Annotated in this window: 70 protein-coding genes (2 of these 70 cut by a window edge); 40 read left to right on the top strand and 30 right to left on the bottom strand. The window is 57.7% G+C overall.

Going from position 1 to position 53,057, the window contains the following annotated elements:
- On the top strand, window positions 1-24 hold the final stretch of the coding sequence (locus tag GOX21_RS12035; RefSeq protein ID WP_170377475.1) for a FadR/GntR family transcriptional regulator. Its footprint begins 747 nt before the window's first position; the window shows 24 of its 771 coding nt (coding positions 748-771); the start codon falls outside the window, past its left edge; it ends in the stop codon at window positions 22-24.
- A 261-nt stretch (window positions 25-285) separates the two neighbouring features.
- Window positions 286-891 (top strand): hypothetical protein, encoded by a 606-nt coding sequence (locus tag GOX21_RS12030; protein ID WP_170377473.1) that lies wholly within the window; start codon window positions 286-288, stop codon window positions 889-891.
- Window positions 892-960: 69 nt separating this feature from the next.
- Here GOX21_RS12030 and GOX21_RS12025 read toward each other — a convergent pair whose 3' ends face one another.
- From GOX21_RS12025 to GOX21_RS12005, 5 genes are all read right to left on the bottom strand, one after another.
- Window positions 961-1,521 (bottom strand): F0F1 ATP synthase subunit B, encoded by a 561-nt coding sequence (locus GOX21_RS12025; protein WP_170350339.1) that lies wholly within the window; start codon window positions 1,519-1,521, stop codon window positions 961-963.
- A gap of 5 nt (window positions 1,522-1,526) precedes the next feature.
- Window positions 1,527-2,078, bottom strand: coding sequence for a F0F1 ATP synthase subunit B' (locus GOX21_RS12020; RefSeq protein ID WP_170350338.1), 552 nt, complete (start codon window positions 2,076-2,078; stop codon window positions 1,527-1,529).
- An 86-nt stretch (window positions 2,079-2,164) separates the two neighbouring features.
- Window positions 2,165-2,389, bottom strand: a complete 225-nt coding sequence (locus tag GOX21_RS12015) for a F0F1 ATP synthase subunit C (RefSeq protein ID WP_005981269.1) — start codon at window positions 2,387-2,389, stop codon at window positions 2,165-2,167.
- Between the two features lie 48 nt (window positions 2,390-2,437).
- A complete protein-coding gene (locus tag GOX21_RS12010; protein ID WP_170377471.1) occupies window positions 2,438-3,196 on the bottom strand; it encodes a F0F1 ATP synthase subunit A in 759 nt (252 codons plus the stop codon).
- 2 nt (window positions 3,197-3,198) lie between these two features.
- On the bottom strand, window positions 3,199-3,531 hold the full coding sequence (locus GOX21_RS12005) for an AtpZ/AtpI family protein (protein ID WP_170350336.1): 333 nt from the start codon (window positions 3,529-3,531) through the stop codon (window positions 3,199-3,201).
- Between the two features lie 231 nt (window positions 3,532-3,762).
- Here GOX21_RS12005 and GOX21_RS12000 point away from each other — a divergent pair, with 231 nt between their 5' ends.
- Window positions 3,763-4,098 (top strand): ArsR/SmtB family transcription factor, encoded by a 336-nt coding sequence (locus GOX21_RS12000; protein ID WP_170377469.1) that lies wholly within the window; start codon window positions 3,763-3,765, stop codon window positions 4,096-4,098.
- 2 nt (window positions 4,099-4,100) lie between these two features.
- On the opposite strand, the gene GOX21_RS11995 is transcribed toward GOX21_RS12000, so the two are convergent.
- From GOX21_RS11995 to GOX21_RS11980, 4 genes are all read right to left on the bottom strand, one after another.
- Complete coding sequence (locus tag GOX21_RS11995; protein WP_170377467.1) at window positions 4,101-4,514, bottom strand: universal stress protein; 414 nt, start codon at window positions 4,512-4,514, stop codon at window positions 4,101-4,103.
- 89 nt (window positions 4,515-4,603) lie between these two features.
- Entirely contained in the window at window positions 4,604-4,885 is a 282-nt protein-coding gene (locus tag GOX21_RS11990) for a hypothetical protein (RefSeq protein WP_170377465.1), read from the bottom strand.
- A 61-nt stretch (window positions 4,886-4,946) separates the two neighbouring features.
- The gene (locus GOX21_RS11985; protein ID WP_170377463.1) at window positions 4,947-5,861 is read right to left on the bottom strand and encodes a DMT family transporter; all 915 of its coding nucleotides are present in this window, start codon (window positions 5,859-5,861) and stop codon (window positions 4,947-4,949) included.
- Window positions 5,858-6,736 (bottom strand): LysR family transcriptional regulator, encoded by an 879-nt coding sequence (locus tag GOX21_RS11980; protein ID WP_170359977.1) that lies wholly within the window; start codon window positions 6,734-6,736, stop codon window positions 5,858-5,860. Before GOX21_RS11980 ends, GOX21_RS11985 begins: the two co-directional genes overlap by 4 nt.
- Before the next feature lie 117 nt (window positions 6,737-6,853).
- Between GOX21_RS11980 and GOX21_RS11975 the strand changes: the two genes are divergently transcribed.
- Together GOX21_RS11975 and GOX21_RS11970 are read left to right on the top strand one after the other, a co-directional pair.
- A complete protein-coding gene (locus GOX21_RS11975) occupies window positions 6,854-7,435 on the top strand; it encodes an FMN-dependent NADH-azoreductase (RefSeq protein WP_170377461.1) in 582 nt (193 codons plus the stop codon).
- A 73-nt stretch (window positions 7,436-7,508) separates the two neighbouring features.
- The gene (locus GOX21_RS11970) at window positions 7,509-8,249 is read left to right on the top strand and encodes an aspartate/glutamate racemase family protein (protein ID WP_170377459.1); all 741 of its coding nucleotides are present in this window, start codon (window positions 7,509-7,511) and stop codon (window positions 8,247-8,249) included.
- On the opposite strand, the gene GOX21_RS11965 is transcribed toward GOX21_RS11970, so the two are convergent.
- Window positions 8,250-8,780 (bottom strand): prolyl-tRNA synthetase associated domain-containing protein, encoded by a 531-nt coding sequence (locus GOX21_RS11965; protein ID WP_170350329.1) that lies wholly within the window; start codon window positions 8,778-8,780, stop codon window positions 8,250-8,252. It lies immediately after the preceding gene.
- A gap of 88 nt (window positions 8,781-8,868) precedes the next feature.
- Here GOX21_RS11965 and GOX21_RS11960 point away from each other — a divergent pair, with 88 nt between their 5' ends.
- From GOX21_RS11960 to trmD, 11 genes are all read left to right on the top strand, one after another.
- Window positions 8,869-9,387, top strand: a complete 519-nt coding sequence (locus GOX21_RS11960) for a hypothetical protein (protein WP_170377457.1) — start codon at window positions 8,869-8,871, stop codon at window positions 9,385-9,387.
- Between the two features lie 160 nt (window positions 9,388-9,547).
- Window positions 9,548-11,053: a signal recognition particle protein gene (gene ffh, locus GOX21_RS11955; protein ID WP_170377455.1), complete on the top strand. Its 1,506-nt coding sequence runs from the start codon at window positions 9,548-9,550 to the stop codon at window positions 11,051-11,053.
- Entirely contained in the window at window positions 11,050-11,607 is a 558-nt protein-coding gene (locus tag GOX21_RS11950) for a GNAT family N-acetyltransferase (protein WP_170377453.1), read from the top strand. The genes ffh and GOX21_RS11950 overlap by 4 nt, the downstream gene beginning before the upstream one ends.
- Complete coding sequence (locus GOX21_RS11945) at window positions 11,604-12,155, top strand: GNAT family N-acetyltransferase (protein WP_170350325.1); 552 nt, start codon at window positions 11,604-11,606, stop codon at window positions 12,153-12,155. The genes GOX21_RS11950 and GOX21_RS11945 overlap by 4 nt, the downstream gene beginning before the upstream one ends.
- Before the next feature lie 34 nt (window positions 12,156-12,189).
- Window positions 12,190-12,486 (top strand): chorismate mutase, encoded by a 297-nt coding sequence (locus GOX21_RS11940; protein ID WP_170350324.1) that lies wholly within the window; start codon window positions 12,190-12,192, stop codon window positions 12,484-12,486.
- A gap of 43 nt (window positions 12,487-12,529) precedes the next feature.
- A complete protein-coding gene (gene rpsP, locus GOX21_RS11935) occupies window positions 12,530-12,919 on the top strand; it encodes a 30S ribosomal protein S16 (protein WP_170350323.1) in 390 nt (129 codons plus the stop codon).
- 12 nt (window positions 12,920-12,931) lie between these two features.
- A complete protein-coding gene (gene bluB / locus GOX21_RS11930) occupies window positions 12,932-13,567 on the top strand; it encodes a 5,6-dimethylbenzimidazole synthase (protein WP_170377451.1) in 636 nt (211 codons plus the stop codon).
- 2 nt (window positions 13,568-13,569) lie between these two features.
- Window positions 13,570-13,719 carry a hypothetical protein gene (locus GOX21_RS11925; RefSeq protein ID WP_170377449.1) on the top strand — a complete coding sequence of 50 codons (150 nt, stop codon included), beginning with the start codon at window positions 13,570-13,572 and terminating at the stop codon, window positions 13,717-13,719.
- Window positions 13,712-14,215, top strand: coding sequence for a ribosome maturation factor RimM (gene rimM / locus GOX21_RS11920; protein WP_170350321.1), 504 nt, complete (start codon window positions 13,712-13,714; stop codon window positions 14,213-14,215). Before GOX21_RS11925 ends, rimM begins: the two co-directional genes overlap by 8 nt.
- Window positions 14,215-15,030, top strand: a complete 816-nt coding sequence (locus GOX21_RS11915) for a hypothetical protein (RefSeq protein ID WP_170377447.1) — start codon at window positions 14,215-14,217, stop codon at window positions 15,028-15,030. Before rimM ends, GOX21_RS11915 begins: the two co-directional genes overlap by 1 nt.
- Window positions 15,027-15,824 (top strand): tRNA (guanosine(37)-N1)-methyltransferase TrmD, encoded by a 798-nt coding sequence (trmD, locus tag GOX21_RS11910; RefSeq protein ID WP_170350319.1) that lies wholly within the window; start codon window positions 15,027-15,029, stop codon window positions 15,822-15,824. The genes GOX21_RS11915 and trmD overlap by 4 nt, the downstream gene beginning before the upstream one ends.
- Here the strand turns inward: trmD and GOX21_RS11905 are convergent.
- On the bottom strand, window positions 15,821-16,621 hold the full coding sequence (locus GOX21_RS11905; RefSeq protein WP_170377445.1) for a glycoside hydrolase family 25 protein: 801 nt from the start codon (window positions 16,619-16,621) through the stop codon (window positions 15,821-15,823). The genes trmD and GOX21_RS11905 overlap by 4 nt on opposite strands.
- Window positions 16,622-16,650: 29 nt before the next feature.
- A complete protein-coding gene (locus tag GOX21_RS11900) occupies window positions 16,651-16,854 on the bottom strand; it encodes a hypothetical protein (RefSeq protein ID WP_170377443.1) in 204 nt (67 codons plus the stop codon).
- Between the two features lie 167 nt (window positions 16,855-17,021).
- On the opposite strand from GOX21_RS11900, the gene rplS reads away from it, so the two are divergent.
- The 3 genes from rplS (at window position 17,022) to GOX21_RS11885 (ending at window position 18,080) form a co-directional block, all read left to right on the top strand.
- On the top strand, window positions 17,022-17,405 hold the full coding sequence (gene rplS / locus GOX21_RS11895; RefSeq protein WP_170350317.1) for a 50S ribosomal protein L19: 384 nt from the start codon (window positions 17,022-17,024) through the stop codon (window positions 17,403-17,405).
- Between the two features lie 11 nt (window positions 17,406-17,416).
- A complete protein-coding gene (gene rpmE, locus GOX21_RS11890) occupies window positions 17,417-17,638 on the top strand; it encodes a 50S ribosomal protein L31 (protein WP_170350316.1) in 222 nt (73 codons plus the stop codon).
- A 214-nt stretch (window positions 17,639-17,852) separates the two neighbouring features.
- Window positions 17,853-18,080 (top strand): hypothetical protein, encoded by a 228-nt coding sequence (locus GOX21_RS11885; protein ID WP_170350315.1) that lies wholly within the window; start codon window positions 17,853-17,855, stop codon window positions 18,078-18,080.
- Window positions 18,081-18,125: 45 nt separating this feature from the next.
- Here the strand turns inward: GOX21_RS11885 and GOX21_RS11880 are convergent, their stop codons facing one another.
- Window positions 18,126-19,721 (bottom strand): MFS transporter, encoded by a 1,596-nt coding sequence (locus tag GOX21_RS11880; RefSeq protein WP_170377441.1) that lies wholly within the window; start codon window positions 19,719-19,721, stop codon window positions 18,126-18,128.
- A 79-nt stretch (window positions 19,722-19,800) separates the two neighbouring features.
- Window positions 19,801-20,688, bottom strand: coding sequence for an AEC family transporter (locus tag GOX21_RS11875; RefSeq protein ID WP_170377439.1), 888 nt, complete (start codon window positions 20,686-20,688; stop codon window positions 19,801-19,803).
- Between the two features lie 206 nt (window positions 20,689-20,894).
- Here GOX21_RS11875 and GOX21_RS11870 point away from each other — a divergent pair, with 206 nt between their 5' ends.
- Together GOX21_RS11870 and GOX21_RS11865 are read left to right on the top strand one after the other, a co-directional pair.
- A complete protein-coding gene (locus GOX21_RS11870) occupies window positions 20,895-21,704 on the top strand; it encodes a division plane positioning ATPase MipZ (RefSeq protein ID WP_170350312.1) in 810 nt (269 codons plus the stop codon).
- A gap of 96 nt (window positions 21,705-21,800) precedes the next feature.
- On the top strand, window positions 21,801-22,619 hold the full coding sequence (locus GOX21_RS11865) for a DUF2189 domain-containing protein (protein ID WP_170377437.1): 819 nt from the start codon (window positions 21,801-21,803) through the stop codon (window positions 22,617-22,619).
- A 26-nt stretch (window positions 22,620-22,645) separates the two neighbouring features.
- Here the strand turns inward: GOX21_RS11865 and GOX21_RS11860 are convergent, their stop codons facing one another.
- Together GOX21_RS11860 and GOX21_RS11855 are read right to left on the bottom strand one after the other, a co-directional pair.
- Window positions 22,646-23,884, bottom strand: coding sequence for an adenylate/guanylate cyclase domain-containing protein (locus GOX21_RS11860; RefSeq protein WP_170350310.1), 1,239 nt, complete (start codon window positions 23,882-23,884; stop codon window positions 22,646-22,648).
- A 65-nt stretch (window positions 23,885-23,949) separates the two neighbouring features.
- Window positions 23,950-24,402, bottom strand: coding sequence for a MarR family winged helix-turn-helix transcriptional regulator (locus GOX21_RS11855; RefSeq protein WP_170359952.1), 453 nt, complete (start codon window positions 24,400-24,402; stop codon window positions 23,950-23,952).
- A gap of 57 nt (window positions 24,403-24,459) precedes the next feature.
- Here GOX21_RS11855 and hmgA point away from each other — a divergent pair, with 57 nt between their 5' ends.
- The 9 genes from hmgA (at window position 24,460) to GOX21_RS11810 (ending at window position 32,203) form a co-directional block, all read left to right on the top strand.
- On the top strand, window positions 24,460-25,815 hold the full coding sequence (hmgA, locus tag GOX21_RS11850) for a homogentisate 1,2-dioxygenase (protein WP_170377435.1): 1,356 nt from the start codon (window positions 24,460-24,462) through the stop codon (window positions 25,813-25,815).
- 7 nt (window positions 25,816-25,822) lie between these two features.
- The gene (locus GOX21_RS11845) at window positions 25,823-26,446 is read left to right on the top strand and encodes a LysE family translocator (RefSeq protein WP_170377433.1); all 624 of its coding nucleotides are present in this window, start codon (window positions 25,823-25,825) and stop codon (window positions 26,444-26,446) included.
- Window positions 26,447-26,468: 22 nt separating this feature from the next.
- Window positions 26,469-27,725 carry a fumarylacetoacetase gene (fahA, locus tag GOX21_RS11840; RefSeq protein ID WP_170377431.1) on the top strand — a complete coding sequence of 419 codons (1,257 nt, stop codon included), beginning with the start codon at window positions 26,469-26,471 and terminating at the stop codon, window positions 27,723-27,725.
- Window positions 27,726-27,753: 28 nt separating this feature from the next.
- Window positions 27,754-28,230 carry a DUF2059 domain-containing protein gene (locus GOX21_RS11835; RefSeq protein ID WP_170377429.1) on the top strand — a complete coding sequence of 159 codons (477 nt, stop codon included), beginning with the start codon at window positions 27,754-27,756 and terminating at the stop codon, window positions 28,228-28,230.
- Window positions 28,230-29,180 carry an MBL fold metallo-hydrolase gene (locus GOX21_RS11830; protein WP_170377427.1) on the top strand — a complete coding sequence of 317 codons (951 nt, stop codon included), beginning with the start codon at window positions 28,230-28,232 and terminating at the stop codon, window positions 29,178-29,180. Before GOX21_RS11835 ends, GOX21_RS11830 begins: the two co-directional genes overlap by 1 nt.
- 136 nt (window positions 29,181-29,316) lie before the next feature.
- Entirely contained in the window at window positions 29,317-30,927 is a 1,611-nt protein-coding gene (locus tag GOX21_RS11825) for an FAD-dependent oxidoreductase (protein ID WP_170377425.1), read from the top strand.
- 4 nt (window positions 30,928-30,931) lie between these two features.
- Window positions 30,932-31,129, top strand: coding sequence for a DUF2783 domain-containing protein (locus GOX21_RS11820; protein ID WP_170350302.1), 198 nt, complete (start codon window positions 30,932-30,934; stop codon window positions 31,127-31,129).
- A gap of 4 nt (window positions 31,130-31,133) precedes the next feature.
- Window positions 31,134-31,772, top strand: a complete 639-nt coding sequence (maiA, locus tag GOX21_RS11815) for a maleylacetoacetate isomerase (RefSeq protein ID WP_170377423.1) — start codon at window positions 31,134-31,136, stop codon at window positions 31,770-31,772.
- Window positions 31,773-31,861: 89 nt separating this feature from the next.
- Window positions 31,862-32,203, top strand: coding sequence for a DOPA 4,5-dioxygenase family protein (locus GOX21_RS11810; RefSeq protein ID WP_170377421.1), 342 nt, complete (start codon window positions 31,862-31,864; stop codon window positions 32,201-32,203).
- On the opposite strand, the gene GOX21_RS11805 is transcribed toward GOX21_RS11810, so the two are convergent.
- Entirely contained in the window at window positions 32,200-33,828 is a 1,629-nt protein-coding gene (locus GOX21_RS11805) for an acyl-CoA synthetase (RefSeq protein WP_170377419.1), read from the bottom strand. The genes GOX21_RS11810 and GOX21_RS11805 overlap by 4 nt on opposite strands.
- Window positions 33,829-34,049: 221 nt before the next feature.
- On the opposite strand from GOX21_RS11805, the gene GOX21_RS11800 reads away from it, so the two are divergent.
- The 3 genes from GOX21_RS11800 (at window position 34,050) to GOX21_RS11790 (ending at window position 36,799) form a co-directional block, all read left to right on the top strand.
- The gene (locus GOX21_RS11800) at window positions 34,050-35,441 is read left to right on the top strand and encodes an aminotransferase family protein (RefSeq protein WP_170350299.1); all 1,392 of its coding nucleotides are present in this window, start codon (window positions 34,050-34,052) and stop codon (window positions 35,439-35,441) included.
- Window positions 35,442-35,563: 122 nt separating this feature from the next.
- Window positions 35,564-36,019, top strand: a complete 456-nt coding sequence (locus GOX21_RS11795; RefSeq protein WP_170377416.1) for a hypothetical protein — start codon at window positions 35,564-35,566, stop codon at window positions 36,017-36,019.
- 117 nt (window positions 36,020-36,136) lie between these two features.
- Entirely contained in the window at window positions 36,137-36,799 is a 663-nt protein-coding gene (locus tag GOX21_RS11790; RefSeq protein WP_170377414.1) for a hypothetical protein, read from the top strand.
- Window positions 36,800-36,923: 124 nt separating this feature from the next.
- On the opposite strand, the gene rplT is transcribed toward GOX21_RS11790, so the two are convergent.
- The 4 genes from rplT to GOX21_RS11770 all read right to left on the bottom strand — a co-directional run bounded on the left by rplT (window position 36,924) and on the right by GOX21_RS11770 (window position 39,689).
- A complete protein-coding gene (gene rplT, locus GOX21_RS11785; protein WP_152457001.1) occupies window positions 36,924-37,289 on the bottom strand; it encodes a 50S ribosomal protein L20 in 366 nt (121 codons plus the stop codon).
- Between the two features lie 14 nt (window positions 37,290-37,303).
- Complete coding sequence (rpmI, locus tag GOX21_RS11780) at window positions 37,304-37,504, bottom strand: 50S ribosomal protein L35 (RefSeq protein ID WP_010443552.1); 201 nt, start codon at window positions 37,502-37,504, stop codon at window positions 37,304-37,306.
- Between the two features lie 182 nt (window positions 37,505-37,686).
- Entirely contained in the window at window positions 37,687-39,237 is a 1,551-nt protein-coding gene (locus tag GOX21_RS11775; protein WP_170377412.1) for an alanine/glycine:cation symporter family protein, read from the bottom strand.
- Window positions 39,238-39,251: 14 nt separating this feature from the next.
- Window positions 39,252-39,689 (bottom strand): universal stress protein, encoded by a 438-nt coding sequence (locus tag GOX21_RS11770; RefSeq protein WP_170359925.1) that lies wholly within the window; start codon window positions 39,687-39,689, stop codon window positions 39,252-39,254.
- Window positions 39,690-39,887: 198 nt separating this feature from the next.
- On the opposite strand from GOX21_RS11770, the gene GOX21_RS11765 reads away from it, so the two are divergent.
- A complete protein-coding gene (locus tag GOX21_RS11765) occupies window positions 39,888-40,331 on the top strand; it encodes an Lrp/AsnC family transcriptional regulator (RefSeq protein WP_174818870.1) in 444 nt (147 codons plus the stop codon).
- A gap of 48 nt (window positions 40,332-40,379) precedes the next feature.
- Here the strand turns inward: GOX21_RS11765 and pyk are convergent, their stop codons facing one another.
- A complete protein-coding gene (gene pyk / locus GOX21_RS11760; RefSeq protein WP_170377410.1) occupies window positions 40,380-41,825 on the bottom strand; it encodes a pyruvate kinase in 1,446 nt (481 codons plus the stop codon).
- Between the two features lie 133 nt (window positions 41,826-41,958).
- Between pyk and GOX21_RS11755 the strand changes: the two genes are divergently transcribed.
- The 3 genes from GOX21_RS11755 (at window position 41,959) to GOX21_RS11745 (ending at window position 43,442) form a co-directional block, all read left to right on the top strand.
- Window positions 41,959-42,696, top strand: a complete 738-nt coding sequence (locus tag GOX21_RS11755) for an N-formylglutamate amidohydrolase (RefSeq protein ID WP_170377408.1) — start codon at window positions 41,959-41,961, stop codon at window positions 42,694-42,696.
- Window positions 42,697-42,782: 86 nt separating this feature from the next.
- On the top strand, window positions 42,783-43,022 hold the full coding sequence (locus tag GOX21_RS11750) for a DUF6868 family protein (RefSeq protein WP_170359919.1): 240 nt from the start codon (window positions 42,783-42,785) through the stop codon (window positions 43,020-43,022).
- 105 nt (window positions 43,023-43,127) lie between these two features.
- Window positions 43,128-43,442 carry a DUF1244 domain-containing protein gene (locus tag GOX21_RS11745; RefSeq protein WP_170377405.1) on the top strand — a complete coding sequence of 105 codons (315 nt, stop codon included), beginning with the start codon at window positions 43,128-43,130 and terminating at the stop codon, window positions 43,440-43,442.
- A gap of 44 nt (window positions 43,443-43,486) precedes the next feature.
- Here the strand turns inward: GOX21_RS11745 and GOX21_RS11740 are convergent, their stop codons facing one another.
- The 3 genes from GOX21_RS11740 to dgcN form a co-directional block, all read right to left on the bottom strand.
- Window positions 43,487-44,347, bottom strand: a complete 861-nt coding sequence (locus GOX21_RS11740) for a D-amino-acid transaminase (protein ID WP_170377403.1) — start codon at window positions 44,345-44,347, stop codon at window positions 43,487-43,489.
- A gap of 76 nt (window positions 44,348-44,423) precedes the next feature.
- The gene (gene dgcA / locus GOX21_RS11735) at window positions 44,424-45,389 is read right to left on the bottom strand and encodes an N-acetyl-D-Glu racemase DgcA (protein ID WP_170377401.1); all 966 of its coding nucleotides are present in this window, start codon (window positions 45,387-45,389) and stop codon (window positions 44,424-44,426) included.
- A 63-nt stretch (window positions 45,390-45,452) separates the two neighbouring features.
- The gene (gene dgcN, locus GOX21_RS11730; protein WP_170350288.1) at window positions 45,453-46,454 is read right to left on the bottom strand and encodes an N-acetyltransferase DgcN; all 1,002 of its coding nucleotides are present in this window, start codon (window positions 46,452-46,454) and stop codon (window positions 45,453-45,455) included.
- A gap of 295 nt (window positions 46,455-46,749) precedes the next feature.
- Between dgcN and GOX21_RS11725 the strand changes: the two genes are divergently transcribed.
- On the top strand, window positions 46,750-47,709 hold the full coding sequence (locus GOX21_RS11725; protein ID WP_170377399.1) for an L-malyl-CoA/beta-methylmalyl-CoA lyase: 960 nt from the start codon (window positions 46,750-46,752) through the stop codon (window positions 47,707-47,709).
- Between the two features lie 36 nt (window positions 47,710-47,745).
- Here GOX21_RS11725 and GOX21_RS11720 read toward each other — a convergent pair whose 3' ends face one another.
- A complete protein-coding gene (locus GOX21_RS11720) occupies window positions 47,746-48,324 on the bottom strand; it encodes a PA14 domain-containing protein (RefSeq protein ID WP_170359905.1) in 579 nt (192 codons plus the stop codon).
- A gap of 116 nt (window positions 48,325-48,440) precedes the next feature.
- Complete coding sequence (locus GOX21_RS11715; RefSeq protein WP_170350285.1) at window positions 48,441-48,893, bottom strand: Lrp/AsnC family transcriptional regulator; 453 nt, start codon at window positions 48,891-48,893, stop codon at window positions 48,441-48,443.
- Between the two features lie 73 nt (window positions 48,894-48,966).
- Between GOX21_RS11715 and GOX21_RS11710 the strand changes: the two genes are divergently transcribed.
- On the top strand, window positions 48,967-49,563 hold the full coding sequence (locus GOX21_RS11710; protein WP_170377397.1) for a LysE family translocator: 597 nt from the start codon (window positions 48,967-48,969) through the stop codon (window positions 49,561-49,563).
- 1 nt (window position 49,564) lies between these two features.
- Here the strand turns inward: GOX21_RS11710 and GOX21_RS11705 are convergent, their stop codons facing one another.
- A complete protein-coding gene (locus tag GOX21_RS11705; RefSeq protein ID WP_170377395.1) occupies window positions 49,565-50,398 on the bottom strand; it encodes an AraC family transcriptional regulator in 834 nt (277 codons plus the stop codon).
- A 121-nt stretch (window positions 50,399-50,519) separates the two neighbouring features.
- On the opposite strand from GOX21_RS11705, the gene GOX21_RS11700 reads away from it, so the two are divergent.
- Window positions 50,520-51,482, top strand: coding sequence for an acetyl-CoA carboxylase carboxyltransferase subunit alpha (locus GOX21_RS11700; protein WP_170350282.1), 963 nt, complete (start codon window positions 50,520-50,522; stop codon window positions 51,480-51,482).
- Window positions 51,483-51,486: 4 nt separating this feature from the next.
- Here GOX21_RS11700 and GOX21_RS11695 read toward each other — a convergent pair whose 3' ends face one another.
- Window positions 51,487-52,614 (bottom strand): lytic murein transglycosylase, encoded by a 1,128-nt coding sequence (locus GOX21_RS11695; RefSeq protein ID WP_170377393.1) that lies wholly within the window; start codon window positions 52,612-52,614, stop codon window positions 51,487-51,489.
- A gap of 111 nt (window positions 52,615-52,725) precedes the next feature.
- A protein-coding gene (locus GOX21_RS11690) for a GntR family transcriptional regulator (RefSeq protein WP_170377391.1) crosses the window boundary here: on the bottom strand, window positions 52,726-53,057 show its 3' portion. The gene runs 316 nt beyond the window's last position; only the last 332 of its 648 coding nucleotides appear in the window; its start codon lies beyond the right edge, outside the window; its stop codon occupies window positions 52,726-52,728.

Below are 53,057 nucleotides of genomic sequence, written 5' to 3'. Positions count from 1 at the left end.
CAGCATGAGACCGGTCAAACCTGAAGAGGCGCGCGAGGTATCAGTGCAGCGCACAACTGTCGCGACTCAAATCCGAACACAAAAAGTTCATAATTTATTACGCAATTTCTGCTGGTTATCTGCTGGATATTGACCCGCAGCTAAACCAATTAAACAGGCAAGTCGCGAACCTTAACCGTCGCTGAAACCCTGGTGCCTGACATGATCCTTTTCAAACCCGGGCAACGCCCAAAAACGAACCCCTGTTTGATCGTTGCCAGCAACGGTCGATCCGGTAGCACGCTCATGTTTGATGCTTTGTGGAAGGCGCAAAAGCGGCGGCGTGTGTGGCCCAAGCCCAAGGCGACCTTTGAAATGGAGCTGGCACAGGCCGAATTACATCAGGGAAACCTTGTCAAAACACATGATTTTCCCGGCGTGCTGAGAGGTCGTGACAACGTCAAGGTCTTGTTCTGCTATGGCCCGACAAAAGACTCGGCGCTTTCGGTCTATTCCGTGCTTGGTCGCTATGGTCGCGACTGGATCCGTCAGCATTTCGCACATCTTCACGCCAAAGGAACTTTTGAGGATCTGTTCAAATATGACGTTCTCAACCAAGCAGAGCAGATGAGGCAATGGGCCACGTTCGAAAACGTGCCTGTCTTGTGCCTGAGCTATGATGCCATCTGGCGCAGACAGAGCGAAGTTGCCGATTTTCTGGAGTTGAACTTTTCCCTGCCCGAAAGAATAGAACGCGCAAAGAAATCCATACCCGATGAGATTCTAGATCAAGCGTCGGCGGTTTACGATCCCATCGACGCTGTACTGAGCGAACTACCGGAACTGTTTGTCGCCTCAGCCAAATATGCGGACATTCTGAACCGGCTGCCAAATCAACGCTCAGCGGCTTGATCTTCGCATCGTAAGAAAGAAAAAACCCGGCTTTGAGGCCGGGTTTTTCAATTTCATCATGCGAAGATCTTAGTGCAGCTTTTCGCCCACATCGGCAATTGCAGCGTCGATCAGCTTGTTCGCCTGCGTCGCCGTCATCTGCTTGGCCAGAACCGCATTTGCCGCCGAAACAGCAACGGTAATCGCCTGATCACGCACTTCTTTAACTGCCGAAGCCTCGGCAGATGCGATCTGATCCTGTGCAGCGGCCAGACGGCGCGCAATGGATTTTTCCAGATCGGCCTTGGCCTGTTCGGCCGCCAGCGCGGCGTCGTCTTTTGCAGCCGCCACAATCGCGTCTGCCTGCGTTTGAACTTCGCGTTGCTTGCGCTCGTACGAGGCCAACAGGGTGCGGGCTTCTTCGTGTAGGGCACGGGCTTCATCCAACTCGGACTTGATGCCTTCGGCGCGGTTGTCCAGCGCGCCACCGATCATACCCGGCACCTTGAAATAGAACAGGACCGCGATGAAGACGATAAAGCCCAACAGGACCACAAAGTCGGTGTTTCCAAGCGAGAAGAACGGGCCGCTTGCGGCCAGCGCGGGGCTGGCAGCGCCAAAGGTCAGGATAAGGGCAAGAGTGTTCCGCATGTCGCTTATCCTTTCATCTGCGCGTCAACAGCACCGTCAATGGCTTTGGCATCCGCCTCACCGCCCAGAGCAGTAACCAGTTCAGCCGCCGTGTCCTTGGCAACCACTTGAATGCTTTCCAGCGCACCTGCACGGATATCGGCGATCGCCTTTTCCGATTCAGCCGCCTTTGCAGCGATTTCCGCGTCCGCCTTGGCGATCGCGTCATCCAGACCAGCCTGAATTTCGGCGCGTGCTTCGGCAGCGATACGCTGCGCCTCAGAACGGGCATCGGCCAGCGCCTTGTTATAGGCTTCTTCGGCCTCGACCGCTTTGGCCTTCAGATCTTCGGCCGCAGCCAGGTCATTTGTAATGGTCCCCTGACGTTCAGCCAGGATTGCCGCGATGCGCGGCAAGGCCACGCGGGACAGGACCAGAAAGATGACGACCAGCGTGATGACCAGCCAGAAAATCTGGTTGGGGAACCAATCAAAGCAGAGCTGCGGCATCCCGATGGCCGAGCCATGGGAGTCTACGCATTTGCCAACTACTTCTTCGGCAATAGGTTCAGTCGCCATGTTGTCCTCCGTCGGAACGTTGTCTTTACAACAGGCGGGCCGCTATGGCTTGGGCCCACCTGCGCGTAAGGATCAGGTTCCGCAGATTATACGGCGAACATCAGCAGCAGCGAGACCAGGAATGCGAAGATCCCCAGGGCTTCTGCGAATGCGATACCGATGAACAGGGTTGCGGTTTGCGACGCAGCCGCCGAAGGGTTGCGCAGGGCGCCGGCCAGGAAGTTGCCTGCAACGTTGCCCACCCCGATTGCGGCTGCGCCGGAACCGATTGCTGCCAGGCCTGCGCCGATGTGTGCGAGATCGCCTTCCATGATGTTTCTCCTTACGAATTGGAAGTTTCGATGTTGGGGTATCAGACCTTAGTGCGACGGATGCAGCGCATCTTTCAGATAGACACAGGTCAGAATGGTGAAAACGTAGGCCTGGATAAAGGACACAAGGACCTCGAGGCCATACATTGCGGTGATCGCCAGAACAGACACGGGCGAGATCACGGCGATCGCGGCAAAGCCTGCGAACACCTTGATAACCGCGTGGCCCGCCATGACGTTGCCGGCAAGACGAATGGAGTGGCTGACAGGGCGTACGAAGTACGAAATCAGCTCGATGATCGCCAGAACCGGACGCAGGGCCAGCGGTGCGCTGGAGACCCAGAACAGACCCAGAAACGCGGCACCGTTCTTGACGAAACCCAGAACAGTCACGGTCAGGAACACGGCCAACGCCAGCGGGATGGTCACGGCGAAATGCGATGTGGTGGTAAAGGACGTCGGGATCATGCCCAGGAAGTTTGCGCAGACGATGAACATGAACAGGGTCATGACATAGGGGAAGTACTTAACGCCTTCCTTGCCGCAGATGTCTTCCAACATCTTGTAGATGAAACCATAGGCCAGTTCAGCCACCGACTGCATCCGGGTCGGAACAATCGCGCGTTTCGAAGTGCTGAGAACCAGCAGAGCAAAGATCGCGGCAATCGCCAGGAACATCCACAGGGTCACGTTGGTGGGCGTGTACCATGCAATTGTACCGTCACCGAAAAGCGGTTTGACGATGAACTGATCCATCGGGTGGAAAACCAGGCTGCTGCCTTCTGCTGCGGTGGTCTCAGTTGCCACGTTCAGTCCCTCTCGTCCTTCTCGGCAGCTGTCGCTGCCGTTTGTTTCTCTTGAACCTCTTTGGCGCTGCGGAGCATTACTTTCACTCCGGCGACAAGGCCCAGCAATGTGAACAGCACCAGAAAGATCGGGATCGTCCCGAGCAGGCTGTCCAGCCCGTATCCGATGCCAAATCCGATCCCCAGACCGGATACCATTTCGATGACCATCCTCCAGGCAAGCTCGCCCCCGGACACGTCAGCATCTGCACGAGGCTTTGGCTGCTTAGCCTTTTTCGCCGCCTCGATCTTCGCCTCCAGCTGCGCCATACGCTGCTTTTGGTCATCATCGGTCACGGGCGTTTCCCTCGCACAGTCTTGGGTAGGGTGCTAAGGGGCAAGGCGCACAGAGTCAACGGCGTTGAGCAATCGAATTGCCGCAGTTTAAATAATTGATTTTAATAATTTTTCACCCAACCTCAGCAGAGGCAAAACCTGCGCAAGCGCAGCGGCTTCAACCAAAACCCCTGAATCCGCATATTCAACCAAATGGTTGACCAAACTCGAAGGCTGTGGTTGAGCGAAGGCATGTCCAATGATCTCGACACCGTATTCGCAGCTATCGCCGACCCCACGCGCCGCGCCATTCTGGCGATGCTGCTTGAGGATGATATGGCCGTGACCGATGTGGCAGAACCGTTCGAGATGTCATTGGCCGCAATCTCGAAACATCTGGTGATCCTGACCAAGGCTGGATTGATCAGCCAGGAAAAACGCGGACGGGTGAAATGGTGCAAACTGGAACCTGACGCCCTGCGCACAGCGTCGGTCTGGATGCAAGGCTTTGGACAGTTCGAGCCCGTCAATCTGGACGCGTTCGAACGGTTTCTGGAAATTGAACTGCCTGCGGCTGACGATCCCTAGATTTAGCGCACGACGAAAACCGAAACCTTGGCGTGATTGGCCAGGTATCCTGCATGGCTTGAAAAGATATAATCCGTGATCCGCGGGGCGTGAGTTCCTACAACAATCAGGTCAGCACCAATTTCCTCGGCGGCGCGCATCAGGTCACCATCAACCTCCGCTGCAACATCGACCGAGTGAATATTGCGGTATGCGACTTCTGTCCCGCCGCTCTTGGCCAGTTCCTCGGCGAAACCCTGCAATTCTTCGTTGACTGCTGCGTCCGTCTGAACCGGGTCACCGGGTTGAGTTCCGGTCACACTGACTACGGTTATCTTTGCATCCTGCCACTTGGCAACTTCAGCAGCGACATCGGCGGCTTTGCGAACCTCGGGGGGAAGATGCAAGTCAACTGGGAACATAATGTGAGTATACATGACGAATTCCTCCTTGGTCCCAAGCATAAGGTTATTCGCATGTATCGACATTGATCTACCTCAACGGGCGTGCTGAACCCTGACGGCCACTAACCTTCTTGGCTGTATTGTACACCCGTGATGACACCGAACGGATCAGACATGCACAACCATGGTGCCTGCGCCCCTGCGACCGACAAGGTTGTCACCGACCCTGTCGGCTCGGACCGGGTGGAAATGGCGTTCACGTCCTTGGGGCCAACCCCCGTTTCGGCGGAAACAAGCGCTTCACAACTGCCCTGCAAATCCGTTTCTGAAACCGCATTGCCCATGGACTTTTGCGTACAGGCCGACAGCCCCACCGCCGCGATCAGATAAAGTGCTGGTCTCATTGGTTATTGCCCCTGTTTTGCCTGCGACCAACGCTCGCACAATCTGACGGGAATACAAGCGTCATTCGGGCACGGGCTTGGATGATGCGCGCGGCTGACCCTCGACCTTTAACAAGAGTACAAGCGCCACGACGGTCAGAATTGCACCCACAAACACCAGTAAGCCTGGGGGCTTCTGACCCAATGCAACCTCCCACAGGATCACCCAGCTGGGCGTCAGATAGGTGTAAGCCATCACTTTGGCCGAAGGCAGCCGCAGGGTTGCGAATTGCACCAGAACAAAGCTGGCCGCTGTGGCAAAGATCGAGACATAGAGCAATCCGACCCAAACAATCAACGGCAGGTTGGCCCAGTTGGTCGCGCGAATCTCGGCCCAACCATACAACGTCAGCAACACGCAGCCCGCGACCAGAGTACCAAAGGTGAACACCACCGCCGGCTCACCTCGGTTCAGCTTGCGCACCATGGGCGTGTAGATCGCATGCGCCAAACAGCCCCAGAAATAGATGATCTCACCGCCACCGATCTCGAACGCCATAAAGGCCCGCCAGTCGGCCCGGAATATGACCCAAAGCGCGCCCACTGCGCCAACTGACAGGGCAAAAGCCATTCTTGGCGTGGAGACCTGCCGCAGCAACACCCACCCTGCAACCGCTGACATCACCGGCGTCAGCGTGAACACTGCCGCTGCACTGACCGGGGGCGCGGTCTTCAATCCATGGAACATCAGCACGAAATAGCTGGCGAACAATCCGCCCAAGACCAGATAACGCCAGGGTGCCTGCGCCGCACTTCGAGGCAAGCCGGTCGTCAGAAGCGCCGCAACGCCGATCACAACTGATGCGATCAGAAAACGGGCTGCCGTGATCGCTTCGGGCGCGATCTGGTTGGCGATCAGTGACCCCAGCGAAAAACTGCCCGCCACCAGAGCCGAAAAAACCAGCATGGCCAGATGGCCCTGGGCCTGAGGGCTCACGCCGACCAACCTTTGGATTGCTCTTTCAGATAGGTCAGGAAACTCTGAACCTTGGTGGTGCGGTGCAGGTCCACATGGGTCACAAGCCACAGATTCCCGAACCATTCGGGCAGCGGCTCTATGACCTCGATCAGACTGGGGTCGCGGCCCGCCTCCCAACGAGCCATGAAGCCGATCCCAGCCCCGGACATAACCGCCTCGCGGTTGCAGAAATTATTGGTACAGCGAAATATGATGTTTTCGGCCGGTACGGTCTTGCGCAACCAGCGCGAAAACGGAGCGCGGCTGTTTTCATCGTCGGCACCAACGAAGAAATGGTTTCTAAGGTCCTCGACACTCTTGGGCTGACCGTGACGCTCCACATATGCTGTACTGGCATAAAGCCCGACTTCCTGATCGATAAACGGCTGCACCACATTGTCCGGTTGATCAGGGGCCGAACCCGCCCGGATCGCCACATGCGCTTCGCCATATTCCAGACGAAACAGGCGATCCCCAGTCAGATAACGCACGATCAAGCCCGGGTGCAGGCGTTGGAATTCACTAAGTACCGGAACCACCAAAGGCGCCAGTGAGGACAGAGACGTTACAACCAACTCCCCCGAGACATCGTCCCCCCGCCCCTTCATTCGCCCGACCAGTTGGTTGAACTGATCCTCGGTCGCTTGTGCCACACGCAACAGATCATCCCCGGCTTCGGTCGGCGTGTAACCACGCGCATGACGCTGGAACAGTTTGACACCCAGCCGTGCCTCGATCGCGTCGATATGGCGGATCACGGTGGCATGATGCACGCCCAAAACCTCGGCCGCGCCGCTGACGGTCCCCATACGGGCAACCTGATAAGCGGTTCTTACTTCGTCCCAATTGTCCACGGCATTACCTCAGATGTGCAAATTCCAACAGTCAGTGTTGATATATCCGAGTTTTGTTCATTCTCGCAATATCCATATTGGCCGCAGACGAAAATCCTATCAGAAGGACCAAGTGAAATGACCAAGACCATCCTGCATATCGACGCCTCGGCCCGCCGTGAAGGTTCAGCTACCCGCGATCTGTCCAACCGTATCGTCAACCATCTGGGTGCTGCACGCATTATCCGCCGCGATCTGGCCTCCCCCCTGCCCCTGCTGACCGAGGACTGGATCAGCGCCAACTTCACCCCCGGCGATCAGCGCAACGACGCGCAGCGCGAACATCTGGCGCTATCGGATTCACTGGTAGGCGAGCTGCAACAGGCCGACATCATCGTCATCGGTTTACCGATCTATAACTTTTCGGTACCTGCCGCATTCAAAGCCTGGATTGATCTGGTTGCCCGCGTCGGCCTGACATTCTCGTATACTGAGAACGGCCCAGTGGGACTGCTGACAGACAAACGCGTGGTTCTGGCCATCGCCTCGGGCGGCACTGCCGTTGGGTCCGAGATCGATTTTGCTACCAACTATGTGCGTCACGTTCTGGGCTTTATTGGCATCACCAATGTCGACGTGGTCGCCGCCGACAAAATGGCGCTGGACGCCGAGGCCACGCTGAACAACGCCCACAAGGCAGTAACTGAGCTGGCGGCCTGATCGCCTCTGGTCTTTATACGCCGAAACGTCCAGTCTGCCTCCCGAACGGGAATTGGCAGGCTGGGCGTTAGTTATGAAAAAGATCGGAATTCTGGGCGGAGTGGGCTGGGCCTCGACCGTGGATTATTACCGGGCGATTGCACAGGGCGCGGGCCGGTATTTTGCTGACCTCGGTCACGGCTCGCCACTACCCATCCCGCCCATGACCATTGAATCCGTCACACAGGCCAAAACCCGCGCCCTGCGCGGTGTGGCAGGGGATGAGGCCAGCTGGGCCGAATTCGACGCCGTCTTCCGCGAGGCCCTTTTGACGTTGGAACGCGCAGGCTGCGATTTCGGCATCATCGCCTCGAACACGCCACACGCAAGGCTGCACGCGATCCGGCAAGGTGTGGCGATGCCAATTCTGAGCATTTTTGACGCAACCGCCGAAGCCACTGCCTCTGCCGGAGCATCAAGCGCTCTGGTTCTGGGGACGGCGGTGACCATGCAGGCGACTGACTATGCCGATCGGCTGGCCAAAGAGGGCATCACGGCCAACGACCGCCTGCCGGAACCCGAGATTGCCGAGATGCAGGCCATGATCGACAGCGAATTCTACGGCGGCGCGTCGGACACGGCCCGCACACGACTACTGACCTTTTGCAACAAACATGCCACCCCCGGCACCGCCGTCCTCCTGGCCTGCACCGAGTTACCCCTGGCCTTTCCTGATCATCTGGACGATCCCGTTTTCAAGTCCGACGGACACCTATTCATTAACCCGTCCGCAGCGCATGTCGAGGCGGCTTTGAAAGAAGCGCTGGAGGGTTGATCAGGGCAACCAGGTCACTTCACAGCCGATCCGGTCAAAGAACGCCATCAGATCGGCGCGCGTCATTACTACGGTACGGTCGTTCACCAGCGGGTGCATGTTGATCACGTCTGAATTCTGCGCCGCGCTATCCATAAAGAACCGCACTTCGTTCTGAACCCCATTGATCATCGCCAGTGGGCTGACCGCTCCGGGCCGGATACCGAGGTTCTGCATCAGACGATCCGCCGAACCGAAGGACAGATTCCCGACACCCAACTCCGCACCCAGGGCTTTAAGGTCAATCTCGCGGCTCTGTTCCAGCGTCACCAGATAGTTCCGCTTTTTCTTGTCACGCAGGTACAGGTTCTTGAGCCGCAGCGTATTTTCTCCGGGCACCAGAAACTGATCCTCAACCCCTTTCGCATCCTCGACCGTGCGCAGCGGGATATGGCTGTGCAACCGATAGGCCAGCCCCCAATCGCCCAACTGCGTCAGCAGCGCGTCAGAGCTGAGCGGCAATGTATCTTGAAAGGCAGATGATGCGTCCATGGGAACCTCCTATGTAACGCGCTCTTCGCGCAACATGGAACAAGATTCAAGGCACGACAGACCCGCGACACAGTGCTAGCGTGCCGCCATGAAAGTCACGCGCAATACATCAAACCAACTGATCCTGTCCGATACCCCATGGTTCATAGGCATCACACTCGTCTTATTTATTCTAATCTTTGTCGGCCTCGGTCTCTTCTTGATGACCGAGGGGGGCGAGGCCATCCTGTTCGGCCTGATATTCGCCCTCGGCGGTGGAGGGTTAGGATTTGGGGCCTTCTGCGCCTTTGTACGGCGCGTTCAGGTCATTCTGGACCGGGACAAAGACAGCATCGTTATCCGCAGGCATTCGGTTTTTGGTTATGATGCCGTCGAACACATGCTGTCGAACCTGTCCCATGCCGAGATTGAAACAACGATTTCGCGCAGCAACAAGGGCTCATCTACGCTGTATCGCCCCGTACTCATACTGGACAAAGGCATGAGCGCGGGTCGGCACCCCATTGTTGATGCCTATTCCAGTGGGCGCGGCGCGCATCGGCTGGTGGATGCCGTCAATGAATGGCTTCCGGCACGCAAGGTTGACTCTGCCAGCCAATCGGCCTAAATCGCCGCCAACATCCGGAAGCATCTGATCTTCCGGTCCCTTGAGTCGTTCAGGGATCGCCCCCCACCAGCGAGTTTCGCCCGTGGGGGCGTTTGTGCATTTAACCGGCGCATCCTATCTAGGGCACGCCACCAGATAACCGGCTAAGGAGGCCGAAGGCATGTTTGAAAATCTATCCGAACGCCTTTCCGGCGTCTTTGACCGGCTGACCAAACAGGGTGCGCTGTCCGAAGAAGACGTGAAAACCGCACTGCGCGAAGTCCGCGTTGCCCTGCTTGAGGCCGACGTCTCGCTGCCGGTGGCGCGCGAATTCGTCAAGAAAGTGCAGGAACAGGCGACCGGTCAGGCCGTCACCAAATCGATCACCCCCGGTCAGCAGGTCGTCAAGATCGTGCATGACGCGCTGGTCGATACTCTGCGTGGCGAGGAAGACCCCGGCAAGCTGAAGATCGACAACCCGCCTGCCCCGATCCTGATGGTCGGTCTGCAGGGCTCGGGTAAGACCACCACCACCGGTAAGCTCGCCAAGCGCCTGAAAGAGAAAGAGGGCAAGAAGGTCCTGATGGCCTCGCTCGACGTCTATCGCCCGGCGGCGATGGATCAGCTGGCGGTTTTGGGCACGCAGGTTGGCGTCGATACGCTGCCGATCGTGCCGGGCCAGAAACCGGTCGATATCGCCAAACGCGCCAAGCAGCAGGCGACATTGGGTGGCTACGACGTTTATATGCTGGACACTGCGGGCCGCTTGCACATCGACGAAGTCCTGATGGACGAGGTCGAGCAGGTCCGCAATGCAGTTGACCCGCGCGAGACCCTGCTGGTTGTTGACGGCCTGACCGGTCAGGTCGCCGTTGAAGTGGCCGAGGAGTTCGACGCCAAGGTCGGTATCTCTGGCGTGGTCCTGACCCGGATGGACGGTGACGGACGCGGCGGCGCGGCGCTGTCGATGCGCGCGGTCACAGGCAAGCCGATCCGCTTCGTCGGTCTGGGCGAAAAGATGGACGCGCTCGAAACCTTCGAGCCGGACCGGATCGCCGGTCGGATTCTGGGCATGGGCGACATCGTGGCCCTGGTCGAAAAGGCCCAGGAAACGATGGAGATGGAGCAGACCGAGCGCATGATGAAGCGCATGGTCAAAGGTCAGTTCAACATGAACGACCTGAAGATGCAGCTGGAACAGATGATCCAGATGGGCGGCATGCAGGGCATGATGGGCATGATGCCGGGCATGAACAAAATGGCCAAACAGATGGATCAGGCAGGTCTGGACGACAAGATCCTGCGCCAGCAGATCGCCATGATCCAGTCGATGACCAAACGCGAACGCGCCAACCCGCAATTGCTGCAAGCCAGCCGCAAGAAACGCATCGCCGCCGGTTCGGGGATGGAGGTCAGCGACCTCAACAAGCTGCTCAAGATGCACCGACAGATGTCTGACATGATGAAGAAGATGGGCAAGATGGGCAAAGGCAAGATGCTGAAACAGGCCATGAAAGGCATGTTCGGCAAAGGCGGCCCCTCACCTGAAGACATGGCCGCAGGCATGGACCCCAAGGCGCTGGAACAAGCCGCAAAAGCAATGGGCGGCAAGATGCCCGGTATGCCTGGCATGGGCGGCGGCATGGGTCTGCCCCCGGGTCTGAGCGGGTTCGGGAAGAAGAAGTGACGTCAGCACGCTGCACCCAGCCCCCGTCCGGCAAGGCGGCGATGGCAGCAGCGCAGTATCGCGCGGCCCTGCCGGTCATTCAGACCCGGCGGCTGGCTTTGCGCGCGCCCACCCTGGACGACCTTCCTGTGTGGACGTCGATCTGCAAAGAGAGCTTTGGCGACACCAATCAGGACGCCTGGACCGAGTTTTCCTACTATACCTCCGGCTGGCTGTTGCACGGACATGGTCTGTTCACCGTCACACTGAAAGAGGATGCTCAGGTCATTGGCTTTGTCATTCTGGGTCTCGAATGGGACGATCAGGAGCCCGAGCTTGGTTACCTGTTCCGCGCGGATCACAGACTGCAGGGTTACGCCACCGAGGCGTGCTCAGCTGTTCGCGATTTCGGTTTTGACCTGTTGGGATCTGGGCAATTCGTAAGCTATGTATCGGCTTCAAATGCCCGTTCAAATGCGTTGGCACAACGTCTGGGTGCATCGCGCGACGCAGTTGCCGAACGTGCATTTGATGCAGACCAGCATGTCTGGCGCTATGGCGAGGTGCCGGCATGAAACTTGCTCTGGCTATACCGACTCTGGAAACCGAACGTCTGATCCTGCGCGCACCATCTGAAACTGATCTGGACGCGGACGCCGCATTCTTTGCCAGCGATGCTGCGAAGTATGTCGGCGGACCTCTGCGTCGGGATGAAGTGTGGCGGATCATTGCCATGCATTTTGGTCACTGGGCTCTGCGTGGTTATGGATATTGGAGCGTCGACGAAAAAGACACTGGCAACTATGTCGGGCGGATCGGCCTTTGGTTCCCCGAAGGTTGGCCCGAGCCCGAGGTCGGGTGGACCCTGATGAATCATGCGACCGGAAAGGGCTATGCGACCGAGGCCGCTCTGGCCGCGCGCGCCCATGCCTATGACATATTGGGCTGGGACACGGCGATTTCACTGATCGACCCGGAAAACCACGCCAGCAAGGCCGTGGCCAAACGGCTGGGCGCTAAGCTCGACTACCACTACGAACACCCGAAATTCGGCGCGACCGAAATCTGGCGCCACCCTGCCCCCGCCGATCTGGTGAATGGCGGCATGGAGGCCTACGCATGACCCACATCGCTTTGCCCGCAAAGAGGAACGGCCAATGACCAACCCCGTGACACAGGCTGCCGCGCTGTTGAAAGAGCATCGTGAAAGCATCGACCGGCTGGACGCGATCCTTGTCTATACGCTGGGCGAGCGGTTCAAGCACACGCAGGCTGTTGGCAAGCTCAAGGCCGCACACGACCTTCCCCCGTCCGATCCTTCGCGCGAGGCTGCGCAGATCGCACGATTAGAAGACCTGGCGAAAGAGGCCGATCTGGACCCCGACTTCGCCAAGGCTTTCCTGAATTTCATCATTCAGGAAGTCATCCGACACCACAAGAAACACCAGAATTAACCGGAAATGATCCCGGTAAACGCCATCCAAAGGAGATACCACCATGGCAATGAAAATTCGTCTCGCCCGCGGCGGCTCGAAAAAACGTCCTTTCTACCGCATCGTGGCTGCTGACAGCCGTATGCCTCGCGACGGTCGTTTCATCGAGAAACTGGGCACCTACAACCCGCTGCTGCCGAAAGACAGCGAAGAGCGCGTGAAAATGAACATGGAGCGCATCCAGTACTGGCTGGATCAGGGCGCACAGCCCACCGACCGTATCGCGCGCATGCTGGAAGCCGCTGGCACCCGTGACAAAGCCGAGCGTAACAACCCCAACAAGGGGACCCCGGGCAAGAAAGCTCAGGAACGCGCGGAAGAGAAAGCTGCAAAGGCTGCTGAAGCTGCCGAAGCGGCTGCTGCACCGGCTGAAGAAGCAGCAGCAGAAGAATAAGCAGGCGAGCGCGTGCAGGATCAGACTTTCACTGACGATTTCCGCACGCAGTTCGATCTGTTGATGCGGCTCCGGCGCGATGTGCGCCGGTTCCGCACCGATGCGATAGACGAGGCAGTGCTGACGCGCTGCCTCGACGCGTTTCGCCTGGCCCCTTCGGTGGGGCTTAGCGAACCCTGGCGTGTGATCCGCGTCGAAAGCGAAGCCGCGCGTGCCGCGGCGCTTGAGAATTTCCAAACCGCCAACGCGCAGGCGTTGGACGGTTACTCCGGCGAAAAAGCGCAACTTTACAGCCAGTTGAAACTGTCCGGCATGCAAGAAGCCCCGGTACAATTGGCCGTGTTCTGCGATGATGCCACCGATAAGGGGCTAGGTCTGGGTGCCGGAACCATGCCCGAGATGCGGCGCTATTCTGTTGTGTCGGCCGTTACCCTGTTCTGGCTCACCTTGCGGGCCGAAGGGCTGGGGCTGGGTTGGGTGTCGATCCTGGACCCTGACCGGCTGGCCCGTGACTTGAACGTGCCGGACGACTGGCGGCTGATCGGCTATTTCTGCGTCGGGCAGCCGGAAGAGTTTTCCGACACCCCCGAATTGGAACGTGTTGGCTGGGAAAGCCGCCACGACACGCTGCCGATTAAGGTGCGCTAAGAATGTTCGGGCTTATTCGACTTCCCATCCTGCTGATGATCGCATTTATTGTGGGCGTGTTCTTTGAACGCTCGAACCAGCGCGCGGCCTGTGAGGCACGCGGCGATTGGCAGGACGGATTATGTGTGACGGTGGACAAGCCAAATGAGTGATCTGATCTGTGTCGGCAGCATTGCGGGCTCGTACGGGGTGCGCGGCGAAGTGCGCCTGAAAAGCTTTTGCGCGGTCCCCGAGGATATCGAGACCTATTCCCCGCTGACGGACGAAAACGGCGGCGAGCGTTACCCCTTGGTTTTGACCCGCCCCATCAAGAACGGGTTCGCCGCCCGATTGGGCGGGATTGAAACCAAAGAACAAGCGGACGCGATCAATGGCCTGCGTCTGTATGCCCGTCGCGATCAGCTGCCCTCGTTGCCCGACGACGAATTTTATCATACCGATCTGATCGGGCTTGAGGTTTATGATACAGGCGGCACTCTGCTGGGCCGGGTGAAATCGGTGCAGAACCACGGCGCGGCCGACTTGCTGGAACTGCACGGTCCGGGTCTGAAATCTACGGTCTTGCTGCCCTTTACGCGCGAGGCTGTTCCGACGGTTGATCTGGACAAGGGCCGCATTGTCGCTGATCCGCCCGAAGGGCTGATCTGATGCGGAGGGTTTTGTTGCATCTAGGGCTGCACAAAACCGGCACCACCGCGGCCCAATCTTTCCTGTATGACAACCGCGAATTGATCTGGCCGCATTTCTCGCTGATCTTGCCCTATCGCACCCGAAACTCGGGCCTGTCCCGCGCGGCCACCACACATTCCATATATGGCACCGTGGGTACGTTGTCCGAATTCGGAACCCGGATGCGCGCCTTTCTCGAAACACTGGATTTCGGCACTAGACGCGGATTGATCGTCAGCGAAGAAAACTTTGCCGGATTACGCCCTAGCCGCAACATCGAACAGGGCTATGCAGCCGCACCGGAACTTGCCGCTTGTATGGTGGACGCGGTCCGGCACCGCTTTGACCAGCAAGAGGCCGAGATCACAATCTATCTGTCCTTACGCCAGCGCGGCGGCTGGCTGCGCAGCCTCTGGGCGCATGATCTGGAACGCATGCGTCAGGTCCGTGACTTCGAAGCCTTCCGGGCGAGCATGAATCATCTGCCATCTTTGCAAGACACGGCAGACCAAATCCGCGAACGGCTGCCTTCAGTCACGGTGAAGACAGGTTGGCTTGAGGAATTGCAACTGCAACGCTTTGGTCCCGGCACCCCGTTCGCCGAATTTCTGAACCTGTCGCGCGACAAGACCAAACGTCTGGTGCCGCCTTCCCGGGTGAACAATCGCCTACCCGAGGACGTTCTGGCGGAATTGCTGGATTTGAATCGCTCGCGTCTGGACGAAGCCGCCTTGATTGCGCAAAAGACGGCGATAATTGAACGCGCAAAAGGCGCTCTGACCGGCACGACATGACAGACAAACCCAGTAAATCCCACGGTCGCAAGGCGATCCGCCCAACCCTGAAACCGCGCGAGCTGTTGACTCCTACGCCTGATCTGCATGGGGTGTGGAAGGCCAAGATCATCACTCTGTTTCCTTCAGCCTTTCCTGGGGTGCTGGGCGAAAGCCTGACCGGAAAGGCATTACAGGAAGGTTTGTGGCAGCTGGAAACCGTTGATCTGCGCCCGTTCGGCATCGGCAAACATCGCAACGTCGACGACACACCTGCGGGTGGTGGTGCAGGCATGGTGCTGCGTGCCGACGTTCTTGGAGAGGCGATCGAACACACGATGGCGGGTGTTCAGGGCAATTGGCCGTTGATTTACCTCAGCCCGCGTGGACGCCGGATGGATCAACGTATGATGCAAAACCTCGCGCGCTGCGACGGCATGACCCTGCTGTGTGGTCGCTTCGAGGGCGTCGATGAGCGGGTGCTGGAACATTATGGCGTCCAAGAGGTCAGCTTGGGCGACTTCGTTATGACCGGTGGTGAGATCGCAGCGCAAGCACTTATCGACGCCACGGTGCGATTGATCCCCGGCGTATTGGGCAATCAAGCCTCGGCCGAGGAAGAGAGCTTTTCGTCTGGTTTGCTGGAGCATCCGCAATACACGCGCCCCGCCGAATGGAAGGGCCGCCCGATCCCCGACATTCTGATGTCCGGCCACCACGGGCGCATTGCCGATTGGCGGCACGAAATGTCAGAACAGATCACCCGCGAACGGCGACCCGATCTGTGGGAGATCTACCGAAAGGAGCGGGACTAGCCCCCCGCCTTCCAGCGCGCCCAGCTTTCGGGGTGGCCGTTGAACGTGTTGATATCCACCTTGCCCTGCACGCCAGGCACCAGCCCGGTGCCGGTATATTGCCAGAACCGCCAGGACGATCTCGGATAAACCTGATGGGGGTGTCCGGCAACGGATCGCAGCCAGAATTCGGTCCCGCGCAGACGTCCTATTTCTGTATCCCCATGAAAATCCACCGTTGTATAGATAATCGGACGGCGTCCATAGTGACGTTCCAAGATATCTAGAAACCGCTTAGCCTCGGCCCGGACGGTGGCACCATCGGGGCGCAACCTGCAGGTTCTGGAATGCGGCGTCCACTCCATATCCAGCACATGCGGCAGGTCGGCCCCCTTTGGCACATTCTTGATGAACCACCGGGCCTGCTCATGCGCTGGGCGGCAGAAATAATAATAGTGATACGCCCCCCACGGCACGCCCGCAGCTTGCGCGCCACGGCGATGGTCTTCGAACAAGGGGTCGGCGACATCTCCGCCTTCGGTCGCTTTGATGAACACAAAACTGACGCCTGATGCCTTGGCCTGATGCCAATCGATCGGCCCCTGCCAGCGTGAGACATCCAGCCCATGCACCGGATAGTGGCCAGGATGCCGCCCATCCCAGTCATGCGGGTCGGCGTCGCCAAAGGCCGGGTAGATGACCGAAGGGGAAGTTGTACTCAGAAAAGCTTTGGCCTCGACCTTTTGAGGCGGAGGTGTGCTGCGACCGCAGGACAGAGTCGCAAAGGCCATGACGGCCAGCATCAATGCAATGCGCATGATCGGTTCCTGTTTTTAAATTACTGCTCTTATAATTGCCCCCAGAATGCCTGATCGGCCTGATAAGGCAACGGTGCAGTTTGCTTACGGCGAAAACCCACCACCCTTGCGTTGAAAATACCACCCTTGCGTTGAAAATATGGTTTTTTTATCTTGATCCCTGATCGCAAACCCCGTAAAGCAGCGCAATCCGGTGCCGCGTAACGCGACTCCGGTGTTTTGGTTTGCATCATGGCGCATCGCTCAGCTTTCTTCAGCCACGGCGTGTCAGGGCAGGCCAGACCAAAGGAACATTCGATCTGACCTCTGGCGGGCTGTACGCAGGACCCGGTGAAGACCAAGAGCTCTCAGGCCGTGCTTAACTTCGTGGACCAACCACGAGCAGATAGGAGTAACTGCGATGGACCTGATCGCACAGCTTGAGGCGGAACAGATTGCCGCCCTGGGGAAAGACATCCCCGATTTCAAAGCCGGTGACACCATCCGTGTCGGCTTTAAAGTGACCGAAGGGTCGCGCACCCGTGTGCAGAACTACGAAGGCGTCTGCATCGCGCGCAAAGGTGGCGACGGCATCGCCGGATCGTTCACCGTCCGCAAAATTTCGTTTGGCGAAGGTGTGGAGCGTGTGTTCCCACTGCATTCGACCAACATCGACAGCATCACCGTTGTCCGCCGTGGCCGCGTCCGTCGCGCCAAACTGTACTATCTGCGCACCCGTCGCGGTAAATCCGCACGTATCGCAGAAGTCACAAACTACAAGCCCAAAGCTGGCGCCGAGGCGTAAGGAGCGGAAAGATGAAAAAAGACATCCATCCCGATTACCACTTCATCAACGTCAAAATGACCGATGGCACCGTGGTTCAGATGAAATCCACCTGGGGCAGCGAAGGCGACCAGCTGGCATTGGAAATCGACCCCTCCTCGCACCCCGCGTGGACCGGTGGCTCGTCGCGCCTGATGGACGCCGGCGGCCGCGTGTCGAAGTTCAAGAAGAAATACGAAGGTCTGGGTTTCTAAACCTGACCCGATTGAGATGCGAAAGGCCGTCCCTTGGGGCGGCCTTTTTCTTTTCAGGACAGGCATGTGAGACGATACAAAGGGCCTGCCAGAAAGGAAGCCCCTGAAGGCACCCTCGCCGATCCCACGCGTCACACGCAGTGATCGCCGCACAATGCTGAAAAGGTGCTACACTTGGCACCAAGAACCGCCCTGATACGACGGAGACCCTGAAATGCCCAAGTACAATGATATGTTCGAACTTTCGGTGCAGGATATGGATCTGATTGAAACAGCCTTGCGCGGCTTGGCTGCCTCCCGTTCGCTGGCAACACCAGATGAAACCGATGATGGGAAAGTGGTTCGCGAAAACACCCTGCGCCGCGTCCATGATCTTCTTGGCAAGCTGCACGATCAGAAGGTTTTCTATCGACCCAAAGATGGGGTGTACCTTGGAGGTTAAACACATTTGATCCAGACCGGTCGACGTCTTTTTCCGCTAGTGCATTTACCTGGGTGCGCGCGTCAGTTCTGCCGCACTGTGCAACGGCGGCACCGGCCCGCGCAGCAGCACCAAGGCTAGTACCATGCCGACAAGCGCGGCAACCGCGGCGACCACCATGGCGCTGTCAAAGGCATTGTCCTGCAATTCGCGCAAAGCTCTGGCCAAGACAGAGCTGGTCGATGGATCCATCCCCGCGATCAATTGCTGGATCTGGCTGGGCGTGCCGTGGGTCAGCGCATGTGCCAGATCCTCGCGCTGGGTTGAACCGGCGGGCAACGCAGCGATCACCTCGGACAGACCGCGACGAATGGTGATAGATTCGGCCAGGCCGCCGACCACCGCTCCAAGGGTGGCTCCGAAATAGAGGCAGGCGTTGATCACGCCTGACCCCTGGCCAACATGTTCTTCGGGTAGAAGACGCAGGCCGAGGCGCGGCAGCAAGGAAAAACAGATGCCCATACCGACGCCAACAATCAAAAGCTTCCACCAAATCTCGGCATATTGCGTTGAATTGTTGGTTGTCATCAGCAACAGGAACCCGCAGGCCATCGCCCCTAGGCCAATTGTGACGGGCCACCGGAAACTGTAAGGCGCCAGAAAGCGGGGCGCGGTCACCGAGATGACGAACATGCTGAGGCTGAGCGGCATGATCGCTAACCCTGCCCCAATTGAGCTGTATCCGAAGGCGTCCGGCGACTGCATGAAGGTGTTGAAATAAACAAAGAAGCAGAACAGCGTGAAACCGGTAACAAACATACCCGCCGCAGCCATAAAATAACGCGGATGGCGAAAGTATCGTAGCTCGACCAGCGGATCTGCGCTGCGGCGTGAGACAATCACCAGAACGACGGTCGCCATCGCCGCGATGGCCAGCGGCACTAACGTAAGCGGCGCGGCCCATCCACCGCTTTCCCCATTGCTGAGTGCAAAGGACAGTGGCCCAAGGAACAACAGGATGGCAACTGCACCCGGATAGTCAAATTTCGCCCCGGCAAGGCGGGTGTCGGGTATGTATTTCCGTCTGCTGACGAGCAGTCCGATGGCGAAGGCCACCACCAGCAGCACCAGGTCGGCTGCAAAAACCGCTCGCCAACTGACATAGTGGCCAAAGGCCCCACCGACGATAGGTCCGACACCGATAGCCAGACCAACGATCGCGCCCCAGGCCCCGGTGACATTGGCGCGTTGTTCTTCGGGCGTAGCGGCGGTCAACAAGGACAAAGAGGTGCCGAACAGCGCTGCTGCCCCTGCCCCCTGCGCACCACGACCAATCAGCAGCATCACCCCATCCTGAGCAAACAGCGCCAAGGCCGACCCGATCGCAAAGACGATCATACCAAAGAAAAACACGCCCATTTTGCCGGTAATGTCGCCCAGACGGCTGACGATGGTGACAAGCGTCGCGCTGGCCACGGAATAAGTTGCCATCACCCATTGCAGCCCGGACGGGGTCAGGTCGAACTCGGCCTTCAGGTTGGGCAGGATGGTGGTCACGGCGGTGGTATTAAACCCCACGACCATCATACAGATCGCCGTCATCGCCAGCACCACGCGGGCACGAGCCTGCGGGGTGACTTCTTCCGAGGTCTTGTCAGTCATCAACGCCCCTTAAACTGTAGGTCTTTAATCCAATTTATCAGCAGTTTAGCAGTTTTTTTCGCTTCGCATAGGGTGCGCGTCAGATCCAGTAGGACAGCGCAACCGGTAGAACAACAATCGTGGTCAGTGTCGAAACCAAAATGAATCCGGCCACATCCGGGCCGTATTCCGGCATGTGCTGATCAATGAACAGGTAGGTCGCAACCGAAGATGGCATCAGACAACACAGGATAAACGCGCCGCGTTCAGCCCCGGTAAAGCCAAACACCCAGACCAGCGCGCTTGAAATCGCAACCGCCATAACCAGATGCAGCAGGGTCAGCACCACCGCCAGACCCAGACGTTTGATCCGCAAAGTCGCCAGTGTATGGCCCAGCGTCAGCAACATCAGCGGAATCGACAACCCGCCGAGAATGTCGAAGGACTTGGCGATAGGTTGCGGCAGGCTGTACCCGGTCGCCATTAAAATCAGCGAAAGGGTCACAGCGTAGATGATCGGCGAGGTGGCAATTTTACGGGGCGAGAATTCTCCGGCCGGAATCCACATGCCGATGGTGAAGATACTGATCAGCACGACGACAACGAAACCCATCGCATAGGCCATGCCTGCGTCACCCAACGCCAGCAGCGTGATCGGCAAGCCGATATTGCCCACATTGCTGTGCATCAATGGAGTCAGAAACGCGCGCACCGGCAGGCGCATCGCTTTCAGGGCAACGAACCCCAGCACTCCGAACCCGGCAATGGCCAGCGCTGCGGCGGTCATCACATCCAGAAAGGTATCGATTGCAATCGTCGTGGTAGACAGGTGCGAGATAATCAGCGTCGGATACCCCACCCGCGACACGATTCCCCCGATCACCTTATTGTCGAACGGCGCTTTGATCAGGGCCAGACAATATCCGATTCCGGCGCAGATCAGGACGGGTAGGACCACGTTCAGAACGTTCAGAAACAGATGATCCACCGGTCGCCCCTATCGCAATTCTTTGCGTCTGACACTGAAACAGGGTACCACTTTTGACAAGCACACAGCTTAACCCTATTCCACGTCATAGTTTTCCAATTTAGAGCCTGAAATCACCGATTGAGGTTCTTCCCATCTCGGTTTCCACAACATATAGTGGTTCGCAACAACGTGTGCGAAGCACGGCGGGACATGGGAATACAGGCATGGCACATATCATCGTAGTCGGAAACGAGAAGGGCGGCGCAGGCAAATCGACCGTGTCGATGCATGTGGCCACCGCACTGGCACGGCTGGGCCACAAAGTCAGCACGCTGGACCTGGATCTGAGACAGCGCAGTCTGGGACGGTATTTCGAAAACCGCGGCAAATTCATGAACGGGTCCGAGGTCCCCTTGCCCAGCCCGCGCCACCATGACCTGCCCGAGATCGACGCCTCCAAGCTGAAACCCGGTGAGAATATCTATGACCACCGCCTGTCCGCCGCCGTTTCTGAACTGGAAAGCGACAGCGATTTTATCCTGATCGACTGCCCCGGCTCGCATACCCGCCTCAGTCAGGTTGCGCATTCGCTGGCCGACACGCTGATCACACCGCTGAACGACAGCTTCATCGACTTTGACCTGTTGGCACGGATCGATTCAAAGGGCGAGAAAATCCTTGGACCCTCAGTCTATTCCGAAATGGTCTGGAACGCACGGCAATTGCGGGCGCAGGCCGGGCTCAAACCCATCGACTGGGTGGTCGTGCGCAACCGCGTCGGTACACAGCGTATGGTCAACAAGGAAAAGATGCAGCGCGCGATCGAAATGCTGTCCCAGCGCATCGGCTTCCGCGTCGCATCAGGCTTTTCCGAGCGGGTTATCTTTCGCGAGTTGTTCCCGCGTGGCCTGACACTGTTGGACCTCAAGGATATCGGGGTCAAACAGCTGAACATCTCGAACATCGCAGCCCGGCAGGAACTGCGCGACATGATGAAGGAATTGAACCTGCCTGGGGTCGAGATCGACTTTTAGAAGTTGTTCTGACAAGGCGGTGCAACCAAGCCGTGCTACTCCACCCTTGCTCTTGCGCTGCCACTGACGCAAACTTGTTTGCGGAGGAGGTATGTCATGACATCCAAGACCGCTGGTTCCACGCCACCTGACAAACTGACGCCGCAGCAGCAGGCTTTGCCCAAAGTCAACAAAGTAACCGCCGGTGATATCACTGCGTCGCTGAAGGCCGGGTTTTCCGACTTTTTAGCCCGTCCCTTAATGAGCGGTTTCTTCGGCCTCTTCTATGCCGTTTTCGGAATCCTGTTTGTTTGGGGATTGGTCTGGCTCGGCAAGATTTGGATGATCATTCCCGCCATAGTAGGCTTTCCACTGGTCGCGCCGTTTGCCGCGGCCGGGCTTTATGAAATGTCCCGTCGGTTGCAAAAAGGGGAAAGCTTCGGCTGGTCTGAAATCCTCACCGTCATGGCCAATCAACGCAAGCGTGAACTGGGCTGGATGGCCTTCGTCACCCTGTTCATTTTCTGGGTGTGGGTTTACCAGGTGCGGCTTTGGCTGGCGATTATCCTGCAGAATGCATCCTTCTCGGATTTTGACGGGTTCTTGAACACAGTCTTCTTCACGCCGCAGGGCTGGACTTTTCTGGCTGTTGGCACCTGCGTAGGCGGCTTTCTGTCTGCTGTGCTGTTCTCGGTGACCGTCATCGCCATGCCCATGCTGCTGGACCGGGAAACCAATTTCGTTTCTGCCATGATAACGTCCATTCGCGTCGTCACGGAAAACCCGGTGGTCATGCTTAGTTGGGCGGCGATCATTTCGGTCACCATGCTGTTGTCGATGGTTCCGGCTTTTCTAGGCTTAATCTTCACTCTGCCGATCCTTGGCCACACCACCTGGCACCTGTATCAGCGGGCCGTTTCACCGGCAGAGAGCTAATCAATCCAGCCAGTTAAATGCCCCGGCTAGGCCTCGGCGGCATTGTAGACCGTAAACAACTCTTTCGGCTCGGACACACCCCGCAACATGTAACGCCCAACCGAGATCAGGTCCTGACCGCAAGGCTGAGCCGCGCGGGCCACATCATCCGATATCAGAATTCTCTGCCCCAGCGACCGGTGCATCCCGGCGATCCGTGCGGTCTGGTTTACTGCTGGCCCGATAACAGTGAAATCCAACCGGGTCTCGGACCCGATATTGCCATACAAAATCTCGCCCGCATGCAGGGCCAGAGTAAAGTTGGCCACTGGCAAACCGTTTGCCTTGCGGCGGGCGTTCAGGGCCTCCATCCGCTGCTGCAACATCGGTACAGCCTTCAGCGCGGCGCGCGCGTCTTCGTCGATCTCGCCGACGTCGAACATCGCCATCAGCCCATCGCCCATGAATTTCAGAATATTGCCGTCATTGTCGTGAACGACACCAACGGCTACAGCCAGATAGTCATTCAGCATGTCGATGATTTCAGCACCCGGAAGCTCTTCGGAAAGGCTGGTGAATCCTTCCAGGTCAAAATTCCACATCACCGCATCGATCTGCTGCAGTGATCCCCGCCGGATTTCACCAGACAGCACTCGCCGTCCCGCATCGCGACCCAGATAGACCCGCATCAAATCCTTGGAAACACGCGCACTTGCAGCAGATTTCAGCGCCAACCCCAGATGGGGCAAGGCTGTGTGGATCAATTCCAGATCTTTGTCCTCGAACCCCTTGGGGGCGTTCGATGTCCAAGACAACAGCACCCCGTCCACCGCCTTTTTGGCGTCTTTCGGAGCGTTATGGGTGGGAACGTCAAAATTAACACCGGTGGCGTAATAGTCGGTCGCACCAATCTGACGCAGGTCGTTTAACAAGGGAAAACGGCTGGGCTCATTTTGATCGACCAGGCGTTCGCGGATCTCGTCTATCTCATTGTTCAAGATCGCAAACAAAGGGCTTTGCTGCCATTGTTCGCTGGGTTGCTCGGAATACTCAAAGGTCTCGGATTCTCCGCCTCTGCCCTCGTACCAGCTGAACCCGGTCCCGCCGTAAACGGGATGCAAGGCCGACTGCGCGGCGTGAAAACGCATTAGCGGCACGCCAAGTTCCAAAAGTTTGTTGCAATAGCCATCCAGCAGCTCTTCTTTCGCTGCCCCTTCCAGGCCGCGTGTAACCAACCAGTCAATAAGATCATTGGATTTTGCCGTTTCGGCAGTCAGGGTCGTCATTTTTATATTATTCCAGTGTCCGCTCTGGTTGTCATCTGGGGACCAGGGGCCGCGATTACCAGTGCTCAATCCATATGTGCCAGCCGCCGCAGCATATTGCGCAACAGCACGACTTCATCTGGGTTAAATTGGGCCGTCAGTTTTGCGTCATATTGCTCGGCAATACCGCTTAGCTCGCGATAGACGGATTGCCCCATGTGGGTCAACATCAGGTTTTCGACCCTGCGGTCTGTTTCACTGCGATTGCGCACCAGGTACCGGCGGGACTCTAACCTGTGTACTGCGCGGCTGATCTTAGTCTTGTGCAATCGGGCGCGTTCGCCGATCTCTTTGGCAGTCATCTCTCCATAATTGCCCAGGTGAAACAGAACCCGCCATTCGGTGCGCAGCATACCGTAACGATCCTTGTAAATCTGCTGGAACTCTAACGAGATTTCCTCGGCCGCGCGGTTCAGCAGATAGGGCAGGAAATCTTGCAGATCAAAGCCATCATTTTCGCTGAATTGATCATCTGTCATGCTTGTTAGTTACAAAAACAACTATTATTCCTCAAGCAGCAAATGGAGGAACACAGGATGAACCATCCGACTGATCCGCATAAAATGACCCAGGCCAGCACGCCCGTGGGCACCCATGCAGGCTATATGCCTGGCTTTGGAAATGACTTTGAAACCGAGGCCTTGCCTGGCGCGTTACCACAGGGAATGAACAGCCCGCAGCGCTGTAATTATGGCCTTTATGGAGAACAACTCAGCGGCACGGCCTTTACCGCCAACCCGCCCGAGCGGACGTGGTGTTACCGCATCCGGCCCTCGGTCAAGCATTCGCATCGCTACGAGAAGATCGACCTGCCCTATTGGAAATCCGCGCCTTGCGTTGATCCGGATGTGATCAGCCTGGGCCAGTATCGCTGGGATGCAGTGCCTCATTCCGATCAGGGGCTGACCTGGTTGACGGGCATGCGCACGATGACCACGGCGGGCGATGTGAACACGCAGGTGGGCATGGCCAGCCATATTTATCTGGTTACCGAGTCGATGGAGGATGCTTACTTCTTCTCAACCGACTCCGAGCTGCTGGTGGTGCCGCAGGAAGGCCGCCTGCGCTTTGCCACCGAGCTGGGGATCATCGATCTGGAACCCAAAGAGATTGCCATCATCCCGCGCGGACTGGTCTATCGCGTCGAGGTACTGGAAGGCCCCGCACGTGGCTTTGTCTGCGAGAACTACGGTCAGAAATTCGAGATGCCCGGTCGTGGTCCGATCGGCGCCAATTGCATGGCCAATCCGCGAGACTTCAAAGCGCCGGTGGCGGCGTTTGAAGACCGCGAGGTGCCCTCGACCGTGACTGTCAAATGGTGCGGGCAGTTCCATACAACGAAGATCGATCAAAGCCCACTGGATGTGGTTGCCTGGCACGGCAACTATGCGCCCTACAAATACGATCTGCGCACCTATTGCCCGGTCGGCGCGATCCTGTTTGATCACCCCGACCCGTCGATCTTTACTGTGCTGACTGCGCCCTCGGGGCAGCCGGGCACGGCCAATATCGACTTTGTCCTATTCCGCGAACGCTGGATGGTGGCCGAGGATACGTTCCGCCCACCGTGGTATCACAAGAACATCATGTCAGAACTGATGGGCAACATCTACGGTCAGTATGACGCCAAACCGCAGGGCTTTGTTCCCGGCGGGATGAGCCTGCACAACATGATGCTGCCGCACGGGCCGGATCGCGAGGCGTTCGAAAAGGCCTCGAAAGCCAACCTGGGCCCCGACAAGCTGGACAACACCATGTCCTTCATGTTCGAGACCCGCTTTCCACAACATCTGACGCCTTTTGCCGCCAACGAGGCCCCCTTGCAGGACGATTACATTGACTGCTGGACCTCTCTTGAGAAAAAGTTCGACGGAACCCCTGGCAAAAAGTGAGGCTAAGATGAGCTTTGATATCTGGATCACCTATGTCATCACCGTCTTGCTGCTGATGAGCACACCCGGCCCCAGCCAATTGCTGATGCTGTCCAATTCCGCAACCAATGGCCTGAAACGCGGCGTGTTCACGGCAGCCGGAGACCTGACCGCCAATCTGTTGCAAATGCTCGCTGCGGGGTTTGGTCTGGCCGCGATCATTGCGGCCTCGGGCACAGCGCTGGCGGTGATCAAATGGCTGGGCGTGGCCTACCTAGTGTTCCTTGGGGTGAAGATGATCGTAAAGGCGGACCGCAAGACCACGCAGACCGCGCCGCGAGCCAGCCGCAAGGCGCTTTGGATGCAGGGCTTTATTACCTCAGCAGCCAATCCCAAGGCTGTGGTGTTCTTCGCGGCCTTGTTCCCGCTATTCATTGACGGCACGCTGCCGTTCTGGCCGCAGTTCGCAATCCTCTCTGCCACCTATCTGACCATCGACGGGCTGTTTTTGACCGCCTATGGCGGCAGCGCCAGCTGGCTGGCTTTGCGGCTCAAAGGTTCGGCGCGGCTGTGGCTGGATCGGGCTGGGGGCGGGTTCATGATAGTGGCCGCGCTTTTGCTGGGGCTAAAATCCTTGCGCGACGCGCAATAGATCAGACAAACAAGGATCACAGATGCCTTTGATGAAATCCTGGGTGGCCTCGGCCAATGACGCGGCCCACCCTTTTCCACTGAACAACCTGCCCTATGGCGTGTTTTCGACCGGGGGCGACGAGCCCCGCTGTGGTGTCGCCATCGGAGACTTGATCCTGGATGTCACCACGGCCGAAGCCGAGGGTTTGATCGACCTGTCCGATGAGCCGCTGTTTGACCTGCCCTTCTGGAACCCGCTGATGGAGCAAGGCCCCGCCGTCTGGGCTGCCCTGCGCGATCGGCTGACAGATTTGCTGACCGAAGGGTCGGAAGAGCAAGACAAGGTCGAACCCCTGCTTATCGCGCAGGCAGAGGCTGAAATGCACATGCCGTTTGCCGTCAGCGAATACACCGATTTCTACGCGGGACGGCATCACGCCCAGAATGTCGGAACCATGTTCCGCGGCCCGGAAAACGCGCTGCCGCCGAACTGGCTGCACATCCCGATCGGCTATAACGGCCGGGCGTCATCAGTTGTTGTCTCGGGTACGGACATTCGCCGCCCGTGGGGTCAGCTGAAAGGGCCAAATGACAACACGCCCCGCTTTGCCCCCTCGGCACGGTTCGATATCGAACTTGAGATGGGCGCCATCGTCGGCACCCCGTCGGAGGGTCCGATCTCGGTGCAGGAGGCTGACGACAGCATCTTTGGCTACGTCCTGCTGAACGACTGGTCTGCGCGTGATATCCAGGCCTGGGAATACCAGCCTCTCGGCCCGTTTCAGGCCAAGGCCACGGCCACTTCGATCAGCCCGTGGATCGTCACCAAAGCGGCGTTGGAGCCGTTCCGCTGCGACACTCCGGAACGTGAGGTCGAACTGCTGGATCACCTGAAAGATTGCGGCCCGATGTTGTATGATATCGATCTTGAAATCTCCATGGCGCCCAATGGCAAGGCCGCCACAACCATCGCGCGGACCAATTACAAGGAAATGTACTATTCAGCCGCGCAGCAACTGGCGCATCACACCACATCCGGCTGCCCGATGAACACCGGCGATCTGCTGGGGTCTGGCACCATTTCGGGCCCAACCAAGCCCGAACGCGGCTCACTGCTGGAGCTAAGCTGGGGAGGAAAGGAACCCCTGACACTGGACAGCGGTGAAACCCGCAGTTTCATCGAAGATGGCGACACGTTAGAGTTGAAGGGTGCTGCCAAAGGTGACGGTTACACGATTGGTTTCGGCAATTGCACCGGAACCGTTCTCGCCGCGCTCGACACCCCATATGCACGATGAAACGTGCCCAAACGTGATTGGATCAAACGTGACCCTGAAAACTCTTGTTGCTTTTCTGATACTGGCCATCGGGTTCAGCCATTCGGCCTTGGCCGCCGATAATCAAGCCTTAGCTGAGGAATATGTGAAGTTGCCGGATGTGCAGTTGATGATGGACAACATGTTCTCACCCGAAGGTATGGCAGCGCAGGTTGCGGCCACTCTTCCGCCGGGCGTTACTGTGACGGAGGATCAGTTGCAGCGTATTGGTGTTGTGATGTCTGGCGCGATGCAAAGCCTGCGTCCGAAACTGGAACAGCAGATGATCGACAGCAGCGCTGACTTGTTCTCGGCCGAAGAACTGTCTGCATTGATCGATTTCTACGGATCAGAGTATGGCAGCGCCATCATGGGCAAAATGCAGCCGTTCATGCAGCAAACCATGGGAGCCCTGTCCGCTGACATGCAGCGCGTGACGTTACAAGTCACACCTGAGTTGGCAAAGATCCTGCAGGAAACAAACTGATGGCAAAGGCATTCGCCTCGCAATCAGATCTTTCTGAGAAGGCGATCTCGTTCACCGAAATTGGCGAGGGCCTATATGCCTTTACAGCGCAGGGCGATCCAAATTCCGGCGTAATCATCGGCGACGACAGCGTGATGATTATCGAAGCACAAGCCACACCGCGGCTGGCACGCAAGGTGATCGACTGCGTGCGTTCGGTCACGGATAAGCCGATTACACATTTGGCGCTGACGCACTATCACGCGGTCCGTGTACTGGGCGCCAGTGCCTATGAGGCGCAGCAGATCATCATGTCGGACAAGGCCCGCGCTATGGTTGCCGAACGCGGGCAAGAGGATTGGGATAGCGAGTTTCAGCGCTTTCCCCGCCTGTTTGAAGGGTACGAAAGCATTCCCGGCCTGACGTGGCCCACGACTTCATTTCGGGACAGGATGACTGTTTATCTGGGCAATCGCAGGGTAGACCTCATGCACCTGGGTCGCGCCCACACTGCCGGGGACATCGTGATTCATGTGCCAGACCAGAACGTGATGTTCACTGGCGACATCGTCGAATATCATTCCGCCTGCTACTGCGGTGACGGGCATTTCGGCGACTGGGGCGGTACGCTGGACGCAATCAAGGCGTTTGATCTGAATGCCATCGCCCCGGGGCGCGGAGATGCGCTGATCGGGGCAGACATGGTGAACGCAGCGATTGAAAGCACCCGCGACTTCGTCAACAGCACCTACCGACCGGCGGCACGGGTCGCTGCGTGTGGCGGCACCTTAAAACAGGCCTGGGAAGCTGTGCGCGCTGAATGCGACCCCAAATTCGCCGACTATGCGATCTATGAACACTGTTTGCCCTTCAACGTCGCGCGCGCCTATGACGAGGCACGCGGCATTGACACCCCACGCATCTGGACCGCACAGCGCGACCTTGAGATGTGGTCGGATCTGCAAAGTTAAGGACATTCCGTCGCATTTGATCCAGATCGTTTTGCGTCGGAAAAATCAATGAAAGCATTGGGCAAGGTCTCGGGCGTGGCCGCGTCAGAGGACAGGAGATTTGCGTCTTGCGCGCATATGTATCGGGGGAGAACCCATGAACAAGATTTTCGAAGTCCCACTTTACGCCTACGAACGCAGCCCGGATCAGGACGCTGCCATCGCCATCCGACACAAGGTCATTGTGGTCGGTGCAGGGCCGGTCGGGCTGGTCACTGCGATAGATCTGGCCCAGCAAGGTGTCCCGGTCGTGGTGTTGGATGACAATGACAAGGTCAGCTTCGGCAGCCGGGCCATCTGCTTTTCGCAACGTACACTGGATATTGCTGACCGTCTGGGCGCGGGTAGCCCCATGGTGGACAAGGGCGTGCAGTGGAATGTCGGCAAGGTCTATTTCGACAATCGCCAGGTCTATGAGTTCAATCTGCAACCCGACACGGGTTTTGCAAACCCGGCCTTCATCAATCTTCAGCAATACTATTTCGAAAATGCTCTGGTCGACCGTGTGCGGCAATTGCAGGCTTCGGGCGCGCCCATCGAAATCCGTGGGCGCAACAAGGTCGAGGCCATCGGCACCCATGACACCCACGTGGTGCTTGAGGTCGAAACCCCCGAGGGACCCTATAACGTCGAAGCCGAGTGGCTGATTGCCTGCGACGGTGCCAGCTCTCCGACCCGTCGCATGCTGGGGCTGGATTTCGATGGCCGCGTCTTCGAAGACAACTTCCTGATCGCCGACGTGGTGATGGAAGCCGATCTCCCAACCGAGCGCTGGTTCTGGTTCGATCCGCCGTTCAATCGCGGGCAGTCGGCTCTGTTGCACAAGCAGCCCGACAATGTCTGGCGCATTGACCTGCAATTGGGTTGGGACATCGACAAAGAGCGCGAAAAACGCCCCGAGAATGTCATCCCCCGCCTCAAAGCGATGCTGGGCGAAGATGTGGATTTCGATCTGGAATGGGTATCGGTGTATACATTCCAATGCCGCCGGATGGAGCGGTTCCGCCATGGGCGAGTTCTGTTTGCCGGCGACAGCGCTCATCAAGTCAGCCCGTTTGGGGCACTTGGGGCAAACACAGGAATTCAGGACGCTGATAACCTGTGCTGGAAATTGAAACTGGTTCTGGACCGCAAAGCGCCCGAGCTTTTGCTGGACAGCTATAGCCGCGAGCGAGTGCAGGCAGCGGATGAGAATATCACGAAATCCAGTCGCTCTACCGACTTCATCACGCCGAAATCCCAGATGTCGCGACTGTTGCGGGACGCGGTTCTGGACCTCAGCGAACATTTCGAATTTGCCCGCCCTCTGGTCAATTCCGGACGGTTGAGCACACCCTGCGCCTATCAGGGGTCTTCGCTCAGTTCAGCCGATGCACTGGACGGCCCGGATATCACGCGACCGGGCTCGGCCTGCCCGGATGCGCCGCTGGGCGATGAATTCTTGTTGCCAAAATTGGCAGGCAAGTTCACCCTGTTGACCATTGACGCCGACGCCCCCGAGCGGATCGAAGAAGACGGGGTTGAAGCCACCCGGCTTGCGTTGTCGGTCAAGGATGACCTGACGCTGGAACTCAAGCGTCGGTATCTGGGCGATGCCGCCAGCGCGGTCTATCTGATCCGCCCCGATCAGCATGTTGCCGCGCGGCGTGACAGCTACGAAGAAAACGCATTCCGGCAGGCGATCCGCCGGGCCACCGGCAAGGAGTAAGAAAATGACTGATCTGATCCTCACCCCCAATCTCGACAATGCCGATGATTTCTATGCCGGACTGCTGGCCGCCCATGACGGGTTGGACAAATCCGCAAGCGACGCGCTGAACGCGCGTCTGGTTCTGGTTTTGGCGAACCATATCGGGGACTCCGATGTGCTGAACCAGGCAGTCGAAGCCGCGGCCCTAAGAGAGACCTGAAACAATGGGCGAAGTGGTTCTTTTTGATTTCTGGCGCTCATCGGCCAGCTACCGTGTGCGCATCACGCTGAATTTGGCGGGAATTGCCTATCGCCCTGTCTTCGTTGATCTAAAGGCCGGGGGCCAGAAGTCACAAGACCATCTTGCGCGTAACCCGCAGGGGCTGGTTCCGGTGCTGGATATTGACGGGCTGCGATTGACGCAATCTTTGGCAATCATCGACTATCTGGATCAAAGCCGGGGGTTGGGCTTATTGTCTGCCGAGCCTGCATTGCGCGCCAAGGCAACGGCGCTGGCACACTCCATCGCGGTGGACATCCACCCGGTCTGCAACCTGTCGGTGGCGCAATATGCCACAACGCTGAGCAACGGTGCCGAAGGGATGCCGGGCGATTGGATGCGCCACTTCATCCGACCCGGCCTGCTGGCGTTTGAAACGCTGCTGGCGGGATTTGACCAGACACCCTATTGCACGGGCAGCAGCCCAGGGCTGGCCGATCTGTGCTTGATGCCGCAGCTCTATAATGCGCGGCGCTGGCAGGTTGATTTGTCCGACCTGCCCCGCATCCTTGCAGTCGAGGCCGCCTGTGCCGACCATCCCGCCTTTGCCGCGGCACATCCGAATGCGAATGCCCCTACTTAACCCAGCGCACAGGGTATGTGTGCCGATGAGGATAGGAATGACTGCAAGTTCGACCTAGGTTTTCTGTGAAACAGATGGATGAGGTCACCATGCCCGAGATCACCGGCTATCACGCCCATGTCTATTTTGACGCGGAAACTGTGGATGTCGCACGACGGGTTTGCGAAGAAGCGGCAGGGCTGTTTTCTATTGATATGGGTCGCGTGCATGAACGCAATGTCGGCCCTCACCCACGCTGGAGCTGCCAGCTGGCCTTTGCACCGGACGCGTTCGATCAGGTCATTCCCTGGCTGATGCTGAACCGGCAGGGCCTGACCATCTTCACCCACCCCGAAACCGGACAGCACCTCGAGGATCATCGGGACCGGGCCATCTGGATGGGTGAGATGCTTGAGCTGAACCTTTCGATCTTTGACAAGATGGGCGCTTAGGTCAGCGTACGCGCCTGATCCCTCAGCACGAACTTCTGAACTTTCCCAGTTGAGGTTTTGGGCAAGGTTCCGAACACCACTGTCTTAGGCGCTTTGAAATGGGCCATGTTATCCCGGCAGAATGCGATCAACTCCGCCTCGGTCGCGGTGGCGTCAGGTTTTAGCTCGACAAAGGCGCAGGGGGTTTCCCCCCATTTTTCGTCCGGTCGCGCCACAACTGCGGCCTCCATCACTGCTGGGTGTTTGTACAGGATGCCTTCGACCTCGACCGACGAGATATTCTCGCCCCCTGAAATGATGATGTCCTTGGACCGATCCTTAAGCGCGATATAGCCGTCGGGATACATCACCCCCAGATCGCCCGAAGCAAACCAACCGCCGTTAAAGGCTTTGTCCGTTGCCTCGGGATTTTTCAGATAGCCCTTCATCACCACGTTGCCCTGCATGAAAATCTCACCCATGGTTTCGCCATCGGCAGGTACAGGTTCTAGCGTTTCAGGGTCGGCCACCATCAGGCCCGACAGGGCCGAATAGCGCACCCCCTGCCGCACCTTCAGCGCCGCGCGTTCCTGTGCATCCTTGGTGTTCCATTCGTCTTTCCAGGCGCAGACCACCGATGGGCCATAGGTCTCGGTCAGACCATACACATGGGTCACCTCGACCCCCATGGCCTCCATCGCTTCAATCACGGCGGCAGGGGGCGGAGCACCCGCAGTCATCACCTTGATCTGATGATCAAAGTCTTTCAACTCATCCGGTGCATGGGCCAGCATATTCAGCACAATTGGCGCGCCGCAGAAATGTGTGACCTTCTCATCCCTGAAGGCTGCATAGATCGGTTCAGCACGCACCGCGCGCAGACAGACCGAAACGCCCGCATTGGCCGCCATCGCCCATGGAAAACACCAGCCATTGCAATGGAACATCGGCAAAGTCCACAAATAGACTGCATGCTTCGGCATATCCCAATCCAACAGATCCGACTGCGCGTTTAGCGCGGCACCCCGATGGTGATAAACCACGCCTTTCGGATTGCCCGTTGTCCCGGACGTGTAATTCAGCGTGATCGCGTCCCATTCGTCTTTGGGCAAGGACCACTCAAATTCCGGATCGCTGTCTGCCAGCAAGGCGTCATAGGTCAGGTTGCCCAACTTTTCCCCGCCCTCAAAACTGGTGTCTTCGATATCAATGACCAGCAGGTCGTGGTCGATCTGTTTCAGAGCCTCTTTCACCACACCCGAAAATTCGGGATCGACCAGCAGCACCTTGGATTCCGCATGATTAAGGATGAAGGCAATGATCGCCGCATCCAATCGCGTGTTGATCGCGTTCAAAACGGCACCGGCCATGGGCACGCCAAAATGTGCCTCGTACATTTCAGGGATATTGGCGGCGATGATCGACACAGTGTCGCCCTGCCCTATTCCACGTGAGACCAATGCGCCGGCCAGACGGCGGCATCGGGCATAGGTCTCTGCCCAGCTATACCGGCGATCACCATACACAACCGAGGGGTAATCAGGGTAAACCTGCGCTGTGCGTTCGAGAAAGCTCAACGGGGACAACGGCACATAGTTGGCCCGGCATTTGTCCAGATGACGCTCGTAAATTTGTGTGGCTCCCATCCGCTGATCCTCCCAATCGCGATTTGCGCGAATTGAGCACAAAGTTGAGCCCCTGACAAACCCGTAAAAATACGTCTCTGGAATGGACTGGCAATACGGGATGGTGCAATCTGGCCCTATCTCCGACAGGCCATTCAAGGTGATCTGAGCCATCGAAAACATCTGCCGGTTCGGGATAGCCCCTGCAATCCGTGCAACGAGCTTTATTGAAAGGACATGTCATGGACGGCACGTTCAACGAAAACGATCTTTCCCGCGTAGTCGAAGCCGACCGCGCCCACATCTGGCATCACCTGATCCAGCATAAACCCTTTGAAACCAATGACCCACGCATCATTGTCGAAGGCAAGGGCATGCGCGTTTGGGATCAAAAGGGCAAAGAGCATCTGGACGCCGTGTCCGGTGGTGTTTGGACCGTCAACGTTGGCTATGGCCGCGAATCAATCTGTAAGGCGGTCTACGAACAGCTGATGAAGCTGTGCTATTTCGCCAATACCGCAGGTTCGATCCCCGGTTCGATCTTTGCCGAAATGCTGATCGACAAAATGCCGGGCATGAGCCGGGTGTACTACACCAACTCGGGCTCTGAGGCGAACGAGAAGGCCTTCAAGATGGTCCGTCAGATCGCGCATAAGCGCTATGGCGGTAAAAAGACCAAAATCCTGTACCGCGACCGTGACTATCACGGCTCGACCCTGGCGACCATGTCGGCAGGCGGTCAGGACGAGCGCAACGCCCAGTACGGCCCCTTCGCGCCCGATTTCGTGCGCGTGCCCCACTGCATGGAGTACCGCAAGCACGAGCTGGACGGCGCGCCCGAAGAAAACTTTGGCGTCTGGGCCGCAGATCAGATCGAAGAGGTCATCCTGCGCGAAGGTCCCGACACCGTTGGCGCACTGTGCCTTGAGCCGGTAACCGCAGGCGGCGGCGTGATCGAAGCGCCCGAAGGCTATTGGCAGCGCGTGCAGGAAATCTGCAAGAAGTACGACGTGCTGCTGCATATCGACGAAGTGGTCTGCGGCGTCGGTCGTACGGGCACTTGGTTCGGCTATCAGCAATACGGCATCAAGCCGGACTTCGTGACCATGGCCAAAGGCGTTGCCTCGGGCTATGCGGCGATTGCCTGCATGGTCACCACCGAGGAAGTCTTTGACATGTTCAAGGACGATGCCGCTGATCCGATGAGCTATTTCCGCGACATCTCGACCTTTGGTGGCTGCACCGCCGGCCCGGCAGCTGCGGTTGAAAACATGCGCATCATTCAGGACGAAAACCTGCTGGGCAACTGCGCCGACATGGGTGACCGTATGATGGGCAACCTGCAGGCGCTGATGGAAAAGCACAAGGTCATCGGCGACGTGCGCGGCAAGGGCCTGTTCCTGGGTGCCGAGCTGGTCGCAGACCGTTCAACCAAAGAGCCGATGGACGAAAAAAAGGTTCAGGCCGTTGTGGCTGATTGTATGGCGCAAGGCGTCATCATTGGTGCCACCAACCGCTCGATCCCCAGCCGCAACAACACGCTGTGCTTCTCGCCCGCGCTGATCGCAACGGCAGATGACATCGACCAGATCACCGACGCCGTCGACGGCGCGCTGGGTCGTGTGTTCGGCTAAGTCGCTGCACAAAGCTTATGAAAACCGGCGCTTTCGGCGCCGGTTTTTTTGTTTCTAAACCATGGTTTGCCAATTTCCAGAACTCGGGTAGCCTGAAGGCACCCTTTGCAGGAGATCGCCCCATGACACTCAACCTTTTCCGCAGCATTGCCGCCGCCCTTGTGCTAGCCCTTGCAGCCCCCGCCAGTGCCGAAGACGGCAGCGGCTTCCCTCAGATCGTCGGTACATGGCATGGCACCTATCTGGTGGCCTTCGCCAAATCGAACCCCAACCACGAGAAGGGCCTGCTGCAGACCGAGATGGAGTTGGAAGTCACCAAATTGGACGGCAACCTTATCACTGCCACCAACCGCTGGCGCCGCATTGGGGACAAGGAATGGATCGTCGAAGAGGCGATGGGCACCTTCAGCCTGGATGACCCCACCCGGTTCGTATTGGCTGAGGCCGGGATATCGGGGGATGACGTCTCGGCTGGGATTTTCAACGGTGTCTATCTGGATGACGTGATCATGGTCACCTATGCCGGGCCGGGCACGGGCGTGGCCTTCGCTGCACAATTGGTGAAGAAGGGCAACTAGCCACGCCGAATGCGTTAGACATGAAAATGATAAACTAAGTTTTCCCCAATCCTGTGCATGATGCATTTCATTCCTCTTGCACGATCACGTAAGTTTGCTCTTACCGGGAGTTTGAGAATGAAGGCTGACAGCAGCTTAAAACGCTACTCCGTGTATCTTTCACTGGCTCTAACCTTCATCTCGGCGTGCTCAACAACACCAAAAAATGAAGAACCGCCGTTAACAGTGATGCCTTCGACTGGAACGGTTGAGTTCAGGCAACTTGCTTCTGTTTTCAGTTCGACTTGCCTTGCAAGTTTTCCAGACACCCAAAAAACAATCGAACAGTTTGAAAAACTTGGCTTTCAGGAAGTCGAATCCAAACGACCGTCCGAGGGGAATTACTGGCAACTTGTCGGCAATAGAATGCAAATAAACTCTACGGTAGGCCAGCGGGTTATAATCCTCACCGGCACCCGAAGGGCGGGCAATGGTTCTACCATACAAAATGTTTGTAACGTCCGAGCTGAATTGAAGAATCCCGAGACCCACAGTGATACCTCTCTCGTTTTCACTATGCTGAGCGGTAATGAAGTCTCCTTAAATCCGATCGACGGACACGAGTTTTCCAAATCAGGAGAGTTGCTGACTCAGGATGGCATTGCGAACGTTAGTTTCCGACAGTCGCGATGGATAAACAGAACAACAAAAGGGCGTCTACCCGAAGAATGCAATGGCCTTTCTGACTGTATCACCTGGGGCGAGGCAACGCTTGAAGTGTGGGTGAACACTGATGAATGATGCTTTCAAACGGAAGGTATCGTTGCAGCCCAAAATGGGTTCAGGGCTACCTAGCCAGGGTTCAGCTGCAAAAAAAGGCCGCCCCAAAGGGACGGCCTTTCATTCACTGTCTCTTTTCAGAGGATCAGGCAGTCAGAGCGGCCTGAGCTTTGGCGACGATCGCGCCGAACGCTTCCGGTTCGTGCACGGCCAGGTCGGCCAGAACTTTGCGGTCCACTTCGATACCGGCCAGGTTCAGGCCGTTGATGAAGCGGGAATATGTCAGTGCTTCGTCATGCGAACGGACAGCAGCGTTGATACGCTGGATCCACAGCGCGCGGAAGTTGCGCTTGCGGTTCTTACGGTCGCGGGTTGCGTACTGGTTGGCCTTGTCGACGGCCTGACGGGCAACCTTGAAGGTGCTCTTGCGGCGGCCATAGTAACCTTTGGCTGCCTTAATGACCTTCTTGTGACGGGCGTGAGTTACGGTTCCACCTTTAACGCGGGACATCTCTTAATCTCCTCTTAGCGGTCGTAGGGCATGTAGCCCTTGACGATCTTGGCGTCGGGGGCGGACAGGGTGGTGTTGCCACGGGCATCGCGGATGAATTTCTTGGTCCGCTTAATCATGCCGTGCCGTTTGCCGGCCTGGCCAGCAAGGACCTTACCGGTCGCAGTCACCTTAAAGCGCTTCTTGGCGCTCGACTTTGTCTTCATCTTAGGCATTTCCGTCTCCTTTCGGGGTTCGGTACTTGACGCGACTCGGCATGCCACATTGGCCGGTCACGCGATCAGAAGCGCCGTTTACGCAAGTTCTTCCATACTGGCAAGGGGGTTTTGACCAGAATCTGCGCTTTTCGCAGGGTGGTCAGGCACCGGGGCAGTGTTGGCTGCCCCGGTGGAGTGATTTAGTGCTCGAATTTGCGGATTTCGCCGCTTTTCAGGCGGGATGCATAGCTGGCCAGCTCTTCGCGCACCACTTTCATCAGGAAGTAGAGCGCAAAGACGTTCACAACCGCCATTGCAAAGATCGCCGCATCCGAGAAGTCGATGACCGGACCAAGGTTGGCCGCCGCACCGATGACAACGAAGATGCAGAAGATGACCTTGAACACCAGCTCTTTGGTGTGTCCTTCGCCGAACAGATAAGTCCAGGCCTTGAGGCCATAATAGGACCAACTGATCATGGTCGAGAAGGCAAACAGAACCACCGCGATCGCCAGAACATAGGGGAACCAGCTGAACGCACTGCCAAACGCCGCAGACGTCAGGCTGACACCCGAATTACCGTCAACGGTGGCAATAGCCGAACCATCTTCGGTCAGCATGTAAAGGCCGGTTTCCGGGTCGATGATCAGCTGCTGAGTGATGATGATCACCAATGCAGTCATTGTACAGATCACGACCGTATCAATGAACGGCTCAAGCAGCGACACGAAGCCCTCGGTGATGGGCTCTTTGGTCCGCACGGCCGAGTGGGCAATTGCAGCTGAACCAACGCCCGCCTCGTTCGAGAACGCCGCACGGCGGAAGCCCTGGATCAGCGCCCCAACCATACCGCCTGCGATGCCGAGGCCAGTGAAGGCACCCGCAAAGATCTGGCTGAAGGCCCAGCCGATCTGGTCTGCGTGCATGATGATGATCACTAGTGCTGCCGCCACGTACATAACACCCATGAACGGCACGACCTTTTCGGTGACGCGCGCGATGGACTTCAGGCCGCCCACGATCACTGCAAACACGATACCGGCAAAGACCAGGCCTGTAATCCAGCCCGGATAATCCCCGACAATGCCTGCAATCTGTTGGTGCGCCTGATTGGCCTGGAACATGTTGCCCCCGCCCAGCGCGCCAAGAATACAGAAGATCGAAAACAGAACAGCCAGTATCTTACCGCCCGGCAAGCCCAGCTCACTGAACCCTTTGGACATGTAATACATCGGGCCACCGGAAACGGTGCCGTCGTCGTATTCGTTGCGGTATTTCACGCCCAGCGTACACTCAGTGAATTTCGACGCCATGCCCAGCAGGCCCGCGACGATCATCCAGAACGTGGCACCCGGCCCGCCGATCCCGACGGCCACCGCCACACCAGCGATGTTGCCCAAACCGACTGTTCCTGAAAGCGCCGTGGCCAACGCCTGAAAGTGGCTGACCTCACCCGCATCGTTGGGATCGGAATAGTCGCCTTTCACAAGGCTGATCGCGTGACTAAAGAACCGCAGCTGCACAAAGGCAAAATACAGCGTGAACACTGTGGCCGCGACGACCAGCCAACCCACGATCCAAGGGAAGCTAGTGCCCGGAAACGGGGCAAAGATAAAGCTAACGAACGGCCCGGTGAAATCAGCAAAGGCTTGGTTGATCTTGTCGTCCAGACCCGGCGCCTCTTGGGCTAAAGCGGGGCTGGCGAACAGGGCAGCCGCTGTGGCAAAGCCCAGTTTTTTAAGCATATTCATTCTCGTCCCTCCGCTCAGTTCACAACGGTGACCGGTACATCGGCATGCATGACCAGATTCTGGGTCGAGCTGCCAAAGAGCCGTTTCTTGAACCCATCCGCCGAGGCGCGCCCGACTACGATCTGGGTACCACCATTTTCAACCGTGATCGCGTTCAGCGTTTCAGCCACGTCACCATGGCGTACAATGCCATGGGCCGTAAAACCGGCCGCGTTCAAAGCTTCCACCGCAGGGGTGACGATCCGTGTCGAGGCCAATTCGACCTCTTCCTCGCGCCGCTTATGGCGCAGGGCATTTTCTTCAGGTGTCTGAAAAGTAAATGGGGACCATTCGATCACATAAACCACAAGCAACTCGCATGAACCGATGCGCCCTGCCAAATCCTTGGCAAAAGCGATCGCGCGCTCCCCGGTCTCTGTCCCGTCCAGTCCAATGACAATTTTTGTTGTCATGTCGGTTCTCCAATTTTTTTCGTTGGGTCGAGGCCCGTGCCCTCGACAAGACAGCCAAACTTGGAACACATTGACGCAGCTGTCTTCAGATAAGTATCAGGAATAATCACTAGGAATTGGGGATTATTTTAGTCTATATTCAGTGAAAAATGTCGTCTTGCACTAAAATTTCAGGGATTTTTACTGATCGATAGAGAATTGGACAAAATAGACCAACGCATCCTGCAAGAGCTGGAAATCAACGGAAGGTTGTCGATCGTCGATCTTGCGGCACGTGTCAACCTGACCAATACCCCCTGTTCCGAGCGGGTCAAGCGCTTGGAAAAAAACGGGTACATCAAAGGCTATTGTGCCATCGTCGATAAAGAGCGAATGGGGCTAGCCTTGGTCACCGTTGTGCAGGTTTCACTGGCCGCGACGGCTGAGCAATCTCTTGGCAGGTTCAATGACGCTGTCCGCAATATTCCAGAAATTGAAAGCTGCTTAATGGTGGCGGGATCGTTTGACTATCTCCTGACAGTCCGCACGCGGGATATCACGCACTTCCGCGATATCCTCGGTGAGAAAATAAATAAGCTGCCTGGAATTCACCAGACCAGCTCATTTACTGTAATGGAGATCGTAAAAAGCCCTGTCGCTTGACAAGTGACCTGTCTGCCAGGAGGCAGCATGCACGTTGAGGCAAGTTCATCAGCCCGGATCTGTGTTATAAATCAAACGTTCGTCACAGGGCGCAATACGCAGGATATTAGTGGTTCCGGGTACGTTGAACGGCACCCCAGCGGTGACCACAATCTGATCGGTCTCGGTCGCAAACCCAGCAGCGCGGGCCGTTCGAGCAGCATTGACAACGGCACCCTTAAAGCGCTCAAGCTCGGGCGTCATCACGCAATGGCAACCCCAGCTCAGGCACAGGCGCCGCGCGGTTCCGGTGGCGGGCGTCATGGCGATGATCGGCACACCGGGACGTTCCCGCGCGGTCAACAGCGCCGTTGTGCCGCTTTGGGTAAAGCAACAAATGGCTTTGATGTCTGTCTTTTCAGCAATCTCACGCGCAGCTGCCACGATCCCGTCAGCAATTGTGGTGCCCTTTGCGGTGCGCGAGGCAGCGATGATCTGGGTGTAGGTCGGATCGGCCTCGACCTCGATAGCGACCTTGTTCATGGTTTGCACGGCCTCTATCGGATACGATCCCGCTGCCGACTCAGCGCTGAGCATGATGGCATCAGTGCCTTCATAAATCGCTGTCGCGACGTCCGAAACCTCGGCTCGCGTTGGCATCGGGCTTTCGATCATACTCTCCAACATCTGAGTGGCCACGATCACCGGCTTGGCTGCCGCGCGGCACCGCCTGACCAGACGTTTCTGGATCGGAGGCACCGCAGAGATCGGCAATTCAACCCCCAGGTCACCTCGCGCCACCATGATCCCGTCCGAGGCATCGAGTATTTCATCAAATGCCTCAACTGCCGCCGGTTTTTCGATCTTGGACAGGATTGAGGCCCGGCCATCAGCCAGTGCGCGGGCCTCAAAGACGTCCTTGGCGCGCTGAACAAAGCTCAACCCCAGCCAGTCAACGCCCAATTTACAGACAAACTCCAGATCATCGCGATCTTTTTCAGACAGCGCGGCCAACGGAAGAACCACATCGGGGACGTTCACACCTTTCCGGTTCGATATCGTGCCTCCGACCTCCACCGTGCAATTGGCGAATTCCTTGCCACAATCTTGAACGATCAGGCGGATTTTGCCGTCATTGACCAACAACCGCGCGCCCGGTTCAAGTGCGGCAAAAATCTCGGGATGCGGCAGACAAACGCGGCCTCTGTCCCCCGGTGTAGCGTCAAGGTCCAGACGGAAGGCTGCGCCCTCTTCCAGTTCTTCGGCGTCATTGGCGAACTCACCCACGCGCAGTTTGGGCCCTTGCAGGTCAGCCAGAATCGCAATCGGGCTTTCCAGATCCTTTTCCACCTGTCGGATGATCCGGTGACGTTCGCGAATCTCATCATGGCTGCCGTGGCTCATGTTCAGACGAAACACATCTGCCCCGGCCTCGTGCAGCGCACGGATGGTGTCATAATCATTGGACGCCGGTCCCAGCGTCGCCACGATTTTTACATTTCTCAGGCGTCGCATTGGTATTTCTCTCCTCACGTCTTCTGTCTGAATCGCACAAATGTTACCGCAAACATTGCATCAGGCTGCTTATTGCGCAATTCCCTTTCCGAAGCAACTGCCCTACACCTGCGGCAAACTAGATGACAGGCTTATGACGTATTCCCCGTTTTTTATCCACGGCGCTGATCGCCCCTCGCGCTGGCTGATCACATGTGACCACGCAACCAACACGGTGCCCCCCGAAATCAACGGCGGAGACCTCGGCCTGCCGCGCGAGGATATGGAGCGTCACATCGCCTATGACGTGGGCGCGTATGAGGTGTCAAAGCTATTGGGAGAGATCCTGAACGCGCCAGTTATTGCTGCCAATTTCTCACGTCTGGTGATTGATCCCAACCGGGGTGAGGATGACCCCACCCTGCTGATGAAGCTGTATGACGGTTCGATCATCCCCGGCAACCGCCACGCAGACGCGTCTGAGCGTGAACGGCGCCTGAACATGTGCTACCGCCCCTATCACGAGGCGCTGGAACGTATGGCGGGCCTGCCGCATGCGGTGATCGTGTCGATGCACTCCTTCACCCGCCAACTGCGTGGCCGCGACCCACGCCCATGGCATATCGGAGTGCTGCACACTCCGGATGAACGGTTCTCGCGCCCGTTGATCGACCGTCTTGGGGCCGAAGCAGACCTGTGTGTTGGTGTCAACGAGCCCTATACTGGCGTGCTGCCCGGTGACGCAATTGATCGGCACTGCACAACGCATGGTCGCCCTAACGCCTTGATCGAGCTGCGTAATGATCTGATCGCGGACAATGCCGGACAGCGTGAATGGGCAGAGCGTTTGGCCATAATCCTGCAGGACGCTTTGGGCGAAAGCGGTCTTTGACGTCAGGTCAAATAAGGTCGATTCCGGGTCTCACGTTATTGTGAGGGTATCCCGAGCCCCCATATATTAAGGGAAAGGAGACGACCATGACTCAGGAATTCCTGACGACCGTCTTCGGCTGGATGACGGTCCTTAACCTCGCCCTTCTGGTGTTCACTACTCTGATGATCGTTGTTTCACAGGACTGGGCTGCCAAGATACACGGCCGGATGTTCCAGATGGAGCCTGGCGATGCGAAAAGGGCCTATTTCCGGTATCTGGCCAACTACAAGATACTGACCATCGTATTCTGCCTGATGCCGTGGCTGGCCCTGAAGCTGGCTTAAAACCGAAATCGATCGCTGGGAAGGGCCTGCTGGCCCTTCCTGTTTATTGTAACGACGCCTTCGGATTGTTAGGTCAGGCAAACGACACGCATTGGGAGCCCGACAATGGACAAGCAAACCGAAATCGAACTTCAGGCCGCCGCGTTCCGCCGGTTGCAAAAGCACCTGATGGAAGACCGCACTGACGTTCAGAACATCGACATGATGAATCTGGCCGGGTTCTGCCGCAACTGCCTGTCGCGCTGGTATCAGGAAGCCGCCAATGAAAAGGGCATCGAAATGGGCAAGGACGAAGCCCGCCAGATTTTCTACGGCATGACCATGGATGAGTGGAAGGCGAACTATCAGACCGACGCCAGCCCTGAAAAACAGGCCGCCTTCAAGGTCGCGTTTGAAGAGAATGTTGGGAAAAAAGACTAATCACCTAAAACGAAAAAGGCCCGCCAATCCGGCGGGCCTTTGCTTTAGATCGCTGCCTTGCGGCTTTCGTCCAGATAAATCTCACGCAGCCGTTTGGCGATCGGGCCCGGCGTGCCATCCCCCAGCGTTACACCGTCAATTTCAACCACCGGCATGACAAAGGCACTGGCCGAGGTGGTAAAGGCTTCGTCCGCCTCTTTCGCTTCGTCGATGGTGAACAGGCGTTCTTCGACTTCCATCTGCGCCTCAGCCGCCATGCGCAGCACGGCTTTACGCGTGATGCCGTGCAGAATGTCCGTCGACAGCGGGCGGGTGACGATCTTGCCGTCTTTCACGTAGTAGGCGTTGTTGCTGGTGCCTTCGGTGACATAGCCGTCTTCGATCAGCCATGCATCGTCGCAGCCCGCTTTCTTGGCCATCATCTTACCCATCGACGGGTACAGCAGCTGAACAGTCTTGATATCGCGGCGACCCCAGCGGATATCCTCGATCGAGATGATCTTGGCGCCCATTTTCGCCGCCGGGCTGTCGGCCAGGCCCGGCTTGTTCTGCGTGAACAGAACCAGACTGGGCTTGGTGTCCGCCGACGGGAACACGAAATCCCGGTCGCCATCCGATCCACGGCTGACCTGCAGGTACACAAGCCCTTCTTCGATGCCGTTCAGCTCAACCAGCTTGCGGTGAATCTCGAGCAGCTCATCCTTGGTGCAAGGTTCGGCCATCTCCAACTCGTCCAGAGACCGCTTGAGGCGCACGGCATGGCCTTCAAAATCGATCAGCTTTCCATCCAGAACGCTGGTGACCTCGTAAACGGCATCCGCGAACAGGAAACCACGGTCAAAAATGGAAACCTTGGCTTCGGTTTCAGGCAGGTATTCGCCATTCACGTAAACGGTGCGGGTCATGTCATATCCTTTTCGTCTCAGGGCTTCGCCCGTTCCTTTCTGAAAATGATCCACCGGATCATTTTCCGGGCGTTCGTCACCCCCAGAGCGCCGCCAAAGGCGGATGCACTCCGGCATCATCAAAATTCAGCGGGTTGTCGCGGTCTTCGGCCAACAGAAGCGGGCCGTCAAGGTCTGTTACCATCGCACCCTGCGCCAGCAGTGTCGCGGGCGCCATAGCCAGCGAACTGCCGACCATGCATCCGACCATAACTTTGTAACCCTCGGCCAGCGCCTGTTCACGCAGGGCCAGCGCCTCGGTCAAACCGCCGGTCTTGTCGAGCTTGATGTTTACCACGTCATACTTGCCCTTCATCGTGGGCAGGCTACTGCGGTCATGGCACGATTCATCGGCACACACCGGCACCGGGCGATCCATCCCGATCAGAGCGTCATCTTCCCCGGCTGGCAGAGGCTGTTCGACCAGCGCAACTCCCAGCCGCACCAGATGCGGTGCCAGATCGGCATAGACTTCCGCCGACCAGCCCTCATTGGCGTCGACGATGATCTTGGCGTCAGGGGCACCTGCGCGTACGGCTTCCAGACGAGGCATGTCGTCTGGCGTGCCCAGCTTGATCTTCAACAGCGGACGATACGCGTTCTCAGCCGCCTGTGCCTGCATCTTTTCCGGCGTGTCCAGCGACAAGGTGTAGGCGGTGATCTCTGGGCCGGGCGCGGGCAGTCCGGCCAGTTCCCATGCACGTTTTCCGGCGCGCTTCGCCTCAAGATCCCACAGCGCACAGTCTACCGCATTGCGGGCGGCACCAGCGGGCAACAGATCCATCAACTGCGCTCGATCAAACGTCTGGGGCAAACCGGCAATTTCGGCCTCGACCGACTCCAGCGTCTCATTATACCGCGCGTAGGGCACACATTCGCCCCACCCCTGATGCGCGCCATCCGATACACGTACAGTCAGCACATTCGCTTCGGTCCTAGACCCGCGCGAGATCGTAAAGACCTGAGCCAACCGGAATACATCACGAGAGACGTCAATCTGCACGCGCCCACTCCTTTATTCATTCAAGATTTCCCCGCCAGAGAGTCCTCTGGCGGGGTCTATTGATCACAACGCAGCCAGCGCGTCGACCAGTTTGCCCGGACCAAAGCGGAACGGATCAGTGGCGGGTAGACCCATATCGGCCTCGACCTTCGCCAGATAGGCGATGGCGTCCTCTTCGCTCATGTGCTGTGTGTTGACCGAGACACCCACGACCTGACAATCAGGGTTTGCAACCTTGGCAAGTGCCAGCGCGGTGTCGCGCAGGTTTTCAAGCGTCGGCAAAGTATAGGTCGGCAGACCGCGCATATGCTCACGGGTGGGTTCGTGGCTCAGGATCAGTGCGTCCGGCTGGCCGCCGTGGATTAGCGCCATGGTCACACCGGAGTAGGACACGTGGAACAGCGATCCCTGCCCTTCGATCAAGTCCCAGTGGTCGTCGTCATTGTCGGGTGTCAGCCATTCGACCGATCCGGCCATGAAGTCAGCGATCACGGCGTCCAGCGGCACACCGTCACCGGTGATCAGAATACCGGTCTGGCCGGTGGCACGGAAGGTGGATTTCATGCCACGCTTGCGCATTTCGGCATCCATCGCCATCGCCGTGTACATCTTGCCGACCGAGCAATCCGTGCCAACTGCCAGACACCGCTTGCCCTTGCGTTTGATGCCGTTTGCAATCGGGTACTCGACCTCGGGAACGCGCACATCATGCAGCTTGCGGCCCGTGGCCTCGGCAACCGCAACCAGATCGGGCTCGTCGCGCAGCAGGTTGTGCAGGCCAGACGCCAGATCAAAGCCTTCCTCCAGCGCCATCACTAGAACCTTTTTCCATTCCTGGCTGATCACGCCGCCGCGGTTGGCCACACCGATGACCAGAGTCTTAGCGCCCGCCTCTTTTGCTTCGGTCAGGGTCATGTCCGTCAGGCCCAGATCGGCCTTGCAGCCGTCCATCCGATATTGGCCCACAGCGTTTTCCGGGCGCCAGTCTTTGATGCCAACTGCCACTTTGGCCGCCAATTGGTCGGGCGCATCGCCCAAAAACAGCAGGTACGGTGTCTCGATCATTGCGGTTCACTCCTTTGATTCCGGCGCAGCCTATGGGACGCGCCTGACGAGTGCTTTGCGTTTTCGCCTGACATAGTTGCCATTGGTGGGAAATTTTCGCGCGAGTTCTTCATTTACTGAAATATTCTTTCAAGTTTTCACAGTGATTAAACTTTAATCACCAGTTTGATCGCTTTCCGCGGCAAATGCTGCGAACGCAATGCCGCACTTGCATAAAGACGCTTGCGCATAAGCACGCAATTTAATACCTCAATGAGCAGAAAAATTGTAATTTCATTTCTCGCACGAGGTCCAGATGAGCTTTCGCCTTCAACCCGCCGCCCCCGCCCGCCCCAACCGTTGCCAGCTGTTCGGGCCTGGATCGAACACCAAGCTGTTTCCGAAAATGGCCGCGTCAGCGGCAGACGTGATCAACCTTGATCTTGAGGACTCGGTGGCGCCGTCGGACAAGGACGCGGCCCGCGCCAATGTGATCGAGGCGCTGAACACCGTGGATTGGGGCAACAAGTACATGTCCGTGCGCATTAACGGACTGGACACATCCTATTGGTATCGCGACGTTGTGGATCTGCTGGAACAGGCTGGCGACCGTCTGGACCAGATCATGATCCCCAAGGTCGGCTGCGCCGAAGATGTCTATGCCGTGGACGCGCTGGTTACCGCCATCGAACGCGCCAAGGGCCGCACCAAGCCGGTATCCTTCGAAGTGATCATCGAATCTGCCGCAGGCATTGCCCATGTCGAGGAAATCGCGGCCTCGTCACCACGAATGCAGGCGATGAGTCTGGGTGCGGCGGATTTCGCGGCATCGATGGGCATGCAGACCACCGGCATCGGCGGAACGCAGGAAAACTATTACATGCTGCGCGAAGGCGAAAAGCACTGGTCCGATCCTTGGCATTGGGCACAAGCGGCCATCGTCGCCGCTTGCCGAACCCATGGCGTGCTGCCGGTGGACGGGCCGTTTGGTGACTTCTCGGATGATGAGGGATACATCGCACAGGCCAAACGCTCAGCCACGCTGGGTATGGTCGGCAAATGGGCGATCCATCCCAAGCAGATCGCACTGGCCAACGAGGTTTTTACCCCCTCGGACGAGGCTGTTTCGGAAGCGCGCGAAATCCTGGCGGCAATGGAACAGGCCAAGGCCAATGGCGAAGGCGCGACCGTCTACAAAGGGCGTCTGGTCGATATCGCGTCGATCAAACAGGCCGAAGTGATTGTGGCGCAAGCGGAACTGATCGCCGCTGGCTAATGGCCAAAAAAAGGCGCCCCGCGGGGCGCCTTCTTGTTACCGCCCGAAGATGTCGTTGGGCACCCAGGTGAGTTTTTCGCCTTGTTTGCCCGATTTCATCATCAGGCAAGAGGATCCCAATTTTTGAAAATAGATGATCTTCAACGGATACCAGCCCGCTTGGGGCACTTCTACTTCGGTACGTTGATTGGCTTCACAGCCTTGAATACCGGTTACGCGGCCAATCTGTTGACCACCAACCGAAGCCTCAATCCCGTCATTTGACCACGTTTCCAACTCGTAAATCCCCGGCGAGTCGAACCGCATATACCCAGTAACTTCGGCAGCAACGTTGTAAGCGCCGTCGAATGTCATGACGTCCTCACCCTTGCTGGTGTCCCTGTAATCCAACCCCCGCAACGGTGTTCCGGGTTGCGCTTGAGACAGCAGGCTTTTTGCCTGGCTCAGATCTCGGATCTTCTTGTGTTGATTGCCTGTACCATAGTATTTCACATTCAACCCGGCCTGCGGGCTGGGTTGTGGGTTTGCAGGTTGCAGCTTAAGCGGCGCTGACGCTACCGCTCCGGCAATCAATGCCATAGCTGCGGCAAGCGCACCGGCTTTGATTAGTTTCATGATCGTCTCCCTGTGACGGCATAAGAGGGGTTTGCCCCATTTTGGTTTTCCCATTGCTGTGACACTAGGATGTGAGGATTTTCCCCGCAAGACAGTTAAAATTCACAATTTCCCTGTCAGGCGCGCAAATCCTTGGGTGAATCCATCACCACGTAGGAGGTGATCGACGTCACATGCGGCAGGGTTCCCAGCACCTCTGTGTGAAAGGTTTTGTACTCGGCAAGATCAGCGCATTCCACACGCAGCAAGTATTCGATGGTGCCGGTGATATTGTGGCATTCGATCACTTCGGGCGCATGCTGCACGGCCCGTTCGAAACCTTCCTGCGCGGCTTTGGTATGCTCTCCCAATCCAACGCCGATGTACCCCACGAACCCTACGCCCAGTTCTTTCGGGCTTAATACCGCGCGGTAGCCGGTGATCACGCCAGCGCGCTCAAGTTCTTGCACGCGACGCAAGCAGGCCGAGGGCGACAGGCCAACGCGGTCCGCCAGTTCCAGGTTGCTGATACGGCCGTCACCTGTCAGCGCGCGCAATATTTGTTGATTTATGTGATCAATCTTCGCCATTAATTGTGTAATTACCCCAAACACGCACAAAAACGCAATTTCATTTGCTGTTTTGTCAGTGATTATCCCCGCCATGACCTATGACGTCCTTCTGGCCCTGATCGCCTTTGCTTTTGTCTCGTCCATCACGCCTGGGCCGAACAACCTGATGCTGATGGCCTCGGGGGCCAATTTCGGGTTTCGCCGAACCATCCCGCATATGTTGGGGATCGGGTTGGGGTTTACTGTCATGGTCCTGCTGGTCGGTGCCGGTTTGGTGCAGGTATTTGACCGATACCCGGTCAGCTACACGGTGCTGAAACTCGTCTCGGTCGTCTATCTACTGTATCTGGCGTGGAAGATCGCGCACTCGGCCCCGGCCAATGGCAAGATGGCCGAGGGTGATCCAATGACCTTTCTGCAAGCTGCCGCCTTTCAATGGGTCAATCCAAAGGCCTGGGCCATGGCCCTGACGGCTACTACGGCCTACACGCCAGATCACACGCTGCAAGCCATCATCATCGTGGCGCTGATATTCGGAGCGGTGAACCTGCCGTCGGTCAGCACCTGGACGGTGCTGGGGCAGCAGATGGCGCGGATTTTGACAAACCCGCGCCGGTTGGTGGTTTTCAACTGGACCATGGCGATGCTGCTGATCGCCTCGCTCTACCCGGTCCTGTGGCCAAACTGACCTATTTCAGCGGTAGGCAAATTTCGGTCAGCAGCTCTTCGGGTGCGGTGTTGCGCGGATCGTTCAGGTAGATCTCGTAGCACGGCTGGTCCGCGGGTTCCTCGCCTGACTCGGGCAGCCAGTTCCCGAACAGCGTGTGATACGCCGCGTGCAAACCGGAGTATGGGCCCTTGTAGGTCAGAATAGCTGTTTTGCCGCCTGGAATCTGCACGTCTTCCATACCCTCTGGTGTGTCACCACCTTTGAATTCGGCGCCTGCATAGCTGCGCAGTTGGTCTTGTGACACATCATCGGGGCTGTCCAGATAGACGCCGATGACTGGACCAAGTTGAGACCACAGGTTGCGGGATTCACACAAGGCACCAAATGCCTCAAACTTATTGCCGATCTCTGCGTAATCCCCTTTATGAGCCAAGGCGATTACGCGGCGGGCGGGTTCTGTACGGGTTGTAACGGGATGCATTGGATATTCTCCGATTCTCAATTTGCGATTAAGCACCAGCCAACGCCCGGATTTTCTAAAGGCCGCCGGGCTGGTGCTGTAGGCCTGCGAAAAGGCCCGCACAAAGGAATTCAGATTAGGATAACCCACCGCCGACGCGATCTCTGCCACGGACCGGTCGGTTTGCACCAGCCAACACGCGGCACGGTGCAACCGGATCCGGCGGACAGCTTGCGCACAGGTTTCGCCGGTAATCGCGCGAAACACACGATGCCAGTGAAACCGGGACATCGCAGCCACATCAGACAAGGCATCCAACGACAGATCCCCGGCGGGGTGATCGTGGATGTAAGTCAAGACGCGCAGAATGCGATCTTCGTAGCTGTTTGCCATCGGCAACCTTCCTTCTCTTTGCTTATCCGTGGTCGCATATTCCGCATCCACAAATCTTGCTGAGTTGCATCCCGCGCAACCTCAGGTCATATAGCAAAGAACTTCCGCGTTGAGAGGCGTCATGACCCAGTATCTGGATTTCGAAAAACCGCTGGCCGAGATTGAAGGCAAGGCCGAGGAATTGCGTGCGCTGGCCCGTGCCAACGAAGAGATGGACGTGGCCGAAGAAGCCGCTGCGCTGGACGCCAAGGCCGCAAAGCTTCTGGAAGAGCTTTATGGCGATCTGACCCCCTGGCGAAAATGCCAGGTGGCGCGCCATCCGGACCGCCCGCATTGCAAGGACTATGTCGAGGCGCTGTTTACCGAGTTCACCCCGCTGGCGGGCGATCGCAACTTTGCCGACGATCTGGCAGTTATCGGTGGTCTGGCACGGTTCAACGATCAGCCTGTTATGGTGATTGGTCATGAAAAGGGTTCGGACACCAAATCGCGGATCGAACGGAATTTCGGCATGGCCCGCCCCGAAGGGTATCGCAAGGCCGTGCGCCTGATGGAAATGGCCGGTCGCTTTGGCCTGCCCGTTATCACTCTGATCGACACGGCAGGCGCCTATCCCGGCAAGGGGGCCGAGGAACGCGGTCAGTCCGAGGCCATTGCCCGGTCGACCGAGATGTGCCTGAAGATCGGCGTGCCGCTGGTGTCGGTGATCATCGGCGAAGGCGGGTCCGGCGGGGCTGTGGCCTTTGCGACGGCGAACCGCGTCGCGATGCTGGAACATTCGGTCTATTCGGTGATCTCGCCGGAAGGCTGCGCCTCGATCCTGTGGAAAGATGCCGAAAAAATGCGCGAGGCCGCCGAGGCGCTGCGCCTGACCGCGCAGGACCTGCACAAGCTGGGCGTCTGCGATCTTATCATTCAGGAACCCAAAGGCGGTGCCCATCGCGACCGTCCTGCCACCGTCGAATCCGTTCGGGATGCTATCACCCTGATGCTGAAAGAACTGGACGGCAAAGACGCGGCGGCCCTGATTCAAGACCGCCGGCAGAAATTCCTCGATATCGGCTCGAAAGGGCTGGCGGCGTAAACCGTCAGCCCCCCAAGCCGCGCAGCAACGCAACCGAGGGTTCCCCGGTGACCGGCATGCCACTGGCGCGCTGATAGGCGCTGATGGCGGATTTGGTGTTGTTGCCGATCACCCCGTCCGCGCCCTGAGTATCATAGCCGGCCGATGTCAGTCGGCGCTGGAGCTCCTTGCGATCTTCCAGCGTCAAACCCGTTGCGTCTGGCCCGAATGAGGCCTGAAACGGCGCACCGCCTGCAATCCGGTCAGACAAATGTCCGACGCCAATCGCGTAGCTGTCCGAATTGTTATAGCGCTTGATGACCTGAAAATTGCGGAATACCGCGATACGTGGCCCCGGCTTTTGCGGCTGCAGAACTGCAACGGGCGAACCAGACACCGTCCCGGCCTCACCACCCCAGGGCTGTCCACGCACCCAACCCGCGCGTGCCAGATAGGCTGCGGTCGAGGCCAGCGAATCTGTCGGGTCCTCGGACCAGATATCGCGCCGCCCATCGGCGGTGAAATCCACCGCATAGGCCAGATAGGACGTCGGAATGAACTGCGTGTGTCCCATTGCTCCGGCCCAGCTGCCGGTCATGTTGGCGGGGCTTGTGTCGCCCTCTTGAATGATCCGCAAAGCTGCGATCAGTTGCTTTTCAAAGAACGCACCGCGCCGCCCGTCATAAGCCAAAGTCGACACTGCGGACACCACCGGCACATCCCCGCGCCGCGCGCCGTAGCGGCTTTCCAAGCCCCAGACGGCCACGATTACTTCTTTGTCGACGCCATATTTCGCTTCGATCTGCGACAGGGTGCCTGCATGGCGCACCAGCATCTGCTTGCCGGTTGCGATCCGCTCATCTGAGGCCGCGATGGCCAAATAGTCCTCGAGCGAACGTTTGAATTCGACTTGATTGCGGTCCCGCTCGATCACATCGGGCAGGTACCCCGCCCCCTGAAAAGCCAGGTTTAGGGTTGTCTGCGATATCCCCTGCGACGCCGCGCGGCCCTTGAAACCAGCAACCCATGCATCCCACCCGGCGTTGGGCACAGGCCGCATCCGTGACGCCGGGGTGCTGGTGGGGGTGCCTGTGGAACAGGCAGATAACAGGGCTGACCCGAGTCCCAAAGAAAATATCCGTCGATTGATCATAACTGAAAACTGCTCTTGTTGTGATTTGGTCCAGACTAGCCCAGACCCAATCCCCAAACCAGAACGACGACGTCAATCAGATGCAAAATTCGGGCTTCGGCAACAAGCCGCTCAGCTGACCAGCAACCTCAGTCCCTGAGTCACGTCCGAGCGGACGGCCAAACGCAATCCAGGCTCGTCACCGGCCTGCAAAGCGGCGATGATCAGTTTGTGGTTATGCGGCGGGTCGGTCCGCCGCAGTCGGCCGTACAGCGCACGCATGGTGGGACCAAGTTGCAGCCAGACTGTTTCTGCAATCGCGAGCATTGCCGGAGCCTGCGCCCGCAGATACAGAGTGCGGTGAAATTCTAGGTTTGAGCGAATATAGCCAACGGCATCACGTTTGGTGACCATCTCGGCCACGTTCATGTTGATGCTTTGCAGCCGGTCAATCAGCGCCATAT

This window comes from Ruegeria atlantica (assembly GCF_013032005.1).
Classification (GTDB): domain Bacteria; phylum Pseudomonadota; class Alphaproteobacteria; order Rhodobacterales; family Rhodobacteraceae; genus Ruegeria; species Ruegeria atlantica_A.
Note: the sequence above shows the minus strand (reverse complement) of the source record. Positions and strands in the feature narration are given on the sequence as shown.

What these genes read in the sequence shown, in the direction of transcription:
- GOX21_RS12030 (WP_170377473.1), top strand. Translation starts at nt 286, where the DNA reads ATGTTTGATGCTTTGTGGAAGGCGCAAAAGCGGCGGCGTGTGTGGCCC.
- GOX21_RS12025 (WP_170350339.1), bottom strand. Translation starts at nt 1,521, where the DNA reads ATGCGGAACACTCTTGCCCTTATCCTGACCTTTGGCGCTGCCAGCCCC.
- GOX21_RS12020 (WP_170350338.1), bottom strand. Translation starts at nt 2,078, where the DNA reads ATGGCGACTGAACCTATTGCCGAAGAAGTAGTTGGCAAATGCGTAGAC.
- GOX21_RS12015 (WP_005981269.1), bottom strand. Translation starts at nt 2,389, where the DNA reads ATGGAAGGCGATCTCGCACACATCGGCGCAGGCCTGGCAGCAATCGGT.
- GOX21_RS12000 (WP_170377469.1), top strand. Translation starts at nt 3,763, where the DNA reads ATGTCCAATGATCTCGACACCGTATTCGCAGCTATCGCCGACCCCACG.
- GOX21_RS11995 (WP_170377467.1), bottom strand. Translation starts at nt 4,514, where the DNA reads ATGTATACTCACATTATGTTCCCAGTTGACTTGCATCTTCCCCCCGAG.
- GOX21_RS11990 (WP_170377465.1), bottom strand. Translation starts at nt 4,885, where the DNA reads ATGAGACCAGCACTTTATCTGATCGCGGCGGTGGGGCTGTCGGCCTGT.
- GOX21_RS11975 (WP_170377461.1), top strand. Translation starts at nt 6,854, where the DNA reads ATGACCAAGACCATCCTGCATATCGACGCCTCGGCCCGCCGTGAAGGT.
- GOX21_RS11970 (WP_170377459.1), top strand. Translation starts at nt 7,509, where the DNA reads ATGAAAAAGATCGGAATTCTGGGCGGAGTGGGCTGGGCCTCGACCGTG.
- GOX21_RS11965 (WP_170350329.1), bottom strand. Translation starts at nt 8,780, where the DNA reads ATGGACGCATCATCTGCCTTTCAAGATACATTGCCGCTCAGCTCTGAC.
- GOX21_RS11960 (WP_170377457.1), top strand. Translation starts at nt 8,869, where the DNA reads ATGAAAGTCACGCGCAATACATCAAACCAACTGATCCTGTCCGATACC.
- ffh (WP_170377455.1), top strand. Translation starts at nt 9,548, where the DNA reads ATGTTTGAAAATCTATCCGAACGCCTTTCCGGCGTCTTTGACCGGCTG.
- GOX21_RS11945 (WP_170350325.1), top strand. Translation starts at nt 11,604, where the DNA reads ATGAAACTTGCTCTGGCTATACCGACTCTGGAAACCGAACGTCTGATC.
- GOX21_RS11940 (WP_170350324.1), top strand. Translation starts at nt 12,190, where the DNA reads ATGACCAACCCCGTGACACAGGCTGCCGCGCTGTTGAAAGAGCATCGT.
- rpsP (WP_170350323.1), top strand. Translation starts at nt 12,530, where the DNA reads ATGGCAATGAAAATTCGTCTCGCCCGCGGCGGCTCGAAAAAACGTCCT.
- GOX21_RS11925 (WP_170377449.1), top strand. Translation starts at nt 13,570, where the DNA reads ATGTTCGGGCTTATTCGACTTCCCATCCTGCTGATGATCGCATTTATT.
- rimM (WP_170350321.1), top strand. Translation starts at nt 13,712, where the DNA reads ATGAGTGATCTGATCTGTGTCGGCAGCATTGCGGGCTCGTACGGGGTG.
- GOX21_RS11915 (WP_170377447.1), top strand. Translation starts at nt 14,215, where the DNA reads ATGCGGAGGGTTTTGTTGCATCTAGGGCTGCACAAAACCGGCACCACC.
- trmD (WP_170350319.1), top strand. Translation starts at nt 15,027, where the DNA reads ATGACAGACAAACCCAGTAAATCCCACGGTCGCAAGGCGATCCGCCCA.
- GOX21_RS11905 (WP_170377445.1), bottom strand. Translation starts at nt 16,621, where the DNA reads ATGCGCATTGCATTGATGCTGGCCGTCATGGCCTTTGCGACTCTGTCC.
- GOX21_RS11900 (WP_170377443.1), bottom strand. Translation starts at nt 16,854, where the DNA reads ATGATGCAAACCAAAACACCGGAGTCGCGTTACGCGGCACCGGATTGC.
- rplS (WP_170350317.1), top strand. Translation starts at nt 17,022, where the DNA reads ATGGACCTGATCGCACAGCTTGAGGCGGAACAGATTGCCGCCCTGGGG.
- rpmE (WP_170350316.1), top strand. Translation starts at nt 17,417, where the DNA reads ATGAAAAAAGACATCCATCCCGATTACCACTTCATCAACGTCAAAATG.
- GOX21_RS11885 (WP_170350315.1), top strand. Translation starts at nt 17,853, where the DNA reads ATGCCCAAGTACAATGATATGTTCGAACTTTCGGTGCAGGATATGGAT.
- GOX21_RS11880 (WP_170377441.1), bottom strand. Translation starts at nt 19,721, where the DNA reads ATGACTGACAAGACCTCGGAAGAAGTCACCCCGCAGGCTCGTGCCCGC.
- GOX21_RS11870 (WP_170350312.1), top strand. Translation starts at nt 20,895, where the DNA reads ATGGCACATATCATCGTAGTCGGAAACGAGAAGGGCGGCGCAGGCAAA.
- GOX21_RS11865 (WP_170377437.1), top strand. Translation starts at nt 21,801, where the DNA reads ATGACATCCAAGACCGCTGGTTCCACGCCACCTGACAAACTGACGCCG.
- GOX21_RS11860 (WP_170350310.1), bottom strand. Translation starts at nt 23,884, where the DNA reads ATGACGACCCTGACTGCCGAAACGGCAAAATCCAATGATCTTATTGAC.
- GOX21_RS11855 (WP_170359952.1), bottom strand. Translation starts at nt 24,402, where the DNA reads ATGACAGATGATCAATTCAGCGAAAATGATGGCTTTGATCTGCAAGAT.
- hmgA (WP_170377435.1), top strand. Translation starts at nt 24,460, where the DNA reads ATGAACCATCCGACTGATCCGCATAAAATGACCCAGGCCAGCACGCCC.
- GOX21_RS11845 (WP_170377433.1), top strand. Translation starts at nt 25,823, where the DNA reads ATGAGCTTTGATATCTGGATCACCTATGTCATCACCGTCTTGCTGCTG.
- fahA (WP_170377431.1), top strand. Translation starts at nt 26,469, where the DNA reads ATGCCTTTGATGAAATCCTGGGTGGCCTCGGCCAATGACGCGGCCCAC.
- GOX21_RS11830 (WP_170377427.1), top strand. Translation starts at nt 28,230, where the DNA reads ATGGCAAAGGCATTCGCCTCGCAATCAGATCTTTCTGAGAAGGCGATC.
- GOX21_RS11825 (WP_170377425.1), top strand. Translation starts at nt 29,317, where the DNA reads ATGAACAAGATTTTCGAAGTCCCACTTTACGCCTACGAACGCAGCCCG.
- GOX21_RS11820 (WP_170350302.1), top strand. Translation starts at nt 30,932, where the DNA reads ATGACTGATCTGATCCTCACCCCCAATCTCGACAATGCCGATGATTTC.
- maiA (WP_170377423.1), top strand. Translation starts at nt 31,134, where the DNA reads ATGGGCGAAGTGGTTCTTTTTGATTTCTGGCGCTCATCGGCCAGCTAC.
- GOX21_RS11810 (WP_170377421.1), top strand. Translation starts at nt 31,862, where the DNA reads ATGCCCGAGATCACCGGCTATCACGCCCATGTCTATTTTGACGCGGAA.
- GOX21_RS11805 (WP_170377419.1), bottom strand. Translation starts at nt 33,828, where the DNA reads ATGGGAGCCACACAAATTTACGAGCGTCATCTGGACAAATGCCGGGCC.
- GOX21_RS11800 (WP_170350299.1), top strand. Translation starts at nt 34,050, where the DNA reads ATGGACGGCACGTTCAACGAAAACGATCTTTCCCGCGTAGTCGAAGCC.
- GOX21_RS11795 (WP_170377416.1), top strand. Translation starts at nt 35,564, where the DNA reads ATGACACTCAACCTTTTCCGCAGCATTGCCGCCGCCCTTGTGCTAGCC.
- GOX21_RS11790 (WP_170377414.1), top strand. Translation starts at nt 36,137, where the DNA reads ATGAAGGCTGACAGCAGCTTAAAACGCTACTCCGTGTATCTTTCACTG.
- rplT (WP_152457001.1), bottom strand. Translation starts at nt 37,289, where the DNA reads ATGTCCCGCGTTAAAGGTGGAACCGTAACTCACGCCCGTCACAAGAAG.
- rpmI (WP_010443552.1), bottom strand. Translation starts at nt 37,504, where the DNA reads ATGCCTAAGATGAAGACAAAGTCGAGCGCCAAGAAGCGCTTTAAGGTG.
- GOX21_RS11775 (WP_170377412.1), bottom strand. Translation starts at nt 39,237, where the DNA reads ATGAATATGCTTAAAAAACTGGGCTTTGCCACAGCGGCTGCCCTGTTC.
- GOX21_RS11770 (WP_170359925.1), bottom strand. Translation starts at nt 39,689, where the DNA reads ATGACAACAAAAATTGTCATTGGACTGGACGGGACAGAGACCGGGGAG.
- pyk (WP_170377410.1), bottom strand. Translation starts at nt 41,825, where the DNA reads ATGCGACGCCTGAGAAATGTAAAAATCGTGGCGACGCTGGGACCGGCG.
- GOX21_RS11755 (WP_170377408.1), top strand. Translation starts at nt 41,959, where the DNA reads ATGACGTATTCCCCGTTTTTTATCCACGGCGCTGATCGCCCCTCGCGC.
- GOX21_RS11750 (WP_170359919.1), top strand. Translation starts at nt 42,783, where the DNA reads ATGACTCAGGAATTCCTGACGACCGTCTTCGGCTGGATGACGGTCCTT.
- GOX21_RS11745 (WP_170377405.1), top strand. Translation starts at nt 43,128, where the DNA reads ATGGACAAGCAAACCGAAATCGAACTTCAGGCCGCCGCGTTCCGCCGG.
- GOX21_RS11740 (WP_170377403.1), bottom strand. Translation starts at nt 44,347, where the DNA reads ATGACCCGCACCGTTTACGTGAATGGCGAATACCTGCCTGAAACCGAA.
- dgcN (WP_170350288.1), bottom strand. Translation starts at nt 46,454, where the DNA reads ATGATCGAGACACCGTACCTGCTGTTTTTGGGCGATGCGCCCGACCAA.
- GOX21_RS11725 (WP_170377399.1), top strand. Translation starts at nt 46,750, where the DNA reads ATGAGCTTTCGCCTTCAACCCGCCGCCCCCGCCCGCCCCAACCGTTGC.
- GOX21_RS11720 (WP_170359905.1), bottom strand. Translation starts at nt 48,324, where the DNA reads ATGAAACTAATCAAAGCCGGTGCGCTTGCCGCAGCTATGGCATTGATT.
- GOX21_RS11715 (WP_170350285.1), bottom strand. Translation starts at nt 48,893, where the DNA reads ATGGCGAAGATTGATCACATAAATCAACAAATATTGCGCGCGCTGACA.
- GOX21_RS11710 (WP_170377397.1), top strand. Translation starts at nt 48,967, where the DNA reads ATGACCTATGACGTCCTTCTGGCCCTGATCGCCTTTGCTTTTGTCTCG.
- GOX21_RS11705 (WP_170377395.1), bottom strand. Translation starts at nt 50,398, where the DNA reads ATGGCAAACAGCTACGAAGATCGCATTCTGCGCGTCTTGACTTACATC.
- GOX21_RS11700 (WP_170350282.1), top strand. Translation starts at nt 50,520, where the DNA reads ATGACCCAGTATCTGGATTTCGAAAAACCGCTGGCCGAGATTGAAGGC.
- GOX21_RS11695 (WP_170377393.1), bottom strand. Translation starts at nt 52,614, where the DNA reads ATGATCAATCGACGGATATTTTCTTTGGGACTCGGGTCAGCCCTGTTA.